This is a genomic window from Streptomyces sp. NPDC052042 (assembly GCF_044548345.1).
Lineage (GTDB): Bacteria > Actinomycetota > Actinomycetes > Streptomycetales > Streptomycetaceae > Streptomyces.
On sequence record NZ_JBIUBU010000019.1, the window covers coordinates 1 to 55,146 of the forward strand.

General features: G+C 70.5%; 53 protein-coding genes. 18 read left to right on the forward strand and 35 right to left on the reverse strand.

Going from position 1 to position 55,146, the window contains the following annotated elements; all coding sequences use genetic code 11:
* The first annotated feature begins 305 nt into the window (after positions 1 to 305).
* Positions 306 to 887 carry a GNAT family N-acetyltransferase gene (locus tag ACIHCL_RS26340; protein WP_399865457.1) on the forward strand — a complete coding sequence of 194 codons (582 nt, stop codon included), beginning with the start codon at positions 306 to 308 and terminating at the stop codon, positions 885 to 887.
* A 94-nt stretch (positions 888 to 981) separates the two neighbouring features.
* On the opposite strand, the gene ACIHCL_RS26345 is transcribed toward ACIHCL_RS26340, so the two are convergent.
* The 9 genes from ACIHCL_RS26345 to ACIHCL_RS26385 all read right to left on the reverse strand — a co-directional run bounded on the left by ACIHCL_RS26345 (position 982) and on the right by ACIHCL_RS26385 (position 10,947).
* Complete coding sequence (locus tag ACIHCL_RS26345; RefSeq protein WP_399865460.1) at positions 982 to 2,700, reverse strand: type VI secretion protein; 1,719 nt, start codon at positions 2,698 to 2,700, stop codon at positions 982 to 984.
* 1 nt (position 2,701) lies between these two features.
* Positions 2,702 to 4,123, reverse strand: a complete 1,422-nt coding sequence (locus tag ACIHCL_RS26350) for an ATP-binding protein (RefSeq protein ID WP_399865462.1) — start codon at positions 4,121 to 4,123, stop codon at positions 2,702 to 2,704.
* Between the two features lie 51 nt (positions 4,124 to 4,174).
* A complete protein-coding gene (locus ACIHCL_RS26355; RefSeq protein ID WP_399865464.1) occupies positions 4,175 to 5,725 on the reverse strand; it encodes an SCO6880 family protein in 1,551 nt (516 codons plus the stop codon).
* Positions 5,722 to 7,134, reverse strand: a complete 1,413-nt coding sequence (locus ACIHCL_RS26360) for a hypothetical protein (protein ID WP_399865467.1) — start codon at positions 7,132 to 7,134, stop codon at positions 5,722 to 5,724. The genes ACIHCL_RS26355 and ACIHCL_RS26360 overlap by 4 nt, the downstream gene beginning before the upstream one ends.
* Positions 7,124 to 7,990 carry a hypothetical protein gene (locus tag ACIHCL_RS26365; protein ID WP_399865468.1) on the reverse strand — a complete coding sequence of 289 codons (867 nt, stop codon included), beginning with the start codon at positions 7,988 to 7,990 and terminating at the stop codon, positions 7,124 to 7,126. Before ACIHCL_RS26365 ends, ACIHCL_RS26360 begins: the two co-directional genes overlap by 11 nt.
* A 205-nt stretch (positions 7,991 to 8,195) precedes the next feature.
* Positions 8,196 to 8,504, reverse strand: a complete 309-nt coding sequence (locus ACIHCL_RS26370; protein ID WP_024493027.1) for a hypothetical protein — start codon at positions 8,502 to 8,504, stop codon at positions 8,196 to 8,198.
* Positions 8,505 to 8,820: 316 nt separating this feature from the next.
* Complete coding sequence (locus ACIHCL_RS26375) at positions 8,821 to 9,447, reverse strand: DUF402 domain-containing protein (protein ID WP_399865469.1); 627 nt, start codon at positions 9,445 to 9,447, stop codon at positions 8,821 to 8,823.
* A gap of 129 nt (positions 9,448 to 9,576) precedes the next feature.
* Positions 9,577 to 9,825, reverse strand: coding sequence for a DUF397 domain-containing protein (locus ACIHCL_RS26380; RefSeq protein ID WP_399865472.1), 249 nt, complete (start codon positions 9,823 to 9,825; stop codon positions 9,577 to 9,579).
* A gap of 270 nt (positions 9,826 to 10,095) precedes the next feature.
* Positions 10,096 to 10,947 carry a helix-turn-helix domain-containing protein gene (locus tag ACIHCL_RS26385; protein ID WP_399865473.1) on the reverse strand — a complete coding sequence of 284 codons (852 nt, stop codon included), beginning with the start codon at positions 10,945 to 10,947 and terminating at the stop codon, positions 10,096 to 10,098.
* 196 nt (positions 10,948 to 11,143) lie between these two features.
* On the opposite strand from ACIHCL_RS26385, the gene ACIHCL_RS26390 reads away from it, so the two are divergent.
* From ACIHCL_RS26390 to ACIHCL_RS26410, 5 genes are all read left to right on the forward strand, one after another.
* Positions 11,144 to 11,722 (forward strand): ATP-binding protein, encoded by a 579-nt coding sequence (locus tag ACIHCL_RS26390; RefSeq protein ID WP_399865475.1) that lies wholly within the window; start codon positions 11,144 to 11,146, stop codon positions 11,720 to 11,722.
* A 296-nt stretch (positions 11,723 to 12,018) separates the two neighbouring features.
* Positions 12,019 to 14,367: an alpha/beta hydrolase gene (locus ACIHCL_RS26395; RefSeq protein ID WP_399865476.1), complete on the forward strand. Its 2,349-nt coding sequence runs from the start codon at positions 12,019 to 12,021 to the stop codon at positions 14,365 to 14,367.
* Positions 14,364 to 15,026: a hypothetical protein gene (locus ACIHCL_RS26400; RefSeq protein WP_399865478.1), complete on the forward strand. Its 663-nt coding sequence runs from the start codon at positions 14,364 to 14,366 to the stop codon at positions 15,024 to 15,026. Before ACIHCL_RS26395 ends, ACIHCL_RS26400 begins: the two co-directional genes overlap by 4 nt.
* Positions 15,027 to 15,243: 217 nt before the next feature.
* Positions 15,244 to 16,251, forward strand: coding sequence for an NlpC/P60 family protein (locus tag ACIHCL_RS26405; protein WP_399865709.1), 1,008 nt, complete (start codon positions 15,244 to 15,246; stop codon positions 16,249 to 16,251).
* Positions 16,252 to 16,597: 346 nt separating this feature from the next.
* A complete protein-coding gene (locus tag ACIHCL_RS26410; RefSeq protein WP_399865479.1) occupies positions 16,598 to 17,329 on the forward strand; it encodes a phosphatase PAP2 family protein in 732 nt (243 codons plus the stop codon).
* Positions 17,330 to 17,625: 296 nt separating this feature from the next.
* Here ACIHCL_RS26410 and ACIHCL_RS26415 read toward each other — a convergent pair whose 3' ends face one another.
* Both ACIHCL_RS26415 and ACIHCL_RS26420 read right to left on the reverse strand, forming a co-directional pair.
* Positions 17,626 to 19,287 (reverse strand): FAD-binding oxidoreductase, encoded by a 1,662-nt coding sequence (locus tag ACIHCL_RS26415; protein WP_399865481.1) that lies wholly within the window; start codon positions 19,285 to 19,287, stop codon positions 17,626 to 17,628.
* Positions 19,288 to 19,356: 69 nt separating this feature from the next.
* Complete coding sequence (locus tag ACIHCL_RS26420) at positions 19,357 to 19,545, reverse strand: hypothetical protein (RefSeq protein ID WP_399865482.1); 189 nt, start codon at positions 19,543 to 19,545, stop codon at positions 19,357 to 19,359.
* Positions 19,546 to 19,678: 133 nt separating this feature from the next.
* Here ACIHCL_RS26420 and ACIHCL_RS26425 point away from each other — a divergent pair, with 133 nt between their 5' ends.
* Together ACIHCL_RS26425 and ACIHCL_RS26430 are read left to right on the forward strand one after the other, a co-directional pair.
* Positions 19,679 to 20,587 (forward strand): hypothetical protein, encoded by a 909-nt coding sequence (locus ACIHCL_RS26425; RefSeq protein ID WP_399865483.1) that lies wholly within the window; start codon positions 19,679 to 19,681, stop codon positions 20,585 to 20,587.
* A gap of 200 nt (positions 20,588 to 20,787) precedes the next feature.
* The gene (locus tag ACIHCL_RS26430) at positions 20,788 to 20,982 is read left to right on the forward strand and encodes a hypothetical protein (RefSeq protein ID WP_399865711.1); all 195 of its coding nucleotides are present in this window, start codon (positions 20,788 to 20,790) and stop codon (positions 20,980 to 20,982) included.
* A gap of 107 nt (positions 20,983 to 21,089) precedes the next feature.
* Here the strand turns inward: ACIHCL_RS26430 and ACIHCL_RS26435 are convergent, their stop codons facing one another.
* Positions 21,090 to 21,515 (reverse strand): metal-sensitive transcriptional regulator, encoded by a 426-nt coding sequence (locus tag ACIHCL_RS26435; protein ID WP_399865485.1) that lies wholly within the window; start codon positions 21,513 to 21,515, stop codon positions 21,090 to 21,092.
* Between the two features lie 201 nt (positions 21,516 to 21,716).
* On the opposite strand from ACIHCL_RS26435, the gene ACIHCL_RS26440 reads away from it, so the two are divergent.
* Positions 21,717 to 22,337 carry a DUF47 domain-containing protein gene (locus ACIHCL_RS26440; protein ID WP_399865487.1) on the forward strand — a complete coding sequence of 207 codons (621 nt, stop codon included), beginning with the start codon at positions 21,717 to 21,719 and terminating at the stop codon, positions 22,335 to 22,337.
* Between the two features lie 5 nt (positions 22,338 to 22,342).
* Positions 22,343 to 23,341: an anion permease gene (locus ACIHCL_RS26445; protein ID WP_399865488.1), complete on the forward strand. Its 999-nt coding sequence runs from the start codon at positions 22,343 to 22,345 to the stop codon at positions 23,339 to 23,341.
* Positions 23,342 to 23,516: 175 nt separating this feature from the next.
* Here ACIHCL_RS26445 and pstB read toward each other — a convergent pair whose 3' ends face one another.
* The 6 genes from pstB to ACIHCL_RS26475 all read right to left on the reverse strand — a co-directional run bounded on the left by pstB (position 23,517) and on the right by ACIHCL_RS26475 (position 30,462).
* Positions 23,517 to 24,293, reverse strand: a complete 777-nt coding sequence (gene pstB / locus ACIHCL_RS26450; protein WP_399865490.1) for a phosphate ABC transporter ATP-binding protein PstB — start codon at positions 24,291 to 24,293, stop codon at positions 23,517 to 23,519.
* A 62-nt stretch (positions 24,294 to 24,355) separates the two neighbouring features.
* Entirely contained in the window at positions 24,356 to 25,438 is a 1,083-nt protein-coding gene (pstA, locus tag ACIHCL_RS26455; protein ID WP_399865491.1) for a phosphate ABC transporter permease PstA, read from the reverse strand.
* On the reverse strand, positions 25,435 to 26,427 hold the full coding sequence (gene pstC, locus ACIHCL_RS26460; protein ID WP_399865493.1) for a phosphate ABC transporter permease subunit PstC: 993 nt from the start codon (positions 26,425 to 26,427) through the stop codon (positions 25,435 to 25,437). The genes pstA and pstC overlap by 4 nt, the downstream gene beginning before the upstream one ends.
* A 228-nt stretch (positions 26,428 to 26,655) precedes the next feature.
* Positions 26,656 to 27,795: a phosphate ABC transporter substrate-binding protein PstS gene (gene pstS / locus ACIHCL_RS26465; protein ID WP_399865494.1), complete on the reverse strand. Its 1,140-nt coding sequence runs from the start codon at positions 27,793 to 27,795 to the stop codon at positions 26,656 to 26,658.
* A 385-nt stretch (positions 27,796 to 28,180) separates the two neighbouring features.
* On the reverse strand, positions 28,181 to 29,065 hold the full coding sequence (locus tag ACIHCL_RS26470; protein ID WP_399865497.1) for a phosphotransferase: 885 nt from the start codon (positions 29,063 to 29,065) through the stop codon (positions 28,181 to 28,183).
* A complete protein-coding gene (locus ACIHCL_RS26475; protein ID WP_399865498.1) occupies positions 29,062 to 30,462 on the reverse strand; it encodes a helix-turn-helix domain-containing protein in 1,401 nt (466 codons plus the stop codon). The genes ACIHCL_RS26470 and ACIHCL_RS26475 overlap by 4 nt, the downstream gene beginning before the upstream one ends.
* A 458-nt stretch (positions 30,463 to 30,920) precedes the next feature.
* On the opposite strand from ACIHCL_RS26475, the gene ACIHCL_RS26480 reads away from it, so the two are divergent.
* The 4 genes from ACIHCL_RS26480 (at position 30,921) to ACIHCL_RS26495 (ending at position 34,030) form a co-directional block, all read left to right on the forward strand.
* Positions 30,921 to 31,085: a hypothetical protein gene (locus ACIHCL_RS26480; protein ID WP_158716942.1), complete on the forward strand. Its 165-nt coding sequence runs from the start codon at positions 30,921 to 30,923 to the stop codon at positions 31,083 to 31,085.
* A 100-nt stretch (positions 31,086 to 31,185) separates the two neighbouring features.
* Positions 31,186 to 32,397, forward strand: a complete 1,212-nt coding sequence (locus ACIHCL_RS26485; RefSeq protein ID WP_399865499.1) for a JmjC domain-containing protein — start codon at positions 31,186 to 31,188, stop codon at positions 32,395 to 32,397.
* Positions 32,331 to 33,182 carry an aldo/keto reductase gene (locus ACIHCL_RS26490; protein WP_399865500.1) on the forward strand — a complete coding sequence of 284 codons (852 nt, stop codon included), beginning with the start codon at positions 32,331 to 32,333 and terminating at the stop codon, positions 33,180 to 33,182. The genes ACIHCL_RS26485 and ACIHCL_RS26490 overlap by 67 nt, the downstream gene beginning before the upstream one ends.
* Entirely contained in the window at positions 33,182 to 34,030 is an 849-nt protein-coding gene (locus tag ACIHCL_RS26495) for a hypothetical protein (RefSeq protein ID WP_399865502.1), read from the forward strand. Before ACIHCL_RS26490 ends, ACIHCL_RS26495 begins: the two co-directional genes overlap by 1 nt.
* 185 nt (positions 34,031 to 34,215) lie before the next feature.
* Here the strand turns inward: ACIHCL_RS26495 and ACIHCL_RS26500 are convergent, their stop codons facing one another.
* The 8 genes from ACIHCL_RS26500 to mshD all read right to left on the reverse strand — a co-directional run bounded on the left by ACIHCL_RS26500 (position 34,216) and on the right by mshD (position 41,927).
* Entirely contained in the window at positions 34,216 to 34,644 is a 429-nt protein-coding gene (locus ACIHCL_RS26500) for an NUDIX hydrolase (protein WP_399865503.1), read from the reverse strand.
* On the reverse strand, positions 34,634 to 34,909 hold the full coding sequence (locus tag ACIHCL_RS26505; RefSeq protein ID WP_399865505.1) for a hypothetical protein: 276 nt from the start codon (positions 34,907 to 34,909) through the stop codon (positions 34,634 to 34,636). Before ACIHCL_RS26505 ends, ACIHCL_RS26500 begins: the two co-directional genes overlap by 11 nt.
* On the reverse strand, positions 34,906 to 35,910 hold the full coding sequence (locus tag ACIHCL_RS26510; protein WP_399865506.1) for a CHAD domain-containing protein: 1,005 nt from the start codon (positions 35,908 to 35,910) through the stop codon (positions 34,906 to 34,908). The genes ACIHCL_RS26505 and ACIHCL_RS26510 overlap by 4 nt, the downstream gene beginning before the upstream one ends.
* On the reverse strand, positions 35,897 to 38,149 hold the full coding sequence (locus ACIHCL_RS26515) for an RNA degradosome polyphosphate kinase (RefSeq protein ID WP_399865508.1): 2,253 nt from the start codon (positions 38,147 to 38,149) through the stop codon (positions 35,897 to 35,899). Before ACIHCL_RS26515 ends, ACIHCL_RS26510 begins: the two co-directional genes overlap by 14 nt.
* A gap of 382 nt (positions 38,150 to 38,531) precedes the next feature.
* Positions 38,532 to 39,506 (reverse strand): hypothetical protein, encoded by a 975-nt coding sequence (locus tag ACIHCL_RS26520; protein ID WP_399865510.1) that lies wholly within the window; start codon positions 39,504 to 39,506, stop codon positions 38,532 to 38,534.
* Positions 39,503 to 40,369, reverse strand: coding sequence for an ABC transporter ATP-binding protein (locus ACIHCL_RS26525; RefSeq protein WP_399865713.1), 867 nt, complete (start codon positions 40,367 to 40,369; stop codon positions 39,503 to 39,505). The genes ACIHCL_RS26520 and ACIHCL_RS26525 overlap by 4 nt, the downstream gene beginning before the upstream one ends.
* A 104-nt stretch (positions 40,370 to 40,473) precedes the next feature.
* Positions 40,474 to 40,884 (reverse strand): GntR family transcriptional regulator, encoded by a 411-nt coding sequence (locus tag ACIHCL_RS26530; RefSeq protein WP_399865511.1) that lies wholly within the window; start codon positions 40,882 to 40,884, stop codon positions 40,474 to 40,476.
* Between the two features lie 119 nt (positions 40,885 to 41,003).
* Positions 41,004 to 41,927 carry a mycothiol synthase gene (gene mshD / locus ACIHCL_RS26535; RefSeq protein ID WP_399865513.1) on the reverse strand — a complete coding sequence of 308 codons (924 nt, stop codon included), beginning with the start codon at positions 41,925 to 41,927 and terminating at the stop codon, positions 41,004 to 41,006.
* Positions 41,928 to 42,263: 336 nt separating this feature from the next.
* On the opposite strand from mshD, the gene ACIHCL_RS26540 reads away from it, so the two are divergent.
* On the forward strand, positions 42,264 to 44,123 hold the full coding sequence (locus ACIHCL_RS26540) for a bifunctional metallophosphatase/5'-nucleotidase (protein WP_399865516.1): 1,860 nt from the start codon (positions 42,264 to 42,266) through the stop codon (positions 44,121 to 44,123).
* A 351-nt stretch (positions 44,124 to 44,474) separates the two neighbouring features.
* On the opposite strand, the gene ACIHCL_RS26545 is transcribed toward ACIHCL_RS26540, so the two are convergent.
* Positions 44,475 to 45,053: an HAAS signaling domain-containing protein gene (locus ACIHCL_RS26545; RefSeq protein WP_399865517.1), complete on the reverse strand. Its 579-nt coding sequence runs from the start codon at positions 45,051 to 45,053 to the stop codon at positions 44,475 to 44,477.
* A gap of 53 nt (positions 45,054 to 45,106) precedes the next feature.
* Positions 45,107 to 45,460, reverse strand: coding sequence for a PadR family transcriptional regulator (locus ACIHCL_RS26550; protein ID WP_399865518.1), 354 nt, complete (start codon positions 45,458 to 45,460; stop codon positions 45,107 to 45,109).
* Positions 45,461 to 45,704: 244 nt separating this feature from the next.
* On the opposite strand from ACIHCL_RS26550, the gene ACIHCL_RS26555 reads away from it, so the two are divergent.
* Positions 45,705 to 45,854 carry a hypothetical protein gene (locus tag ACIHCL_RS26555; protein ID WP_399865520.1) on the forward strand — a complete coding sequence of 50 codons (150 nt, stop codon included), beginning with the start codon at positions 45,705 to 45,707 and terminating at the stop codon, positions 45,852 to 45,854.
* Positions 45,855 to 45,969: 115 nt separating this feature from the next.
* Positions 45,970 to 46,323, forward strand: a complete 354-nt coding sequence (locus ACIHCL_RS26560) for a DUF1330 domain-containing protein (protein WP_399865523.1) — start codon at positions 45,970 to 45,972, stop codon at positions 46,321 to 46,323.
* 109 nt (positions 46,324 to 46,432) lie between these two features.
* Here ACIHCL_RS26560 and ACIHCL_RS26565 read toward each other — a convergent pair whose 3' ends face one another.
* The 7 genes from ACIHCL_RS26565 to ACIHCL_RS26595 form a co-directional block, all read right to left on the reverse strand.
* A complete protein-coding gene (locus ACIHCL_RS26565; protein ID WP_399865525.1) occupies positions 46,433 to 46,645 on the reverse strand; it encodes a hypothetical protein in 213 nt (70 codons plus the stop codon).
* A 98-nt stretch (positions 46,646 to 46,743) separates the two neighbouring features.
* Entirely contained in the window at positions 46,744 to 47,199 is a 456-nt protein-coding gene (locus ACIHCL_RS26570) for a hypothetical protein (protein WP_399865526.1), read from the reverse strand.
* A 522-nt stretch (positions 47,200 to 47,721) separates the two neighbouring features.
* Entirely contained in the window at positions 47,722 to 49,152 is a 1,431-nt protein-coding gene (locus ACIHCL_RS26575; protein WP_399865528.1) for an ATP-binding protein, read from the reverse strand.
* The gene (locus ACIHCL_RS26580; RefSeq protein WP_399865529.1) at positions 49,149 to 49,880 is read right to left on the reverse strand and encodes a response regulator transcription factor; all 732 of its coding nucleotides are present in this window, start codon (positions 49,878 to 49,880) and stop codon (positions 49,149 to 49,151) included. The genes ACIHCL_RS26575 and ACIHCL_RS26580 overlap by 4 nt, the downstream gene beginning before the upstream one ends.
* Positions 49,881 to 50,224: 344 nt before the next feature.
* Positions 50,225 to 51,271 (reverse strand): S1C family serine protease, encoded by a 1,047-nt coding sequence (locus tag ACIHCL_RS26585; protein WP_399865531.1) that lies wholly within the window; start codon positions 51,269 to 51,271, stop codon positions 50,225 to 50,227.
* Positions 51,272 to 51,597: 326 nt separating this feature from the next.
* The gene (locus ACIHCL_RS26590; RefSeq protein WP_399865533.1) at positions 51,598 to 52,638 is read right to left on the reverse strand and encodes a LacI family DNA-binding transcriptional regulator; all 1,041 of its coding nucleotides are present in this window, start codon (positions 52,636 to 52,638) and stop codon (positions 51,598 to 51,600) included.
* Between the two features lie 282 nt (positions 52,639 to 52,920).
* On the reverse strand, positions 52,921 to 53,667 hold the full coding sequence (locus tag ACIHCL_RS26595; protein WP_399865535.1) for a winged-helix domain-containing protein: 747 nt from the start codon (positions 53,665 to 53,667) through the stop codon (positions 52,921 to 52,923).
* Between the two features lie 648 nt (positions 53,668 to 54,315).
* On the opposite strand from ACIHCL_RS26595, the gene ACIHCL_RS26600 reads away from it, so the two are divergent.
* Positions 54,316 to 55,128, forward strand: a complete 813-nt coding sequence (locus tag ACIHCL_RS26600; RefSeq protein WP_399865715.1) for an alpha/beta hydrolase family protein — start codon at positions 54,316 to 54,318, stop codon at positions 55,126 to 55,128.
* Positions 55,129 to 55,146: the final 18 nt, after the last annotated feature.

Consider the following 55,146-nt stretch of genomic DNA (forward strand, 5'->3'; position numbering starts at 1 on the left):
GGAAGCTAAGCCTTTCAGCGCCGATGGTACTGCAGGGGGGACCCTGTGGGAGAGTAGGTCGCCGCCGAACAGTTTTTGTGGGAGGGCCCCGCACCACCAAAGGTGCGGGGCCCTTCTGCGTTTACGGCCAATTCAGGCCCCCTTTCTCGCTTGTCGGGACTGGTTGATCACCGCTTGGCCGCGATCACGGGAGCCCGCCTTGGCAACGCCGGCCGAGGACAGCGGCACGACAGGCGACACGACACGAGCGCAGCGGCCGGAAATGTTGTTTGTGCGGGCCCGGCGTGCGGCGGCAGTATCGGTGGATGCACCATGTGATTCGAGTCGTACGGGCCGATGAGTGGCCATTGGTCAAGGAACTGCGGCTGGCCGCCCTGCGCGACCCGGCGGCGCCGGTCGCGTTTCTGGAGACGTACGAGCAGGGCATCACCCGTTCCGATGCCTTCTGGCAGGACCGGGCGCTCGGTGGGTCCGAGGACGGGGACGGGGAAGTGCGGCAGTTCGTCGCCGTGGCGCCGGGCGGACGGTGGGACGGCAGCGTAACGGTGCTGATCGAACGGCCGGACGCGGAGGTCGGGTTCGGCGAGACGGCAGAGGTCCACCAGGCGCATGTGGTCGGTGTGTTCGTACGGCCCGAGGCGCGGGGCCGAGGGCTGGCCGAGGAACTGTTCCGAGCCGCGACGGATTGGGCCTGGTCGCTGGACGAGCCGAGGATCGAGCGGGTGCGGCTGTATGTGCACGAGGGCAACGCGCGGGCCGCGGCGTTCTACCGGCGGATCGGGTTCGCGCCTACGGGCAGGACGGCACCTGTGCCCGGGGACCCCTCCGCCCGGGAGATCGAGTGCGAGATCGGGCGTCCGGAGCGGCACCAGGAAGTCATGCGGTGACGGCCCGGCGTTCGATGGGTCGCCAGAAGCCGCGTCCGGACCATCCCGCCTGCCGCTGGGGCCCGTCCCGCCCCGCCGCCCGCGGCCGGGACGGTCAGTGAGAAGCTGCGAGTCCCTGGGGCCAGCGGGCACGGGCCTGTTCCCGGGAACGCAGCAGCGCCAGGATCGGCAGCCCCGCGGCCTCGCCGGTCCGCAGCAGTTCCGGAAGCCGAGGGAGGGGCGCCACCGCGGCGACGTCGTCGAGCACGAGGGTCATTGGTGGGTCGAGCCGACCGTCGGCTGACCGTGCGGCCAGGCGGCGGCCGTGCTCGACCACGTCTGAGGCGAGCGCCGTGAGCAGGGGCATCGCTCCGGGGCCCGAACGGGGATCCTCGATCGGCTCACCCACCACATAGAGTGTGCCCCCTTCGTCCACGAAAGATGCCAGCGCGAGCGAATCGGCCCGATTGGGTGTGCAGGCGTCGCGGATGTGGATCGCGGAGAGCGCGCCGAAGGCCCGTACGGTCAGCTCCTGTGCCATCTCGCGGCGTTCGGGGTGGGCCGTGAGGGCGGACTCCAGCAATCCGGCCAGCCCGGAAGTCGCCCGGGGATGGGTGCGCAGCAGCCGCACCGCTTCGTGGGCGCCGCCGCCCAGGGCCCAGCGGTGGACCTGGCGGAAGGGGCGGCCGTCGACGGCCGCGGCGTGCAGCCAGCACTTCAGGAGCGTCTCCGCGGTGTCGGCCGTGGTCGCGTCCATACGGGCCTGCGGCCGGACCGGGGCGAGCAGCGCGGCCGAGCGGGCCGTCGCCGTGTCGGGGTCCTCGCAGCCGGCCGTGGGTGACCAGTGCAGACGGGCCGGGGTGTCGCAGAGGTGGCCGGGGTCGTAGACGAGGACCGGGCCGAGCTTCGCCCGGGCGTCCTTCGTCTCGGCCCAGACCGTGGGGTCCGAGGTGAGCACGAGCGCGGGCCCGCCGGCCTCCTGGACCGCCCGGACGACGGTGGGGCGGCGGGTGGCGGGGGGCCCGTAGACGACGAGCGGGGCACCGGGCGCGGCGTCCGTGTGGGTCATGGGGGTGCGGGCGGGCTCGGGCACCGGGTGCCTGACGGCCGTGAGGGCCGGCTCGGGCGCCGTGCGGTCCATGGGGGCGCGGGTGGCCTCGGAATCCGTGTGCTCCACGGCGACGCGGGCGGCTTCCGGCGCGGGACCGGGCGTTTTTGGTACGGAAGCCGCCGTCGGGCCGGAGCCGGGCAGGGGATGTCCGGGCACCGGATGCGTGAGCGCCGGGCGCGGGGATGTCGACGGGGCCTGCTCGGCCGCTGCGATGGCGTCCGGGGCCTCGGCCGGGTTCTCGTCCGCCTTCTCCTGTCCGTGCCGTGCTGTCTTCTCGCTCCCGTGCCCCGCAGCCTTTCCGCGCCCATGCCGTTCGGCACGCCGCTGTGCCCGTACCACGCGCCAGCGGGCCAGTACTCCCAGCACGAACACCGTGAGCACCACCAGCACCATCAGTTCGCCTATGAACAGCCCCCAGAACAGCCCGTACCCGGAGAGGGAGTCCGCCGGGGTTCCGGGCCAGGCGGCCGGAAGGTCGTGCGGCGCGGTGACGAGCCGGCGCATCGCCAGCGGGGTCTCGGCGAGGGTGACCCCTTCCGGCCAGGCGCCGTGCGCGAACAGGCCGGCCAGGCCGGTGGCCGTCCACGCCAGGAGTGCCAGCCCGAGCAGGAACCCCATCAGGCCGACCAGCAGTCCGTCGGGGATGCCTCCGCCTCCGCCGCCGTTTCCGTGGCCGCTTCGGCTCCCGTCTCCCGGCCCGCGTACTGTGTCGTGCCCCGCCATGTCAGGCCACCGTTGACTCGGACGACTCGTTCAGCCGCCGCTGCTGGCGTTCGATCCGTGCCGCGCGCTCCTCCGCCTCCAGGTCGGCGGCGCGCACATCGTCCGGGATGCTCTCGGCGGAGGCGGATTCGGTCATCGCGCGGTCGGTGAAGACCAGCGGCCGTTCCGCCTCGGTGATCAGGTGCTTGACGACCTGGACATTGCCGTTGACGTCCCAGACCGCGATGCCGGGCGTGAGCGTCGGGATGATCTCGACGGCCCAGCGCGGCAGGCCGAGGACCCGCCCCGTGGCCCTGGCCTCGTCGGCCTTCTGGGCGTAGATGGTGCGGGTCGAGGCCATTTTGAGGATCGCCGCCGCCTCGCGGGCCGCCGCCCCGTCGACGACGTCGCTGAGATGGTGGACGACCGCCACGAACGACAGACCCAGCCGTCGTCCGAACTTCAGCAGGCGCTGAAAGAGCTGTGCCACGAACGGCGAGTTGATGATGTGCCAGGCCTCCTCGACCAGGAAGATGCGTTTCTTCCGGTCGGGCCTGATCCAGGTGTGCTCCAGCCAGACGCCGACGATCGCCATCAGGATCGGCATCGCGATCGAGTTCCGGTCGATGTGCGAGAGGTCGAAGACGATCAATGGGGCGTCGAGGTCGATGCCGGCGCTGGTCGGCCCGTCGAACATGCCGCGCAGGTCGCCGTCGACCAGCCGGTCCAGGACGAGCGCGACGTCCAGGCCCCAGGCCCGTACGTCGTCTATGTCGACGTTCATCGCCTCGGCGGACTCGGGTTCCGGGTGTCGGAGCTGCTCGACGATGTCGGTCAGGACGGGCTGCCGGTCGGTGATCGTCTCGTTGACGTAGGCGTGCGCGACCTTCAGCGCGAAACCGGACCGCTCGTCCAGGCCGTTCCCCGTTGCCACCTCGATGATGGTGCGGAGCAGGGCGAGCTGACCGGTCGTGGTGATCGAGGGGTCGAGCGGGTTGAGCCGGATTCCGCCGTTGAGCGCGGCGGCCGGGTCGAGGCGGATCGGGGTGAGGCCGAGCTGCTGAGCGATGAGGTTCCACTCGCCGACGCCGTCCTCGCCCTGCGCGTCCAGGACGACGACCTGGCGGTCGCGGAAGCGGAGCTGGCGGAGCACATACGTCTTCTCCAGCGCGGACTTGCCGTTCCCGGATTCTCCGAGCACCAGCCAGTGCGGGGCGGGCAGCTGCTGCCCGTAGAGCTGGAACGGGTCGTAGATGTATCCCTTGCCGGAGTACACCTCACGGCCGATGATCACGCCGGAGTCGCCGAGGCCGGGGGCAGCGGTGGGCAGGTAGACGGCCTGGGCCTGTCCCGTCGACGTACGGACGGGCAGCCTCGTCGTCTCCACCTTCCCGAAGAGGAAGGCAGTGAAGGCGTCCGACAGCGCGGACAGAGGATCTCGCATGGCGGGACCGGCCTCCCTCTCGTTTCTCTCGTCTGTTGGGGCTTCGCCCGGTCAGCGGCGGATGCCGGTGGCGAACGGCAGGGTGTTCACGAAGGCGCGGTGGTGCTCGCGGTCGCACCACTCCAGCTTGAGGTACGACTTGCCGGCGGAGGCGCGGATCGTCCGCTTGTCGCGGGCGAGGGCCTCGGGGGAGCGGGAGGACACGGTGATGTACCCGACGAGGTTCACCCCGGCCGCGCCGCTCGCGAGGTCCTCGCCCCGCTGATCGAGGCGGCCGTGCGCGGCGATGTCGCGCGGGTCGACGGTGCGGTTCATCTTGGCCTGACGGCTGGCCTCCGCCTCGTCGTTGGTCTTCTCGGTGAGCATCCGCTCGATGGCGACCTCGGTGGGTTCGAGGTCCATGCAGACCGCGACCGTACGGATCACGTCGGGCGTGTGGACGAGGAGCGGGGCGAGGAAGTTGACCCCGACGGGGGTCATCGGCCATTCCTTCACCCAGGCCGTGGCGTGGCACCAGGGGGCACGGGTCGCCGACTCGCGGGTCTTGGCCTGGAGGAACGTCGGCTCGACCGCGTCCAGTTCGGCCGGCCAGGCGTTGCGCTTGGTCATCGCCTGGATGTGGTCGATGGGGTGGTCGGGGTCGTACATGGAGTGCACGAGGGAGGCGAGCCGGCTCTGGCCGAGCGGCTGGCGCACCCGGATGTCGGCCTCGGTGAGGCGGGCGCAGATGTCCGTGAGCTCGCGCGCCATGACGACCGCGAGACCGGCGTCCCGGTCCAGTCCGCGACCGCCCGCGGTGCGCGCGGCACGGGCCATGGCGGTGGCCTCGGCGGCCAGCTCGCGGGTGTAGTGCATGCAGGCCACGAGGTAGGCGCGGTGCTGCTCGCTGGAGGTGGAGACCATGGACTGGAGCTGGTCGTAGGAGTCCCGCAGCCAGGACGGGGACTTCTCGTCGCCGCGCTGGGCGACGTCCTTGGCGTGGGCGTCGGGGTCGGCGGGCAGGGTGCGGGCCAGCATCTGGATGCGGGTCACGAAGCCGTCCCCGTTGGCGACGTGCTTCAGCAGCGTGCCGAACCGGTCGACGAGCGCCTCCTGGTCCTCGCTGTCGCGCAGGCCGACGCCGGGGCCCTCGATCTCGATCGCGGCAGTGACGGTGCGGCGGTCGGCGTGCAGCAGCACAGCGATCTCGTCCGGTCCGAAAGGGGCGGAGAGCCAGTTGATCCGGCCGATGCCGGGGGGCGGGCCGATCTCGACCTCCCGGCCGTCTGCGCGCACCCCGGCCTCCATGGCGCCGGAGCGGTAGGCCGCGCCGCGGCGCTGGAGGCGCTTGTAACTGCGCCTGATCTCGTACCACTTGTAGAACGTGCGGTTCCGGTACGGGACGTACACGAGGGCGAGGGCGAGCAGCGGGAAGCCGGCCAGCAGCGCGATCCGCAGGGCCAGGTAGGGGATCGCCAGACCGCTCACCATGCCGAGGAACGCGCCGACGATGATCAGCGCGATCTCCCCGGTCTCTCGGTTCTTGCCGATGATCGCGTTCGGCCGGGCCCGGCCGATGAGATACGTCCGGCGGGGCGCGATCGTGTGGGCCGGAGTCGTCAACGTCCTCCACCTCCCGTGCTGTTGTTACCTGTGCTGCCCGATCCGCCGCGCGGGGTGCGGCTGCTGTGCGGGGTTCCGGAGGCCGGACCCGAGCCGCTGCGGGGCGGGGGAGCGGTGGGGGAACCGGTGCCGCGGGAGCTGTGCGCGGCGACGCCTCCGCTGACCGGGTTGGCGGGGCGGGGCGTGCCGCCGTCGCCGCCGTTCTGGCCGCCGCGGCCGCTGTGGGTCTTGATGCCCTGGGAGACGAGGGCGGCGGGGGAGCTGATCAGCGCGGCGGCCTGGGAGCCGTCGGTGGCCTGCTTGCGGTTGGTGCGCGCGCCCTGGATCTCGTCGCCGAAGCCCGGCACGAAACGGTAGATCATCGCGGAGGCGAAGATCGCGAGCAGGATGATGGCGAGTCCGGACACCACGGAGGAGAACGCGTTCGGTCCGTCGTCGCCGGAGAGGGCGCCGGCCAGGCCGAGGACGATCACGATGACGGGTTTCACCATGATCACCGCGATCATGATGCCCGCCCAGCGGCGTACGTGGCCCCACATGTTCTTGTCGACGAGCCCCGCGTAGACGACGGTGCCGAGGAGGGCGCCCACGTACAGCAGGGCGGCGCGGATGATGAGTTCCAGGTAGAGGACGCCCGCGGCGAGGATCGAGACGAGCGAGACGACGATCAGCATGATCGGTCCGCCGCCGATGTCGGAGCCCTTCTTGAGGGCTTCCGAGAACGACCCGAAGAAGACGTCGGCCTTGTTTCCGGTGGCCGAGGCGATCACGTCGCTGACTCCGTCGGTGGCGGACACGACCACGTACAGGAGGAGCGGGGTGAAGGCCGACGCGATGACGGTCAGCCAGAGGAAGCCCACGGCTTCGGAGATCGCGGTGGTGAGCGGGACGCCGCGAATGGCGCGCTTGGCGACGGCGAACAGCCACAGGACGAGGGTGAGGACGGCGGAGGCGGCGAAGACGATCGCGTACTGGTTGCGGAAGGTCTCGTTGGTGAAGTCGACGTTCGCGGTCTGCTTCACGGCCTCGCTGAGCTTGTCGATGATCCACGAGGCGGCGTCGGCGCAGCCGCGGGCGAGGGAGGAGAGGGGGTCGAGGGAGTCGCCGGCGGCCGGGGTGTTGTTCGACCCGCGGGTGGCCGCCTCGCCCTTCTCGCAGTAGTCCTTGGCGAGCCCGACGATGAGGTCGCACGTGCCGTCGCTCGCGCTGGGCGAGGGCGACGCCTCCGGGGTGGATGACGGCAGGGGGGTGGACGAGGGGGTGGGTTCGTCGGCGGCGGCCGGGGAGGCCGACAACAGGATCAGTGTCGCCGGCAGTCCGCCGAGGACCGTCAGGAGGGAGCGCGCGCGTGGACGTCGGCCGAGGAGCGTCGAGGCGAGGGAGCGCGCGCGTGGGCGGCTAGCGGGCATAGGTGAAGCCTCCGTATCCCTGAACGGCGCCGGCGATCTCGTCCGCGGTCGAGGCCCGGTTGTCGCCGTTGACGGGCGTGGGGCCTTCCGTCTGGCTCGACGACTCGATCTTCCAGTCACCGCCGACCCACTTGAGCTTCTGCGTGAGGGTGAACCACCGTGAGGTGACGGGCTTGGTGGACTCCTGTCCGGCCAGGCCCACGAGGCCCGTGCACCAGACCTCGACGGTGGCGGTGTCGCCGCCGCGCTCGACCACCTTCGTGCCCACGGGCACGGTCCGGGAGACGAAGGTCAGGCCGGAGGGGGTGGTGCCGTCCGCGTTGAGGCCGACGTTCTCCAGCAGTCCGGGCGAGTACGCCTTCGCCAGGTCGGCCAGGAGGCCCTCCACGAGGGCGGGGTCGTGGGTGGCCTCGACGATGGACCGGCGGGTGTCGGGGCTGAACATGCCGGCCGATCCCAGCGCCACCGCGAAGTTGGACGCCGCGCTCTGCGCCCCCTGCTCGTCGTGGGCGAATCCGGAGGGGATCGAACCGTTCTTCCCCGTCACCGGTCTGGTCCCGGTGGCCGCGGTGGACGACGAGTCGGGCTTGCCGCCCGCGCGGCCCTGGCCGCCGTTCCCGTCGTCCTTGGCGCTTGTGCCCAGGTTCGCGAACGCGATGGCGGCGATCAGGAGGACGACCACGCCGACGACCATGACGAGGGAGCGGGAGGCGCGGGCAGGGCGACGGCCGCCGCCGTAGCCGTCGCCCTCGCCGTCCGGGAGGCGTGTACGGGTCTGGCGCGTACCGCCGATGGTGCTGTACGGGTCGGCGGAGCGTCCCTGGCCGCCGTAGCCCCGCTCGTCGCCGCTGCTCATGTCTCGTACGCCCTCTCAACCGTTTGTTCGGCCGCTTCCTGAACCGGGTGATACGACGGTAGCCGCGCGGCTCCCCGCGCGGGCGCGGTGTGGTGACTCGACATCAGGGGGACGCAACCTCTGCCGGTGGGCACGACGGGCGGGTGGTGGGGGGACGGGATGGTGGGGGCTGGACGCGGAAGGCCGTCGGCGGGGTGACGCCCGGTCAGACGGCCATCCCGTAGACGATGGTGAACAAGGTCCCCAGCGATCCGATGATGAACACACCGGTGAGACCCGCGACGATCAGCCCCTTGCCCTGCTCCGCGCTGAAGGTGTCGCGCAGTGCGGTGGCGCCGATGCGCTGCTTGGCCGCACCCCAGATCGCAATGCCGAGGCAGAGCAGGATGGCGATGGCCATCACCACTTCGATCATCACCCGGGCTTCGTTGCCCAGGGTTCCGAACGGTCCCCAATTTGGGGCGATTCCGCCGATGATGGTGGTGATGTCGCCTTTTTCAGCTGCCAGGATCATGTAAGTCACCGCCCCTGTCGGGTAGTTCGATGCCCCTGCCGTACGGCACGGGTCGCTCTCTATCTTCGCTGATGAAACTGCTTTCGTACGACGGCTTGACGGCTCTCTTTACCTGGATCTCGCACGTGTGACCGGTTCGAGCATCTGACCGGCGGGTCGAATCGGTGTATGAGTGAACACGGATGGTCACTCTGTGTATCACGGAGGGTGACGCCGGGCAATGATCGTCATCGCGCCATCCTGGCCCGGTTTCGGCGTGGACCAGGGCGTTCCGGGCGCGAAGCCGGGCCGTCCCTGGTTGGGAGGGGGGATCCGGTCAGAGCAGAGGGTGACGGGGGGTGGAGGGTCGTGGAGGCGTTGTCCAGGTCGGCGGTGGCCGGAAATCACGCCAGCTGCCGTCGAAGGGAAACGTTCCGGCCTCGGCGAGTCGGGCGACCGCGCGGCCCTCGTCCCGGATGGCCGACGCCTCGTCCGGGGTCCAGTAGGCGGGGTGCCCGGTCTTCTCGGCGAAGGACCGTTCGTCCTTCCACCGCCAGCTCCGGTCCGGCGCCACCGCGATGTCGAGCTCGTGGTCGATGACGTCGATGTCGTCCCCGCGGTGGATCCGGTGCTCCAGGTTCACGTACCAGCCGCGGAAGCCGCCTCGCCGGTCGAAGAGCCAGAGCACCGAGTGCGCGGCGCCGGCCGGCTGGTGGAAGAGCCCACTGCCCATCGGCCATCGGTCGGCGACCAACGGGTACCCCTCGGCCGGGCGTTCGTGCGGCGCGATGTCCCGCAGATGCCTCCGGCGCGGAAGGCGGGTGCGCCACATCGGCGTGCCGGTCTCCAGCCACACCAGTTGACCGGCCTCGGTGCGCTCGACGAGACGTACGGGCACCGAAGTGCTCAGGTGGCCGCCGATGAAGAAGTTCCAGCGGAGTATCCGGCCCGGGGCGTCGTCCATGCAGTTGATCGTGCCCACGCGCCGGCGGGCGGACACGCGTCGCGGCCGGGCGGCGCGGCCGGGCGGCGCGGCCGGGCGGCGCGGCCGGGCGGCGCGGTCGGCTCATCAGCGCGGGTCGCCGGGGCGTCCTCAGGGCCGGCCGGACGGGCCTTCCTCGTCGACGCCCTTGACGAAGTGGTCGAACTCACCCGCCTGGACGCCCTTGGTGAAGGCGTCCCATTTGGCGCGGGTGGTGGTGACGACGTTGGTGGGGTCGCCGGTCTGGCGCAGGTGGACGAGGCCGTCCGGGCCGAAGGCGACCTCGATCCAGGGACCGGCGCCCTCGTCGCCCTCGGGCGCGGCGCGGATCCAGGTCGGGTCGGCGGGGATGTCGGTCATGGGTGCGATTCTCCTTGACGGCGCGCACGAGGGGCGCCCGGGCGCCGGGGGCGTGCGCGGTCCCCGCTCCGGACGGGGCGCCGGCCTCCGCCCGCCGGGCCGTGTCGGTGGCGGGAGCGGCCACTTGGGCGGTGCCGTGCGTGCGGGGCTCGCCCCGCCGCGGTGCGAGGTCTTCCGCCACGGGCGGTCCGGCCGGTGGGCGCGGCTGGTCCGGTGACGGTCGCGGGAGGTCGGGCGATCACCGCGGGCGGGGCGGCCGCCCGGATCACTTCAGAGGCTCCGGGCGACGGCGTTCATCAGGTCGCGCGACGCGGCGGTGTCCAGCGCGAGGGACTCCATGCGGTCCAGGATCTGCCGGTACCGGTGCAGGTGGACCTCCGCGTCCAGGAGTGCCATGCCGTGCGCCTGGTCGAGCTGCACGGTGTCCAGTTGGGGTACGGAGCCGTGGAGGTAGCAGACCGGCTGACCGGTCCCCGGATACCCGCCGGCCCGGAACGGGACCACGCGGAGCGTGAGGTGCTCGCGTTCGCTCATGGCCAGCAGGTGCGTCAACTGCTGCCGGGCCACGGCCGGCCCGCCGAACCGCATGTGCAGGGCGGCCTCGTGGACGACCGCCCGGTAGGGCGCCGGATCCTCGCGGAAGACGACGCCCTGACGCTTGATCCGGAACGACAGGCGGTGCTCGATCTCCGGGGGCGTGAGCGCGGGGACGACCTGGCGGAAGACCTCGCGGGCGTGGTCCGTGGTCTGGAGCAGGCCGGGCAGGCCGGAGACGTGCGCGGTGCGCAGCGCGGTTCCGTGGTGTTCGAGCTCCGCCAGATCCAGCAGTTCCGCGGGGAGTGTGCCCCGGTACTCCTCCCACCAGCCCCGCTTCCGGTCGCCCGTCATGGCGGCCAGGGCGTTGACCAGCGCGTCGTCCGGGCAGGCGTAGTGGCAGGACAGCGTGCGCACCCGCTCGGCGCTCACGCCGTAGCGGCCGGCCTCGATGTTGCTGATGCGGGCCTGGTTGCCGCCGAGCAGCTTCGCGGCCTCCGTCGCGGTGATCCCGGCGCGTTCACGCAGCTTGCGGAGTTCGGCGCCCAGGCGTCTGCGGCGGGCCGACGGTGTGGTGCTGGGTGGCATCACTCGCTCCCCGACTCGGTCACCCACACGAGGGTATCTGTTACGGATTCCATGGATTTCGTGGAATGCATTCCATATCTGCCTCTAGTGTGTGACGCAGGCCACCGGTCCGGAAGTACCCCGCTCGACGGAGCGGCCTCGTCACCGGACAACCCGCAGCGCATCTTCCGACTTCCCTCCGTGAACGGAGACTTCCATGGCCACTGCCACGGTATCCCCGCCCTGGGCGTACACCCTTCAACTCCCGCGAGATCCCCGCGCTCCTGGTGTGGCTCGCGCGACGCTCCGCACCGCATTGCGCGTGCACGGTATGCCCGAACTTGTCGAGAACGTCGAACTGCTGGCGAGTGAGCTGGTCACGAACGCGTATCTGCATTCGGAGGGCCCGTACTCGCTGCGCCTGCGCGAGGCCGGGCGCGGCCGGGTCCGGCTGGGTGTCCGGGACACCAGTCCGCACATCCCCGCACCGTTCCGGCGGGGCGTCACACCGCCGGCGGAGTCGGCCGGGCGGGGGCGCGGGCTGTATCTGGTGACGCTCTACGCGGAGAGCTGGGGTGCGGTTCCCCTGTGTGCCGGTGTCGGGCGGCCCGAACGATCCCTGCCGGACGGGGAGTCGTCGCCGGATCGGAGGCGGTCGCGACAGGAGGAGCAGGGGAGCGGGCTGCTGGAACGCGGCCTGTCGGGGCAGGGCGGAAAGCTGCTCTGGGTGGAGTGTGCGGCCAAGGAGGAGGGCGCGGAAGACGCGTATGAGTCGGCGTCAGGGCCGGGGTGGTGAGTTCTCGGCGGCGCGTGGCATGGGGCCGTCTGGTGGCGGCACGTCCTCAATAGCCCATATATGGGCGGTCGGTGATGGCGCGACGGGCACGTGTCACCTGGGTCTTTGAGCCTGGCATTGGGCCCTGGGGCCCATGCGTGCCCTGTAGCCGTGTGGTCGCATAACGGTACCGGGGGGAACTGTCGCTGCGCCCACTCACAAAGCTGGGGAGACTCGCCGTGTCTGGCATACGAGAATTAGCGGTACCGGGTGGCGCCGGCATCGGTGCCGCCGAAGTTCCTCCGGGTAGACAGCCGTTGTCGCGCCCCTTGCAGGCGGTGCTGGTTCTCGTACGGCTTCTCTTCGCGGTCACCGTCATCGGTGTGATCGACACGCTCGTCGCGGCGTCGTCCGTCGATGCGGTGAACGCCCGGCTGTTGGGCATGCTCGTGTACGCGGCCCTGCCCGGCGTGGTCGGGTTCGTGCTGTCGCTGTACGTGCGTACCGGCGGCGTCTGGATCCGGCGCGGGCTCCTCGCCGTACACATCTGGCTCGCCCTGGGTGCGCTCGCCACTCTGAAGGACGGCACCGCCGGGCAGGGCCTGGCGCAGCTCGTGGTGCCGATCGTGGTGGTCGTACTGCTCTGCCGAGCCGGCTCGCGCGAGTGGTTCCGGCTGCCGTCCGAACAGCGCGTCCAGTACCCGTCGTTCAGCATCGCGCGGATGCTCCGGTGGCGTCGTGAGGACGTCGGCCAGACCGCCATGGAGTACCTGGGCATGATCCTCGTGGTCGTGGCCCTCATCGGTGCGATCGTGGCCACGGGTATCGGCGCGCAGCTGACCGGGCAGATCCAGAACGCCATCTGCCAGTTGACCGGGAGCGCCTGCGCGCCGCCGAACAGCAACGTGGAGGCCGGCAAGGGCTCCGGTACGACCGGCGGTGGCGGGTCCGACTCGGGTGGTTCGGGCTCCGAGGGCGCGACCGTGACGGGTGGTACCGGCAGCGGTGGGTCGGGCGGCTCCGGCGGCTCGGACTCGGGTGGTTCGGCCGGGTCCGGCGGATCCGGTGGGTCCGGAGGTTCCGGTGGGTCCGGAGGTTCCGGGGGCACGGGCTCCTCGGGCGGTTCCGGCGGCGCGGGCTCGTCCGCGGGCGGGGCCGAGGGTTCGGGCGGCTCCGGTGGCTCCGGTGAATCGGCAGGCGGCGATTCTTCTTCGCCGGTCGACGCGGGTAGACCGGACGGGACGCCGGGCTCCTCCGGCCCCTCCGAGGGCGGCTTCCTCGACGGTGTCGTCGGCGACGGCGGCCTGTGGGGCGACGTCACCGGCGTCGTCGACGCGGTCTTCCGCCCCGGCGAGACGGTCAAGGGCATCGCCGACCAGTACGGTCAGGCGGCACGCGGCGCGGGCGACAAGTGGGACAAGGGCCAGTTCATCGCCGCAGCCTGGGACATGACCAAGGGTTCGGGCGCGGTCGCCGGTCTGCCCGGCTCCGGTTCCCGGGTCGACGAGGCGGTGCAGGGCGCGACGCGCGACTACCTCGACGCCCAGATCCCGAGCAACGCCTCCGCGGCCGACCGCAAGGCGTGGTGGGACGGACTGACGCAGCAGCAGCGCGACCAGTACCTCGACCTCTCCTCGGAGAAGATCGGCTATCTGGACGGCATTCCGGCGGCGGACCGAGACAAGGCCAACCGCAAGAACCTCCCCGAGCTGATCGAGAAACTGGAGGGGAAGACCGACTCCAAGTCGAAGAAGCAGCTGGCCGGCCTGCGGGAGATCGAGCGTCAGCTGAACGAGGGCAGCCAGCCCCCGATGTACCTGCTCGGCATCAGTGACGAGGGCAACGGGAGGGCCATCGTCTCGTACGGGAACCCCGACACGTCCCAGCACGTGTCGGCCTATGTGCCGGGCCTGAACACCTCGCTGGACGAGGACTTCGCCAAGTCGGGCCTCAAGCGCGCCCGCGACACGGCGATCGGCGCCCAGGGCTACGACCAGTCCAGCGCGGCGATCGTCTGGCTCGGCTACGACGCCCCGCAGTCGCCGGACGGGCTGCACAGCCTGGCCGTCGCGAGCACCAGCCGGGCGGAGAAGGGCGGAGTCGCGTACAACGACTTCATGGCGGGCATCTCGGCCACCAACCAGCAAGCGGATCCGCACATCACCGCGATCGGTCACTCCTACGGCTCGCGCACCGTGGGTGCCGCGACACAGCACCCGGGCGGCATCCCCGGGGTCGACGACATCATCCTCGTCGGCAGCCCCGGGGTCGGCGTGGACCGCGCCGTGGACCTCGGCGTCGGCGCCGGGCATGTCTTCGTCGGTGCCGCCGAGAACGATCCGGTCACCCATCTCCCGTCCAAGAAACAGGTGGCCGCGGGTACCGTGGGGATGATCCTGGGAGGCCCGGTCGGCGCGTACATCGCGGGCGACCTGGCCGACAAGGGCAACGACGACCTCTGGTTCGGCAAGGACCCGGCGAGCAAGGCGTTCGGGGCCAAGCGGTTCCCGGTGGCTCCGGGGACGCCGTTCATCAGTACCGGCGGGGTGAGCTTCGACGCGCACTCCAACTACTTCGACCCGGTACGGGACGCCATGTCGGCGGACGCCATCGCCCTGATCGTGTCGGGCAACTCCGACAGGCTCAAGATGGAGGAACAGCGATGAAGCGAAGGTTCCGGTTCGTCGCGGTGGCGTTGGCCGTCGGCTTCGCGCTGACGGGCTGCGGCAATGAGCACACGCGATCGGGCGGCGGCGAGAGCCGGCCCGCTTCCACCGGGAATGACATGAGTACCAATGACGCCGGGGACACCGGGGGCCCCTCGAACACCCAGGAGGTCGACGGTGTCCGGCGCGCCAAGAGGAACGACATGAACATGCAGGAGGCCGCCGAGCGGTCGGACGGAATGCTCGACGCCGTACTCAAGGCGATCGACCCCGAGGTGCAGTGGGCGCACGGCCCGACGACCACCGGAAGTTGCGAGGTGACCCGCAGGCGCACCGTGATGACCATCGTGTCGGCGGAGCGTCGGCAGAGCTTCCTGGCCCAGGTGGAGAACTTCTGGCGCGAGAACGGCTACCGCATCAAGGGCAGGAACGACGACGAGGTGTTCCCGGCGCTCTACGCGCAGACGAAGGACGGCTTCGGGATCAGCGTGAGCGTCCGCGGCAAGGGGCAGGTGTTCTTCGAGGCGGACAGCCCCTGCGTGAAGGAGTCGAAGGTCGCCGACTCCACGTCGAAGCCGAACGGACCGGAGTACAAGGGCGTCTATCCGCTTCCGCGCCCCAACGTCCGCTCCGGTCACTGGTCCGCCGACGCCTCCTGACACCGGATCAGCGCATGCCGATCCCGGATCGGCATGCCGTGCGCCCCGTCGGCCGGTCAGTGCGCCCCACTGGCCGGCCGGTGCGCCCCCTTCGTCACCCGGTGTGGGGGAACGGCTCGTGAACGACCCCGGTGATCCGGTTGATTCGTACACACCCGCGAAACCGGCCATGAAAACCGCCCCGATGGGGGATGGTTGAAGGGTGCGAAAATACTGGGTGATCGGTGGCGTCGGCGTCGGCATGGCCATGTGCTTTGTGGCGCTGCTCGTCGTCGGCACATATTCCGCCGCGGCCGGGCTCGCGAGTTCGGGCAGGAGCGGGGCGGTCGGGCTGGCGAAGGGCGCGGTGCCCGCGAAGTACCAGGCTCTGGTGCAGAAGTGGGGCAACCTCTGCCCCGCCATCAACCCGGCGCTCCTGGCCGCCCAGCTCTACCAGGAGAGCGGATGGAACCCCCGGGCCCAGAGCCCCGCCGCCGCCCAGGGGATCGCGCAGTTCATCCCGGGCACCTGGGCCGCGCACGGGATCGATGGCAATGGCGACGGCAAACGCGACGTATGGAATCCGGAGGACGCGATTCCGTCCGCTGCCTCGTACGACTGCGAACTGGCCGGGTATGTGAAGAAGGTGCCGGGCGACCAGACGGACAACATGCTCGCCGCGTACAACGCCGGCGCATACCGGGTGATCCGCTCCGGTGGGGTCCCGAACATCGCGGAGACGAAGAACTACGTCACCATCATCCGGTCGCTGGAGAAGAGCTTCGCCCGGCCGGTGGGTCGGGTGCGGCCCTCGGAACAGGCGGCCGGCGCGATCCACTTCGCCCAGAACAAGCTCGGCACGCCCTATCTGTGGGGCGGGAACGGTACGCCGGAGCAGGGCGGACGGTTCGACTGCTCGGGGCTGACCCAGGCCGCGTACCGCACGGCGGGGATCGAGCTGCCCCGGGTGGCGAACGACCAGTACAACGCCGGACCGCACCCCTCGCGCGACGAACTGCTCCCCGGTGACCTGGTGTTCTTCTCGGACGACCTGACCAACTCGCGGGCCATCCGGCACGTGGGGCTGTACGTGGGAGGGGGGTACATGATCAACGCGCCGTACACCGGGGCGGTGATCCGGTTCGACAAGATCGACACCCCCGATTACTTCGGCGCGACCCGCGTGACGAAGGACGGGGCGGCGGCCCTCCCGACCGACCTTCCGGGCGACCGACCGGAGGTCTGACGCGGCACACGGCGGTGGCCGGAACTCTCTGTAAGGCCTAGGCCCTGAGCTGCGACGATGAGTCACTCTTCGATAACGTCATAGTGATCATTCGGTGGAGACCGGAACGCGCGCGCGGGCCGCGCCGTTCCCCGGGTGGACTGGACGGCCCGGGTGGACCGGGCGGGTCGCGGTCGATGACGCGCCGACCGCGCGAAACCGACCGGACAGGTCCTCACGACCGGGTCCGCGCGGACGCGGCCTCACAGGCCGGCACAGCCACGCGGTGATCGAACCGACACGGGGGTTCGCCAGAGCGGTGCACGGGTGTGCCCGCGCCAGCTGAGAAGACAAGGGGCCGCGGCAGATGGCTGGACTCGCACTGGATGGGTCGAACCCCGACGTCCGCCTGCTCTACGAGATCAACGGGCTGGCGAAGGCCGCCCCTGCCTGGTTCGACCGGATCATGGAGTTCGTGGGTGAGTACGGGATCATGCTCGGCATGGTCCTGGTGGTCCTGTGGTGCTGGTGGAGCGTGCGCCGGCGCGGCACGGCCGAGGACGCGGTGTCGGCGGTCGCCGGGATCGTCTGGGCGCCGCTCGCCGCCGGGATCGCCCTGCTCGTCAACATCCCGATCCGGGGATTCGTGGAACGGCAGCGTCCGTTCCGGGAGCACACGGGACTGGAGGTGCTCGTGGAGGGGAAGAACGACTTCTCCTTCGTGAGCGATCACGCCACGATGGCGATGGCCCTGGCGGTCGGACTCTTCGTGGTCAACCGGAAGTTCGGTGTCGCCGCGATCGCCCTGGCCCTGCTGGAGGGCTTCTGCCGTGTCTACATGGGGGTCCACTACCCGACCGACGTCATCGGCGGACTGGCGCTGGGCACCGCGGTCGCCCTGCTGCTCTCTCCGCTCGCGATGATGCTGCTGACCCCGTTGGCGGGGGCGGTCTCCCGCTCGGACCGCCTCGGCGGCCTCGTACGGTCGCGCCGGGTACCGACAGGTGCGGGGAGCACCGGCCGACCGGGGACGATCGGGATTCCCGAGCCGTGCCCGGGGGCGGTCTGCGGAGACGGCGAGAAGGGCCTGGCCGCATAGGGAGACCGCGGGCGGGGACCGCGCCGGGGAAGACCGCCGCACGGCGGTGCCCCGGCGTGCGGAGAAGCCGGCCGCGGAGAAACCGGCGTGCGGGAGAGAGCGGCGTGCGGGAGAGGGCCGGGAAACGGCCCGCCGGCCGCTCGCCGAAGGCGAGGTGGCGGGCCGTCGGGCCGCTCGTGGGCCGTGGACGGGCCTGCCCGGACCGGAGGCGGGGGAGCAGCGGAGCGCAGGGGGAGCCCGAGGGGTCAACGGGCCCGCAGCGGCCCGACGTTCCGCCGGTCCGGAGTTCCGCCCGGTCAGAGCGCCTGCGGGTAGGTGAACAGGCGCTCCGGGTCGTACCGCCGCTTCAGGTCCGCCAACCGGTCGGCGGCCGTGCCGTAGTAGGCCCGGCGCCAGTCGCTCAGCGACGGGTCCGAGTAGTTCTGGTAGGCCGCCCCGGACGCGTACCGGCGCATCGCCGCGTGGGTGTTTTTCAGCCAGTCCTGCTGTGTACTGCCCGCCGTCCCCGGGGTCCAGGCGGCGATGTACTGGGCGAGTACGCGTGAACGCCGGTGGACGAACGCCGTCGCTTCCGGGGCGACCCGGTTGATCGCGCCGCCGAGCGCGGTCAGCGTGATCGTGCCGGAAACCCCGCTCCCCGTCACCGGGATCCGGGTGAACGCCTCGGCCCGGTCGGCCAGGGCGCCGATGCCCGCGGGGGACAGCGGACGGTCGTAGAAGTCGGACGCGGCGGCGTACGTCTCCCGCCGGAGCGCGCCCTGTTCGGTGCGGCCGGGCGTGGTACCCGGCAGATGGCACTGGGCGTCGCTGAGGCCCGCGCAGCCCGCGTACCCGAGCATCGCGTCCTGGTAGCTGCGGCGGCGCAGCGACACGGAGGACGCCGGGGCGCCGATCCGGCCGGCGAGGCGGTCGACGGCGTTCTGCAGCTCGTCGTACGTGCCGAGGCTGAACGCGGCCACCGTGACGGTGGGGGGCACACCGCCCGGACCGGCGGCGAGGTGCAGCGAGGACCAGATCTCGTCCGGCTGCGAAGGCCCCCACTCCTGCCACGCCGTGACGGCGGCACGGGCCCGGGACCAGGGCCAGGAGAGATAGGCGGTGACGGTTCGCGGGGTCGGACGGGTGCGGAACGTCAGCTCGGTGACCACGCCGAAATTGCCGTTGCCCGCGCCGCGCAGCGCCCAGAACAGGTCCGGGTGGTGGCGGTCGTCCGCGGTGATGGTCCTGCCGTCGGCCGTGACGAGGGTGACCGAGGTGAGGCTGTCGCAGGTCAGGCCGTACGCGCGGGAGACGACGCCATGGCCGCCGCCGAGGGCGAGGCCGCCGATGCCGACCGTGGGGCAGGAGCCGCCGGGGATCGTCAGGCCGTGGCGGGCGAGCCCCTGGTAGACCTCGACGAGTCTGGCACCCGCGCCGATCGTGCCGCCGCTGTCGACGCGCGAGAGCGACGAGACGTCGATGACGAGGCGTCCGTCGCCGCTGGACCAGCCGGCGTAGGAGTGGCCGCCGCCGCGGATGGCGACGGGGGTGCCGGTGCGACGGGCGAAGCCCAGGCATGCGCGGACGTCGGCCTCGTGCCCCACGTAGGCGACGGCGGCGGGTTTCAGGCCGTCGAACCGGGTGTTGTAGAGCTGACGGGCGGTCGGATAGTCCCCGTCCCGGGGGCGTACGAGCCTGCCGTCGAGGCTCTTCGCGAGGGCGGACCAGTCGGCCGGACCCGTGGCGGAGGACTTCGACGGGGTGGGGGAGGGCCCGCCCGGGGTGCCCGACGTGGCCGACGCGCCGCCGGACCCGGCCGGGTCGTCGCCGATGCCGGAAGGGGCGTCACACGCGGTCGCGGTGGCGGCCGTGAACGCCGCGACGGCGCCAGCGGCGAGCACCGTGCGCCGGTCGGGCGCGGCCCGTCGGCCGGGCTCGATGCGCGGGTGGAGTACGGGTGGCTGGTGGGGCGGGTTCATCGGACCTCCGGGACATGGCGCGCACGGGCCGGTCGGTGGGGGGAGAGGCCGGGATGTGGGGCGTGGGGTCTAGGGAGACGCGCGGTGTCCCGCGGCGTCGCTCCGGGCCCGGTCGCGGGAGCGCCGGGCCGGGCCCGACCAGCCGCAGGCGCAGCGGGCGAGGCAGAACGAGCCGCGTTCCACGGTCGTGGGTTCGTGTCCGGAGGACGCGGAGGTGGGGGTGGCCGGAAGGATCTCGGCGGTGTGTTGGGCGTACACCCGTCCACGGTACTGGGCACCGCCACTCGGCGGTGCGGCGTTCGGGGACGGCGTGACGGGGGACACGGGCTGTCGTTATCCGGAACGGATGGGGGGCTCCGGCAAGCGGTAAGTCGTTGGGGGTTGGCAGGCGATGGTGGTGCAGCGGCACAGATCCGGACGCGGGGCGCGCGCTGTCTGCGCCCTCGCCGCGGTGGGCGTGATGGCGGCGACCGCCGGATGCGGGGGCGGCCGGGGCGGCGACAGCGCCGTGGCCGAGGAACGGGGCGGGGCCGACTCGCTCGACATGGTCCGCCGCGCGGCCGAGGCGCTCGACGGGACCGTGTCCGGCACGGGAACGGGGACGCTGGCCGGGGCGGCGTCCCGTACGGGGGCCGAGGCCGGCAGCGCCCGGGTGCGTACGGCGATGGAGACCGCGGCGGGCGGGACGCGGGTGACGATCAGGGGCGACGGGACGTACGACTTCCACCGTCGCACCGGCAGGCTCAGGGTCGTGCTGCCCGAGGACGCCGCGGGTGCGGACGAGCACCGCCCCATCACCGAACTGCTCGTGCCGGGCGCGCTCTACATGATGAACCGAGGCGCCGGGGTGCCCGCCGACAAGTGGGTCAGGATCGACACGACGACGCTGGCGGACGGGAATCTGGTCACCGGTGGGGCGACCGACCCGATGGTCGCGGTGGAACTGCTGCGCGGGGCGCGGCAGGTGACGTACGTGGAGAGGACCGTGCTCGGCGGGGTGAGGGTGCGCCACTACCGAGGGGTCTCGGACATCGGACGGGCGGCCCGTGAGGCGTCGCCGGGATCGCGGGGGGCGCTGGCCGCGGCGGCGAAAGGATTTCGCACCCGCGCGGTGCCGTTCGACGTGTATCTGGACGAGCAGGGGCGGCTGCGCGAGGTGCGCCACCGGTTCAGCTTCGCCGGCGAGGGGCCGGCGGTGGAGGTGACGTCGACGACGTCGCTGTCCGAATTCGGGGTGCCCGTCTCCGTGCGGCTGCCGGACGACCGCGACATCTACACCGGGAAGATCGAGCAGCGGTAGACGGCGGCGGACGGGTCCGGCAGGCCGCAGGGGTCCGTGAGGGGGACGGACGGGGCAGTGGGAATGCGGAAACGGGCGGGGCGGGACAGGGCCGGACATAGGCAGTCCGGCGGGGCGGAAATGGTCCGTCCGTGCCATGCGCGGCGCGTGCCCTCCTGCCTACGCTGGGAAGCCGGCGACGGCAATGAGAGGTGAGTGACGTGGTGACGCTCGGCACACGGACCGAATCCGACCATGTGGCTCTCGCCGAGATCGAGCTCTGCGGCGAGTTGATGATCGCGGCGTCGGCCGCGATCGGGGAACGGCTCAGCCCCGCCCGGATCGACGAGGTGCTGAACGTGGGGGTGGTCGCCGAGCGGGCCGCCGCCCCCCGGTGCGGTGACCGCTCTGCGTGAACCATGGTCACGGCGTGTGTCCGGCCCCTGGGGGCGGTCGGCGACCGCCCGGCCGGGTGTGAACGGCGGCCACCCGGCGGGACCGGTGCCCGGCCGGGCACCGCGCGTCAGGTGCGCAGCAGCCGGGCGATGGCCTTCGTGGCCTCCTCGACCTTGGCGTCCACCTCGTCGCCGCCCTTGAGCGCGGCGTCGGCCACGCAGTGCCGCAGGTGCTCCTCCAGCAGCTGGAGCGCAAAGGACTGGAGCGCCTTCGTGGACGCCGAGACCTGGGTGAGTATGTCGATGCAGTAGACGTCCTCGTCGACCATGCGCTGCAGGCCGCGGATCTGGCCCTCGATCCGGCGCAGCCGCTTGAGGTGCTCGGCCTTCTGGTGGTGGTAGCCGTGTATGCCCCGGTCGTGGTCGGTGACGACCGGTTCCGCCGTCCCGGCGGTGCCGGGACCGGGGGCGGGGGCGGTCGTCGTACCCGCGGTGGTGTCGGTGCCCGCGGCACCGGCTTCCGTGGTGGTCGCGGTGGTCCCGGTTGTGGTCATGGCTGCCTCCCGTTTTCCCTTCACTACTGCCGTCCATATACCCCTGGTGGGTATATCCTAACGAATTCTTCCGAAACGTGACCGGGGGCCCGTGCCGATCTGCACGGCCCATGGGCGACACTGAAGAACGCCGGTTAGCCGTGGCCGGATGATGCGCCTAGCATCAGCCTGACCGAATCCAAAGCACCCCGAGGACCCCACGTGCGTTTTCGTCTGACCCCCAGGGAGACGAGCTTCTACGACATGTTCTCCGCTTCCGCGGACAACATCGTCACGGGCTCGAAACTCCTGATGGAACTGCTCGGGGCGGATTCCGCGTCCCGAGGCGAGATCGCTGAGCGCATGCGGGCGGCGGAGCACGCGGGAGATGACGCCACGCATGCGATCTTCCATCAGCTGAACTCCTCTTTCATCACGCCGTTCGACCGTGAGGACATTTACAACCTCGCTTCGTCGCTCGACGACATCATGGACTTCATGGAGGAGGCCGTCGACCTGGTCGTGCTGTACCAGATCGAGGAACTCCCCAAGGGTGTCGCGCAGCAGATCGAGGTGCTGGCCCGGGCGGCCGAGCTGACCGCCGAGGCGATGCCCGGACTGCGGACCATGGACAACCTCACCGAGTACTGGATCGAGGTCAACCGCCTGGAGAACCAGGCCGACCAGATCCACCGCAAACTGCTCGCCCACCTCTTCAACGGCAAGTACGACGCCATCGAGGTGCTGAAGCTCAAGCAGATCGTGGACGTGCTGGAGGAGGCGGCCGACGCTTTCGAGCACGTCGCCAATACGGTGGAGACCATCGCGGTCAAGGAGTCCTGAATCACGTGGACACCTTTGCGTTGGTCGTGACCATCGGGGTCGCGCTCGGCTTTACGTATACGAACGGCTTCCACGACTCGGCGAACGCCATCGCCACCTCCGTCTCCACCCGGGCGCTCACTCCGCGTGCCGCGCTGGCGATGGCCGCGGTGATGAATCTCGCGGGCGCATTCCTCGGCAGCGGTGTCGCCAAGACGGTCAGCGAAGGCCTGATCGCGACGCCCCAGGGGGACAAGGGGATGGGAATCCTCTTCGCCGCCCTCGTCGGTGCCGTCATATGGAACCTTGTCACCTGGTATTTCGGGCTGCCGTCCTCGTCCTCGCACGCGCTGTTCGGCGGCATGGTCGGCGCGGCGATCGCCGGCGGGACGATGGTGCACTGGGACGGGGTGCTCGACAAGATCGTCATCCCGATGTTCCTCTCACCGGTCATCGGCCTGGTCGTCGGCTACCTGGTGATGGTCGTGATCATGTGGATCTTCCGGAAGACCAATCCGCACCGGGCCAAGCGCGGCTTCCGGATAGCCCAGACGGTCTCGGCGGCGGGCATGGCGCTCGGCCACGGTCTCCAGGACGCGCAGAAGACCATGGGCGTCGTGGTGATGGCCCTGGTCATCGCGGACATCGAGAGACCGGAGGACCCGATCCCGGTCTGGGTGAAGGTGGTCTGCGCGCTGATGCTGTCCCTGGGCACGTACGCGGGCGGCTGGCGCATCATGCGCACCCTCGGCCGCAAGATCATCGAGCTGGACCCGCCGCAGGGGTTCGCGGCGGAGACGACCGGCGCGTCGATCATGTTCGGTTCGGCGTTCCTGTTCCACGCGCCGATCTCCACCACGCACGTGATCACCTCCGCGATCATGGGCGTGGGGGCGACGAAGCGGGTGAACGCGGTGCGCTGGGGGGTGGCCAAGAACATCATCCTCGGCTGGTTCATCACCATGCCCGCCGCGGCGCTGGTCGCCGCGGCCAGTTACGGCGTCGTCCTGCTGCTCTTCGGCTGATGGGCCGCCACTCCTCGGTAGGTGCGCGGCCGTGGAAGCCGCCGACGGGGACGGTACGAAGTCGGGTCCGCCCCGCTTCCCGCGAGGGGAGCGGGGCGGACCCTTTTGCCTTACGGGTGGCACCGCCATGCAGCACCCAAAGGCCATCCCTGGGGGCCGGGGGAACCGGCCCTGCTCATCCGAACCGGCCCGAGATGTAGTCCTCGGTGGCCTGGACGGACGGGTTGGAGAAGATGCGCTCCGTGTCGTCGATCTCGATCAGCTTGCCGGGCTTGCCGACCGCCGCGAGGTTGAAGAAGGCCGTGCGGTCCGAGACACGGGCCGCCTGCTGCATGTTGTGCGTCACGATGACGATCGTGAAGCGTTCCTTCAGCTCGCCGATCAGGTCCTCGACGGCGAGGGTGGAGATCGGGTCGAGGGCGGAGCACGGCTCGTCCATCAGCAGCACCGCCGGCTCGACCGCGATCGCGCGGGCGATGCACAGGCGCTGCTGCTGACCGCCGGAGAGGCCGGAGCCGGGCTTGTTCAGCCGGTCCTTGACCTCGTTCCAGAGGTTGGCGCCGCGAAGCGACTTCTCGACGACGTCGGGAAGCTCGCTCTTCTTGTAGGAGCCGTTCAGCTTGAGGCCCGCAGCGACGTTGTCGAAGATCGACATGGTCGGGAACGGGTTGGGGCGCTGGAAGACCATGCCGACCGTGCGGCGCACGGTCACCGGGTCGACGTTCGGCTCGTACAGGTTCTCGTCGTCCAGGAGCACCTTGCCCTCGACACGGCCGCCGGGGGTGACCTCGTGCATGCGGTTGAGGGTGCGCAGGAAGGTGGACTTCCCGCAGCCGGACGGGCCGATGAAGGCGGTCACGGAGCGGGGCTCCACGGTCATCGAGATGTCCTCGATGGCGAGGTGGGAGCCGTAGTAGGCGGACAGGCCGCTGACGTCGATGCGCTTGGCCATCTGAATCACTGCTTCTTTCTGTCGGCCGCGGCGGCGGCCGGTCACGTGGCGGGGCCGCACGTTCAGTGCTTCGGGGCCTTCCAGCGGGCGATGCCGCGGGCCACGAGGTTGAGGATCATGACGAAGGCGATCAGCACGAGGGCCGCGGCCCAGGCACGGTCGTACGACTGCTCGGTGCCGACCTTGTACTGCTCCCAGATGTAGAAGGGGAGCGAGGACTGGGCGCCCGAGAAGGGGTTCGTGTTGATCAGCTGGCTGCCGAAGACCAGCAGCATGATCGGTGCGGTCTCGCCGGCGATGCGGGCGATCGCCAGCATCACACCGGTGGTGATGCCGCCGAGCGCGGTCGGGAGGACCACCTTCAGGATGGTGCGCCACTTCGGGACGCCGAGGGCGAGCGACGCCTCGCGCAGCTCGTTCGGGACGAGCTTGAGCATCTCCTCGGTGGAGCGGACCACGACCGGGATCATCAGGATCGTGAGCGCAAGCGCGCCCATCAGACCGGACGGGTCGGTCTTCGTCATCAGCATGATCGAGAGGATGAAGAGACCGGCCACGATGGACGGGATGCCCGTCATGACGTCGACGAAGAAGGTGACGGCCCGGGCCGGCACGCCCTTGCCGTACTCGACCAGGTAGACGGCGGTCAGCATGCCGATGGGGGCGGCGATGAGGGTGGCGAGTCCGACCTGCTCCAGCGTGCCGATCAGTGCGTGGTAGACGCCGCCGGTCGCCTCGGAGCCGAGCACTCCGGCCATCGAGTGGGTCAGGAAGTACCCGTCGAGGCGTTCGGCGCCCCGGCTGACCGTCGTCCACAGCAAGGAGGCCAGCGGTACGACGGCCAGCAGGAAGCACACCCACACGACACCGGTGGCGAGCTGGTCCTTGGCCTGGCGCTGGTTCTCCACGATCGAGGTCGTGACGTACGAGACGACGACGAAGAGGAGGGCGGAGAACAGCCCCCACTGGATGCGACTCTCCCAGCCCGCGGCGATGCCGGTGCCGACGCCCAGCACGAGCGCCACGGCCGCGAAGCCGAAGGGCGCCCAGCGGGGCAGGGAGCGTGTGCCGAGGCCGGTCCGGGGAGCGGTGGCCGCTGTCCGGGCGGGGATCTCGTGGATGCCGGTGTTGGCTGCCTGGCTCATGCGTTGGCCCCCGAGTACTCCTTGCGGCGGGCGATGATGAGCCGGGCCGCGCCGTTGACCAGCAGGGTGAGGATGAAGAGGACGAGGCCGGAGGCGATCAGGGCGTCCCGTCCGAACTGGTCGGCCTCGTCGAACTTCGCGGCGATGTTCTGGGCGAACGTTCCGCCGCCCGGATTGAGCAGATGTCCGGAGATGATGAAGCTCGGCGACAGGACCGTGGCGACGGCCATCGTCTCGCCGAGCGCTCGGCCCAGGCCCAGCATCGACGCGGAGATCACGCCGGAGCGGCCGAAGGGGAGCACCGAGAGGCGGACGACCTCCCAGCGGGTGGCGCCGAGGGCGAGGGCGGCCTCTTCGTTCATCCTCGGGACCTGGAGGAAGACTTCGCGGCTGACGCTGGTCACGATCGGCAGGATCATGATCGCGAGCAGGATGCCGACGGTGAAGAGCGAGCGGGCGACGCCGACCTCGGTCTTGTCGAAGACGTACGTCCAGCCGAAGAACTCGTCGAGCCAGAGGTTGAGGCCCTCCAGGTACGGGACGAGGGTGAGGGCGCCCCAGATGCCGTACACGATGCTCGGCACGGCGGCGAGCAGGTCGATGACGTAGGCGAGGGGTGCGGCCAGCTTGCGCGGCGCGTAGTGCGAGATGAACAGGGCGATGCCGACGGCGACCGGGACGGCGATGGCCATCGCGATGACCGAGCTGACGATCGTGCCGAAGAGGAGGACCGCGATGCCGAAGACCGGCGGGTCACCGGCCGGGTTCCAGTCGAAGGCGGTGAAGAAGTTGCCCTCGTTCTTGGAGATGGCCAGCGTGGCGCGGTAGGTGAGGAACACGGCGATCGACGCCATGATCACGAGCAGCAGGATGCCCGAGCCCCGGGAGAGCCCCAGGAAGATCTTGTCGCCCGCGCGCCCGGTGCTGGGGGCGCGGCCGGTTGCCGCCGGTGGTGCCGGCGGCGTGTCTATCGGTGTGGTGGAAGCCATGGTCTTTCCGGTCTGTGTGGGGGAGCGGTGTGGCTCCCCTGGCGGCGGTGCACCGGATGGTCGGTGGCGGGCCGGTCCGGAGGGGTGCACCGGACCGGCCCGCCGGGTGTAGCTGGTGTTGCTTCTTTTGTTTTTGGTGTGGTCCGCGGTGCTCACGGGCCCCGGCGGTGTGCCCCGGGCCCTGCGAGCACCGCGGTGGCGGGCCGTGGTGTCCGGCCCGCGCCCCGGTTACGAGAGGGAGGCGATGGTCTCGCGGACCTTGGCGTTGATCTCGGCCGGGATCGGCGCGTAGCCGGCGTCGGAGAGGAGCTTCTGGCCCTCGTCACCGGCGGTGTAGTTCAGGAAGGACTTGACCGTCGGCAGGGTCTCGGACTTGTTGCCCGTGTCGCAGACGACCTCGTAGGTGACCAGGACGATCGGGTAGGCGCCGTCGGCCTTGGTCGCGTAGTCGAGGTCGAGCGCCAGGTCCTTGCCGGTGCCCTTGATCTTGGCGGCGGCGATGGCCTTGGAGGCGTTCTCCGAGGTGGCCTTGACCGGGGCGGAGGCGCCGGTGGCGATGTCCACGGTGGGGATCGACTGCGCGGTGGCGTAGCTGAGCTCGAAGTAGCCGATCGAGCCGTCGACGGCCTTCACCTGGGAGGCGACACCGGAGGAGCCGGAGGCGGCCTGGCCACCGGGGGCCGGCCACTTCTTCTCGGCCTCGTACTTCCAGTCGCTCGGCGCGGCGGCGCCCAGGTACTTGCCGAGGTTCTGCGTGGTGCCGGAGTCCTCGGAGCGGTGGAAGGGCTGGATCGCCTTGTCCGGGAGGTCGACGCCGCTGTTGAGCTTGGCGATCGCCGGGTCGTTCCACTTCTTGATCTTCGTGTCGAAGATCTTGGCGAGGGTGGGGGCGTCCAGCGTCAGGCTGTCGACGCCCTCCAGGTGGAAGCCGATGGCGACCGGGCCGCCGACCATGGGCAGGTTGATGCCCTGGCCGCCCTTGCAGATCTTCTTCGACTCGGCGACCTCTTCGGGCTTCAGCGCCGAGTCGGAGCCGGCGAAGCCGACCGTCCCCTGGTTGAAGGCGATGATGCCTTCGCCGGAGGAGGACGACTTGTAGTTGATCTCGACGCCCGAGCAGCCGGCCATGTAGTTCTTGGCCCACAGGTCCATGGCGTTCTTCTGCGCGCTGGAGCCGGAGGCGAGCAGCTGGCCCTTGGCGTCGTCGCACTTGATGTCCGACGCGGCGCTCGTCTTGCCGCCGCCGTTGCCACTGGTGGCGCCGTCGCTGTTGTCGTCCGAACCGCACGCCGTGAGGACCAGGGCGCCGGAGACGGCGAGGGCACCGAGCGCGGCGGCACGAAGCCGGTTCTTGCGCTGAAGCTTCACTTTTCGGGTGTTCCTTCCAGGAGCCGCCGATGCCTTTTTGTTCTACGACGGCGCGCGATGTGGTGGGTGTCGCGGCTTTTCGCCGCGCACCGTGCACCGTCGAAGTTAGGCAGGACAGGTGAAGCGGTCCATGGGGGCGAGTGAACGGAAGGTGAACCGTGTCGAACAGTGCGGTTTTGGCCACCGGCTGTGCACGAGCAGGCATACGGCGGCCCTCGGATGGCCGAAGAGGGCGGTCGCCCGCCATGCGGAGGGCCGGGTGTTCCGTGGCGCCGCTCCCGCGTGGTGGTGGAGGCCGGATCTGCTGCTCGAAGCTGTCAGGTGAACGATGCTGTCAGGTGAACGACGAAGGCAGCCGAGATCCCGGGCCGGGCTTGGTCAGACATCAGAGAATCCCCATCCACTTCCAAGGGCGTGGTCCATTACGGCCTCTGAGGCAGTCGACCCGGTGCTGTGCTTGTGGCTGCCACTCAGGCCGGGTGGCCGCGTGCTGGGCCGCGTACGTAGTCATCCGCAGTTCGCGAGTGGCCCGCAGCGTCTCGTAACCGGCCCACTCGGTGACGTCCGCGCCATAGGCATCGCAGAACTCCGCGTACTCCTCCCGAGAGACAGCGCCAGTGGTGGTCATCTTGACTGCCGTAGAGACGAGGTCCCATTCAGGTGGTCCTACCGCGAAGCGTTCGAGGTCGAGAAAGACGGGTCCTCCGGCGGTCTTCGCAACGTTACCGACCCATGCATCTCCGTGGATCACGCACTCAGCGAGTCCTGGTGGTAGGTGCTTCCACCGCTGCTCGAGGTCGTTCGTGAGGTCGCGCAGCCAATGACGATCGTCCTTCGACAGTGACGTCGCCGCATCGATGCGTTCGCGGACTCTGACGAAGGGCTGGAGCCTACCGAGGAGGAAGTCCGGCATCAGGGTGCTGTGCAGCTGGAGCAGTAGCTGCACGAGGTCCATAAGAGTTCCGTGCTCGTGTGCCGGCAGCTCCTCCCAGTAACTCACAGGGCGGTCGTGTGCCAATACCGGCTGGTCGGTCTCCAAGAGACGCACTGCCGGAACCCCATGCTGAGTGAGCCAGCGGGCAATCCGAACTTCACGCACCGTGGCTTCCCATTGGCCGGCCCTCGCGATACGAGCGACCGCTCCACCAGGGAGACGCCATATCTCGTTCTCCGCCAGGCGGATTGCGACTGCGTCCTCGGCGGTCAAGCCGAGCGCAGCGCAAGCGGCGGACAGCGCTGGACTCGCCGCGGTGGCAGCAGGGGTCGTCATGCCTGCACCGTAGCGGCGATCCGTTCGCGGAGATCGGCTACGTCTCCAATCCTGGAGTGCTCAGCGGCCGCCGCGCCCAGTTCCCGGAGATCATCGGCCGCCCGCCGAGAGCGGAGCCTTCCGACTTCGTCGAGTGCGTCATGCCCGATGACGACGGCCTGTCGCGGGTCTCCCCTCGCCATCAACAGTGACGCGAGCTTCGTACGAGACATGGCCCGGGACCGCACATAGGCATCGGTGTGTTCCTGCACCGCGGTGAGGAACCTGTCACTTGCGCGAGCAGGATCATGTCCCGCGAGAGCAAGGTCGTACAGAGCGTGGCCCGTGTCTCCATTGTGCTGCGCAACGTCGTAGTAGCGCATCCAGGACGGATCTTCAGAAGGATTGGACTTCGCAAAGGCGTCATCTGCGGCGCTGACCGCCGAGAGCGTCTGTTGCACCTGGCCGAGCTTCGCGAAGGCACGAGCTCTGGCCGTCTGGAGCATGGCCTGCTCTGTTGCCGTCAGCCGATCGGAGCGAGCGAGTCCGAGCTCCGCATATGTCAGCCCCTCGTCCGGATTGCCGAGCCAGATCTGTTGGCGGGCCAGGAGCGAGTAGGTCTTGGCCCGGAGGTGCCACTCCTTGGCCTCCTCCGCGCAGCGGGCTGCGAAGACGAACGCCGCTTGGGCGTCGTCATGGTGGCAGGAATCAAAGTCACTCGCTCCGACGACAAGCCCGAGCCGGGAGACGGCGGCGAACAGCTCTGATCGGAGTGGCTCGTTGGTGCCGTTGAGGTGAAGTAGCCCTGCGACCCAGCGGAGTTGTGCGGTGGCAGCCTCTCGTACCATCCCGCCGCCGCCGTAGGAGTTGTCCCAGCCCGAGATCACGGTCGCGGCCTCCCAGATCTGCTCAATGTCGCGAGGCTTGACCCTGGTTGGTAGCGGTGTGGCTTCTGTGAGAGTCAGGCTCGGGATTCCGGGCAGGAAGGCGGTGGCGACACTGGCGGCGGCTAGGAAGTTGCGACGGTGCACGGACTCGGCGCTCCCTGCTGGTGCGGAGGTTGAAGCATGCAGATCCAGCATGCGACTCCGACCGGGGGAAACACCGCCGTCAGGTGAACGCTTCGGATGTTTGTCGGCATCACGCCGCTTATTGTCGGCATCACCGAAGACCTCTGGCCACCAATGCTCGAAGACCCCGTCAGTACCGAGGGCTTCATCCAGCTTCGGGGCCAGCTTCTCGGGGCACTTGCGGATGCCGACTTCGATGGATCGGATCGTGTCGTCGCTGACGTGCACCAGCTTGCCCAGCTCGGCGCAAGACAGGTTGTTGACTTCCTTCCGCCAATGACGCAGCACCGCACCGAACTTCCACTTCGGCGAGGCAGTTGGATCGAGCTTCTTCGGTCTCTGCGGCATCCGTCTCCCCGGCCGCTGATGCCGACAACTGGGCCCCGACAGCGAGTGTCGGCATCAGCCTCTGCACGTTCTCGTCCCCGTGGGTGCAAATGGTCTGTGTGCTCGTCGTACCCAGTACACACCCCAGAGCGAACCCCTGGCGCGGGTTCGGACGGAAACGGATCTTTGACGGCCGAGACTCTCGTCCCAGGCGCCACCGGCACGGAGGCCGTCTCGCGTGCTTCGGCCCGCAGGATGCGTGTGCATTTCGAGACGCGCCTGGACGGGCTGAGGGCCGGCAGATCACCGCTCCACCCATTGAACCCCGCCCCGTGACGAGGTTCTCCACGGCCACGGGGCGGTCTCCGGAATCACGCCGGAAGGCATACCGCACGACAGCTGCACGTCGTGACGCGGCTGAGCAAGACCAACTCGACGGCCTCCCAAACAAGGAGGCCCCGAAGAGGAAGGAGCACATCGTGCCCGAGAACGCGCCGCCCCCGACTGAGGGCGGTCTCCTGATGGCCGTGGAAGTGCTGGCCAGTGTCCACGATCGGCACGACGCCAACGCCTCCGACCCAGGCCAGGGCTCGTCGGGCGACGGCCCCTGGCCTGGGGGCGACGGCCTGAACCACCCCGCATGACAGTCAGCCAATCCTGACTGGGCGGAGGGACCGCAGTACATCGGCTCACGCGGTCCCTCCGCTGGGTACGGCGCATCCGAATCGAAGGAGGGAACAGCTCATGGAGCACCGTCTCGTTCAAGCTGTGGAGGAAGCCCTGGGGTGGGACGGCCCTGGCCCCCTCGGCGCGCAGTTCGCCCGGGGCAGCATCGGCGACACCGAACTGCTTGGGCGCCTACTGACTCCACCCCGACTGCTGGACATGGTCATGCGCCGAAGCCTGGCCAATCCCCAGTTCCGCTGCTTCCGAGGCGGGGAGGAGCTGCACCCGAACGCTTACCTCAATCCACAGGTGACGCTCCGGGGCCAGACCATCCCCATGGCAGACATGCGGCGACTGCGGAGCCTCCTGCAAGACGGCGTGACGATGATCCTGGACCAGGCGAACGTGTTCGACCCCACCATGGAAGTCGCCTGCCGGGCGATGCAATGGTGGTCGCGAGAACACGTACAGGTGAACGTCTACCTGACCACTAACGACGCCGCTGGATTCGATCTCCACTGGGACGACCACGACGTGCTGATCGTCCAACTGGACGGCGAGAAGCAATGGGAGGTACGCGGCACTTCACGCCCCGTGCCGATGTTCCGCGACGCCGAACGGAACAACACTCCCAGCGAGGAAATCGTTTGGGCCGGCACGATGAGGGCCGGCGACGTGATGCACATCCCGCGTGGCTACTGGCACAAGGCGACGCGTGTCGGCCGAGGAGACGGACAGAGCATGCACATGACGCTTGGATTCGCCAAGCGCACCGCAGTGAGCTGGCTGTCCTGGATGGCCGACTGGTCCCGCGAGACTGAACTCTTCCGCCGTGATCTCGACCGATGGGGCAGCCCGGAGTCGCAGGAGGCACAGGAGAAGGGGCTGGTCGAAGCCGTCAGCCGTCTCATCGCGTCGCGCAGCCCGGCCGAGTTCCTCGCCCGCCGTGAGCAGGAGACCGTCGCACCGCGGCATGTGCCTCACCTGGACATCTTCGGCCCCTTGGAGGCCGTGGCTTGCATAGCCGAGTTCCCCCCTCGCATCGAGGAGAGCGGGGAAACCGTCACCGTGCAGGCCACTGGAAAGAAGCTCATCTTCGCCAGCAAGGCTCTGCCCGCCCTGCGGCTGCTCCTGAGCGGTCGCCCGGTACACCTGGCCGAGGCGGTTCAGGCCGTCGGCGCCGAGGCCGAGCAGGTTGCGAAGATTCTGACGGAGGAAGAACTGTGCGCGAGCCTCACGCCGGAATTGTACTCGGGCTACACCGGTCTCGTTACGAGCGCGACACCCTGACGGGCGCACTCGATCTCGGGATTCGGGCGATCGATACGAGCTTCAACTACCTGGGATTTCGTGCGCACGAGGCCTTGGCGAAGGTGGCCGGTGACGTACTGCCGAAGTTTCATGTCTCCACCAAGGTCGGCTATTTCCCCTCGGCCGGTGGGACGGAGCACTCCCTTGAACCCGGACGATTGCGGAGCGCCGTCGAGCAGACGAATCGCGACCTTGGTCATGTGCCCGATCTCGTATTCCTGCACAACCCTGAGCACTCGCTCCGAGGCAATCCGAGACGTGCTGGACAGATTTTGACCGAGGCTTGTGCCGCTCTGGAAGCGGCGACGAAGGACGGCCTGTGCGGGTCTTGGGGTGTCGCGTCCTGGGATCCTCGCCCCCTACTGAACCTCGTTCGAAGAACGACACCAACGCCCGCTGTCCTCATGGTCCGCGCCGGGCTGCTGGTCACGATCGGCGTCTTGGATGCCGGCGAAGAGCTTGCCGCCCGGTGGGGCCTGAGCTCCCAGGGCGTATGGGGGATGAGCCCCTTCTGCGGAGACGCCGCGGACGAGGTCTGGAGCCGGTTCGATCCTCGGCTCTTCCTCAAGGACCCGCCCGGTGGCCTTTCGCGGGTTCAGGCGGCGTTCCGAGCCGCCTACCAACTGCCGCAGGTCAGCTTGGTAGCTGTAGGTTCGGACAATCCAGCCCATCTGCACGAACTGATACAAGCTCTACGCTACGAGGTCGATACCGAGACGATCCTTAGCTATCGCGGGCTCCTCCGCGCCCAAGGAGTGACCTGATGACCTCCACCACCCCGGCAGTCGATCTACGGGTGCAGCCCGTCGACGACATTCTCGACCGAGTCGCACGCTCCTTGCAGACCCGTTTCGACAGCGGCAGCGTGGTCCGCAAACGTCGCTCAGTCGGAGCGAAGACAGATCGCAATACGTGGGTGCGGATCGAACGACGCGGCGTGGACAGAGTCAGTGAACAAGGGTGGAACGGCACCGAGTGCGCCGCGCTGCTGACCGGAGTCGAGCGACCTACTTGGCGGACAAGCGTGGCCTGGAGGGAACGGGACGCCGAGGTGATGTGGAGGGCCGACGAGACTGATCTCCTACTGGGAGATCCGATCGGCACCAGTGTGCTGGCTGAGGATCCCCAGCTCCCGGATGCGTGGTGGACCGCTCTGAACAGCTCGCTCGACGCGCTGGCCGCTCAGCACACCCGGAGAATCGCGACCCCGGACACCGAGACCTTTTCTCAGGGCCTGGTCACCGAGAAGATCCGTAGAGCGTTCCCTGACGTGGCCGACACCGCCATTGAGCACTGGCAGCCGGCCCACGCGGATCTGAACTGGGCCAACATGACCAAGCCCGAGTTCTCCTTGTTCGATTGGGAGGACTGGGGCATGGCCGCGAGGGGGTTGGATGCGGCGTCGTTGTGGGGGAACTCTCTTGCTGTCCCGGCCTTGGCAGAACGGGTTCTTCACGAGCGGAGCAGCGATTTCGCCAGCCGAGACGGCAAGCTGATGACCCTCTTCGTCTGCGCGAAGATCCTCAGCCCTGACGCGAACCCCGAAGACCCGAGGCTCGTTCCCGCCCTTGCCATGGCGAAGCAGGTGGTCGGCGATCTCCAGATCGTCTGAATGCTTGCCCGCGTAGACCGCTCTGCCCGCCTGCGCCCCCCGTCGTGGGCGGGCAGAGCTTCATGCGCGAGTGATTCCATGCTGCGCCGGACTTGGCTCCGGCGTGTTCTTCAGCCCGGTGGCGATCCAGTCATCCAGGCTGACCTTGGTGGGTCCATCCCGGCGGCGCTGTGCCTGCACTGTCATCACGGCACCTCCCCGGCCGCGTGAAGGGTGCTGAGGAGCACGTCGACCAGAGCCTTGTCCCTGTCCTGGGTGAGCCGGTCGCGCGCGGCGGCGGGGGAGAGCCACAGCAGGCGGCTCACCTCCCGGTTCGGGGTGAAGGCGCCGTGAGTGGCTTCCGCCGCCCAGTAGCGGACCTCCTTGGGGCGTCCCTCCACCTGATACCGGACGGTGGGCAGCTCGGGGCCCGGCTCGCATGTCATGCCGGTCTCTTCCAGGACTTCGCGAACTGCTCCGTCCTGGGCAGCTTCGCGGCGCTTGAGCTTGCCTTTCGGGTGGGACCAGTCTGCCCACTTCGGCCGATAGACAAGGGCAAGCTCGATGCCGTCGTCGGAGGGCGAGCGTCGCCACAGCAGGCAGCCCGCCGCACGGATCACTGAGTCATCCCGCATCAGGACTCTCCGAGCTGGAACCGCCTCTGACCTGCGATTTCCTTGACTGTTTTTTATGATCGTACGGATCGTCGCAGCGGGGCCGGTGCACCAGGCAGACCTCCAGCTCGCCGATGCGCTCCGATCGCCGCCACAGCACACATCCGGCCGCCAGCACCGGGCCGTTCGCGGAGCGCTTGCCCGCGGGCTGTCCGGTGCGGGCTGCGTCGGTCTTTCCGGTGTCGCCGGGCTGTCCGGTGCGGCCGGGTGCGGGCAGTCGGCTCATGGCGTGCCCACCGCCGCCGCGTACGGCCAGCCCGCCCGGAACAGCCCGCGCGCCGCCCCCGCCTCGTGCCGCTGGTCCGCGTGCAGCACCCCCAGGGCGTACGCGGTCGCGGGCGCGATCCGGGGCGTGCGGGCGGCCGACGCCGCCGCGGCGGCCGCCTCCACCGCGTCCCGGTGCAGATCGAGCGCACGCCCCGCCGTGGCCAGGACCGGGTCCGGGGCGCCCCGGACCACCTCGTGGGCGTACCGGTGCAGCCGCAGCAGCAGCCGGGCCCGGTGCCAGGGCGCGTCCTGCGCCTCGTTGTACGGCCCCGCCGCCCCGTCGGGCGGCAGCGCGGCCACCGCGCCCAGCAACTGCTGCTCGGCCCGTTCGGCGGGGACGTGCAGCATCTCGCGGGCCGGGGCGGTGGCCGACGCGGCGAGCGGGACCTCGGAGGCGAGCAACGCCACGGCGTCGGCCACCGCGTGGAAGCGGGAGGAGCCGAGCGCCTGGAGCGCGGCGGAGTGGGCGCGGGTCCGGGCGAGGGTGAGCTGCCGCTCCAGCAGGGCCCCGGCGCGGGCCGCGCCCACACCGAGGGCGGCACGCTCCTTGTCGTCCGGGCCGCTCCCCGCTGCCTTGCGGGCGGAGGGCAGCGCACCGCCGGACAGGTTGTGCAGCGCTTCGAGGAGCCGGTTCAGCCGGGTCGCGTAGGCGTGCTCGCGGGCCAGGGTGCCCGACAGCCAGGCCAGTTCGGCACGGAGGTGTTCGGCCCAGGCCGGGTCCAGCACCGCCCGGAAGGTGTGCAGGGTGCCGCCGATCCGGCGCGACGAGCGGCGCAGCGCGTCCGCGGCCTCCTCGGCGGTACGGGTTCCGGCATCCGCGGAGGCCGCCGACGTGCCGTGCTCGCGGTGCAGGCGCAGGCTGCGGAGGAATGCGGCGGCCTGCTCCTGAAGGTAGGGCGCGAGGACCGCGCCCGCCGTAAGGTCCGCCTGCGTCGTCGTCTGGTGGTCATGGCGTCGCACGCCGGCGCCTCCGGGCGTCAATGAGCATTTCCTGTACGTGCCGCAGCGGTTGGCCGTCCGCGTCCATGGAGTGGCGGGTCCAGTTCCCGTCGGGACCGAGGTGCCAGGAGGAGGTGGTGTCGGCCATGCCGGTCTCCAGGAGCCGGTTGAGTGCGGCACGGTGGGCGGGGTCGGCGACCCGGACCAGTGCTTCGATCCGGCGGTCGAGGTTGCGGTGCATCATGTCGGCGCTGCCGAACCACACTTCGGGCTCGCCCCCGTTGCCGAACGCGAAGATGCGGGAGTGTTCCAGGAAGCGGCCCAGGATCGAGCGGACCCGGATGTTCTCGGAGAGGCCGGGGACCCCGGGGCGCAGCGCGCAGATGCCGCGTACCCAGATGTCCACCGGGACCCCCGCCATCGCCGCCCGGTAGCAGGCGTCGATGACCGCCTCGTCGACCATGGAGTTGACCTTGATGCGGACGTAGGCGGACCGTCCGGCCCGCTGGTGCGTGATCTCCTTGTCGATCCGGGCGATCAGCCCGTCGCGCAGCGAGCGCGGGGCGACCAGGAGGCGGCGGTAGGTCTCGCGGCGGGAGTAGCCGGAGAGCCGGTTGAACAGGTCGGAGAGGTCCGCGCCGACCTGCGGGTCGGCGGTCAGCAGCCCGATGTCCTCGTAGAGCCGGGCCGTCTTGGGGTGGTAGTTGCCCGTGCCGACGTGCGCGTAGCGGCGCAGCGTGTCGCCCTCCTGGCGGACGACGAGCGAGAGCTTGCAGTGGGTCTTGAGGCCGACGAGACCGTAGACGACGTGGCAGCCGGCCTCCTCCAGTTTGCGTGCCCAGGTGATGTTGGCCTGCTCGTCGAAGCGGGCCTTGATCTCGACGAGGACGAGGACCTGCTTGCCGGACTCGGCGGCGTCGATCAGCGCGTCCACTATGGGTGAGTCGCCGGAGGTCCGGTACAGGGTCTGCTTGATGGCGAGGACGTCGGGGTCGGCCGCGGCCTGCTCCAGGAACGCCTGTACGGAGGTGGAGAACGAGTCGTACGGGTGGTGCAGCAGCACGTCGCGTTCGCGCAGCGCCGCGAAGATGTCGGGCGCGGAGGCGGACTCGACCTCGGCGAGGTCGCGGTGGGTGCCCGCGATGAACTTGGGGTACTTCAGCTCGGGCCGGTCCAGGGACGCGATGCCGAAGAGACCGGTCAGGTCGAGCGGCCCGGGCAGCGGGTAGACCTCGGAGTCGGACACTTTCAGCTCGCGGACCAGCAGGTCCAGCACGTAGGGGTCGATGGACTCCTCGACCTCCAGGCGGACCGGCGGGCCGAAGCGGCGCCGCATGAGTTCCTTCTCCAGGGCCTTGAGGAGGTTCTCGGCGTCGTCCTCCTCGACCTCCAGGTCCTCGTTCCTGGTGACCCGGAACATGTGGTGGGCGAGGACCTCCATGCCCGGGAAGAGCTCTTCGAGGTGGGCGGCGATGATGTCCTCTATGGGCACGTACCGCTGCGGCGACGCCTCCAGGAAGCGGGTCAGCAGCGGCGGCACCTTGACCCGGGCGAAGTGGCGGTGGCCGCTGACCGGGTTGCGCACGACGACGGCCAGGTTGAGCGAGAGCCCGGAGATGTACGGGAAGGGGTGCGCCGGGTCGACGGCCAGCGGCGTCAGCACCGGGAAGACGCGCTGCCGGAAGAAGGTGAACAGGCGGGCCTGCTCCTTCTCGGTCAGCTCCGGCCAGCGGATCAGCTGGATGCCCTCGTCGGACAGGGCGGGGGCCACGTCCTGCTGGTAGCAGGCGGCGTGCCGGGCCATGAGCTCGCGCGAGCGGGTCCAGATCAGGTCGAGGACCTCGCGGGGCTGGAGCCCGGAGGCGGAACGGGTGGCGACGCCGGTGGCGATGCGGCGCTTCAGGCCGGCCACCCGGACCATGAAGAACTCGTCCAGGTTCGAGGCGAAGATGGCGAGGAAGTTGGCTCGTTCGAGGAGCGGGGTCGCCGGATCCTCGGCCAGTTCGAGCACCCGCTCGTTGAACGCGAGCCAGCTGCGCTCCCGGTCCAGGAACCGGTCGTGCGGCAGCTCGTCGTCGGCGAGGTCGGGCTCGTAGGCGTCGACGTCGCCGTCGATGTCGGGATCGAGGTCGGCGGCGGTCGACAGGGCCGCGCTGTTGCGCGGGGCGGCGACGGCGTGCGGCCGGTGGGCGGCGAGCGAGCCGACCGACGGCTGCGCGGCGGGCCGGAGCGGGACCTCGGAGCTGGGCTGCTGGCTCATGAACCCATTCTTCCGCGCCCGGGGCTCGGAGGGCGCGCCGGAGGGCGCGGGTACCGTGGGAAACGCGCGGTTCGCGCGGTCCGTACCGGCCGTACCACGGGGGCGTCCGTCGCCGTTCGCGAGCTCGGCGCGGGCTTCGGGGGCCGTGCGGTTTCCGTGGCTCGTGAGGCTCGTGAGGTTGGTGCGGTTCGCGTGGTCTCCGCCGGGATTTCTCCCGTCGTGAGGGGTCGGCACAGCTGACTGCATTCCGTGAGGGTGGCAAGCCCTTCTGAATGGCCGGTAACGGCGACATGACGCGCAGGAAGCGGTGTGCCGTGCGGGGACCGTACGACCCGGCTCCCCGGGACGGGGGCACGGGTCGTACGGGCCGTTCGTCCGTGCTTCAGCCGTGCAGGCGGCGCAGCGCCCGGAACGCGAGGACGACGGCGAGCGCGGCCAGGGCGAGCAGTATGCCGGTCTCGACGAGCTGGAGCGGCCAGAAGTGCGAGGCGGGGTGGTACTCGGCGTAGCTCCCGGTGATGTGCCGCTCGGCCAGGCACTGCTTGAAGTCGGCACCCCAGCTCAGACACGTGTCCTCGGGCAGCCGTCCGCCGTCGGCGGTCAGCCAGCCCCATGCGACGGGGACGGCCCCGTCGGGGAGCATGTCCGTGTGCCCCAGGCGGAACGTGTGGGTCAGTGTGGGCCAGAGGTCGTTGCGCACCGCGTTCAGGGCCGCCACCAGCACGCCGTAACCGATCACGGTCGTGACCATCGCGGCCACGGTGCGCCGGAGCACCAGCCCGGCCAGCGCGCCCAGGGCCAGCATGCACAGGGCGTAGCCGACGGGGACCGTGCCCATCGAACCGTACGCCGCGCGGCCGTACCAGTCGATCGGGTAGTAGGTCCGGTCGGTCCGCGACCAGGCCCAGGCGCAGACCGCCGACAGCACACCGACCCCGGCCAGGGTCAGCACGGCGGGCACCGCGAGCTTGGCGGCGAGCCAGCGGGCCGGCGGGACCGACTGGGTCCACGCCAGTCGGTATGTGCCGCTCTCCAGCTCACGGCCGATCATCGGACCGGCGACGAACAGTCCGAGGATCGCGGGCAGGACCATCATCACCGCGTTCGCGTAGCCGACGGCCCGACTGATCCGGAGCTCGGAGTCGAGGAAGCCGCGGACGACGTCACCGCACCCCCGGACCGTGTTCTCGATCGAGCAGCCGGAGTCCGCGAACGTTTCGGCGGCCGGGTCCGGCCACAGGAGGAAACCGACCAGGGCGGCGATTCCGCCGAGCGCGAGGGCGCCGGCGCCCCACAGGGTCCTTTGGTGCTGGCGCGTCACGACCCGGACCGGGCCGCGCAGGACGAACGCGCTCATGCTGCCACCTCCTCGTCGAGCCCGGCCTCGGCGCTCGGCGTCAGCAGGGCGGGGGCCTCCGGCGACCGGAGGTGGGCCAGCAGCAGTTCTTCCAGGGTGGGCTCCGTCGCCTCCCAGACGGCCGTGTCGACAGGGCCCTGTCTGCGGACCAGCGCGGTCCGTGCCCGCCCGGTCGTAGAGGACTCGACGACGGTGTGCGGCGCGGTGTCGCGCACCGGACCGGTGAGCAGGGCGTGCGCGGCGAGGAGGTCGTCCGTCTCGCCGCCGAGCCGGACCCGGCCGCCGTCGACCAGCAGCAGGTAGTCGCAGGCGCCCTCCAGTTCGCCCAGGATGTGCGAGGACATCACGATGGTGGTGGCGTGCTCGGCGGCCTCCGCCATCAGCGCGCCCATGAGCTGATGCCGGGCGAGCGGGTCGAGGTCGGCCATCGGCTCGTCCAGCAGGAGCAGCTCGGGCCGCTTGCCGAGGGCGAGGGCCAGGGCCAGCCGGGTGCGCTGGCCGCCGGAGAGGGCACGGACCGAGGTGCCGCGCGGGAGGTCCGCGGCGATGCGTTCGGCGGTGTCCTGGTCCCAGGTGTCCGGGTTCAGCTCGGCGCCCGCCCAGAGCGTCCCGGCGACCGTCAGCTGCGGGTACAGCGGCTTGTCCTGGGCCACGAACGCCACCCGCGCCCGCGCCCGGCCGGGCGCCGCGCCCAGCACCCGGACCGCCCCCTCGCTCGGCCGCAGGAAGCCCGCGGCCAGCGCGAGCAGCGTGGACTTGCCCGCGCCATTGGGGCCGACGAGGGCGCACACGCGACCGGCGGGCAGCCGGAACGAGCAGTCGCGCAGCGCCCAGCGCCCGCCCCTGCCGTTCCGGTACTTCATGCCGAGGCCGACGGCCTCGATCGCGGTGCCTCCCCCGGCAGTGGTGCCTGCCGTGGCCGCGACGCCTGCCGTCGTCGCAGCGCCTGTTGAGCTCGCAGCGCCTGTCATCCGGGCTGATCCCCCTCGAAAGTCCTGTCCAGTACGGCGGTGAAGAGCGCGCTCACGTCGTCCTTCTCCAGGCCGGCCGCGCGGGCCCGCCGGGTCCAGTCGGCGAGTTCGGCGCGCAGCGGGCCGTCGTCGGCGGCCGCCGCGCCGCCGAGCGTCCGCGTGACGAAGGTGCCGAGACCGCGCCGGCCCTCGACCAGGCCCTCCCGCTCCAGCTCCCGGTACGCCTTGAGCACGGTGTTCGGGTTGATGGCGGTGGCCTCCACGACCTCCCGCGCGGCGGGCAGCCGGTCACCGGGCTCCAGGAGGCCGAGCCGGAGGGCCTGTTTGGTCTGCTGGACGATCTGGAGGTATGTGGCGACACCGCTGCGCCGGTCGATGCGGTACGCGATCGCGGCGGGCACTGCCATGCTTTCCCCCTTTCACTAAGTAAGTAGTGAAAGCATCTGCTGAATGAGGGGCGGTGTCAAGCGGACGTGCGATGCCCGTTCGACCCCGCCCCTCGGCGCGCTGAGCGGCCCGGACCCGGTCAGGTCTCCGTGCGGTACATCAGGTCCACCTCGTGCGTCGCGAAGCCCATGCGCTCGTAGACGGTCAGGGCGGCCTTGTTGTCCGCGTCGACGTAGAGCATCGCGGTCGGCAGCCCCTGGGCGGCCAGGTGACGCAGCCCGATCGCGGTGAGCGCCTTGCCGAGTCCGCCGCCCTGCGCGTCCGGCCGGATGCCGAGGACGTACACCTCGCCGAGCTGCTCCTCGGCGTGCACCTTCGTCCAGTGGAAGCCGATCAGTCCGCCGTCGCGTTCGGCCAGGAAGAAGCCCTTCGGGTCGAACCAGGGCTGCGCCTTGCGGTCGTCCAGGTCGCGCTGGGTCAGCGCGCCCTGTTCCGGGTGGTGGGCGAAGGCGGCGCGGTTCACCGCGAGCCAGGCGTCGTCGTCCTCGCCGGGGACGAAGGCGCGGACGGTGACACCGGGCGGGAGGACCGGCTCCGGGATGTCCGGCGGGAGCAACGGGCGGCGGAGCTGGCGCAGTTCGCGGAAGAGGGAGAGACCGAGGACCTGGGCCAGATGCCGGGCGGCGGACTTCCCGCCGTGCGCCCACACGCGCAGCCGCTTGCCCGTCACCGCGAGGAGCGCCGCCCCGAGCGCCCGCCCGTGCCCCTGTCCGCGGTACGCGGGGTGCACGACCAGCTCGGCGGCCGGTGCCTCGACGGGGTCGGTGTCCTCCAGCTGTGCGTACCCCACCAGGGTTCCTCCGCTGCTGAGCAGCAGATGCCGCACCCCCTCGCGCCGCCCGCCCCGAAGCTGGAGGCGCCCCTGCTCGGACACGGCCTGCCTGCCGTCGGAACGGGCTGCCTCGTCGAGCAGATCGGACACCGCCTGGGCCTGTTCGGGGGAGAGCGCGTCGAGCGTCTGGATCTCCCGCCCGGGGGCGGGGAGCGGTACGTCAGTCGTCATGTGTACGAGCGTACGGGGGTGAGGCGGCGGTTGGCGGGTGTCACGGGGCCGGGGTGGTCACGGTGGTGCGCGGCCGGCCACATCCCGGATTCCTTCTCCGTGCCGACGGGTCTTTGGAGCTCATGCGCGCTGTAACGCTTCTGCGCGCTGTAACGCTTCTGCCCGCGTATATGAGCGATACGGATGGTATCGGGGCTTCGGTCACGATTCCGACCGCATGGCAATCAGTTCGTAACCATGCACATCTGTCGCGCTACGCGCGTTGACCCTAGGCTGCGCACGAAGTCTCCAGACTCGTCACCACCTTTGACCCTCGCTGAACTCACAAGGGGACCGATGTCAGCGCAACCGCAGAAGAACCGCGCGTCCCGGCGGGTGCTCGCCGCCGCGGCCGGGCTCGCCACCATCGGCGCGCTCATGGCCGCGATGCCGGCCGCCGCCCAGGGCCAGGGCAACAGCAACAGCCAGGGCAACGAAGACGGGCAGGGGCACCACAAGCCGGCCCGTACCGTCGACGTGCAGCTGCTGTCCTTCAACGACCTGCACGGGAACCTGGAGCCGCCGGCCGGTTCGGCGGGCACGGTCAACGAGACGCGGCCCGACGGCACGACGGAGGCCGTTCCGGCCGGTGGCGTCGAGTACCTCGCGTCCTCGCTGCGCACGGCGCGCAAGGGCCACCCGTACTCGATCACCGCAGCCGGTGGCGACCTGGTCGGGGCGAGCCCGCTGTTGTCCGGCCTCTTCCACGACGAGCCGACCATCGAGGCGCTCAACAAGCTGGACCTGGACGTCACGAGCGTCGGCAACCACGAGTTCGACGAGGGTGCCACGGAGCTGGCCCGCCTTCAGAACGGCGGCTGCCACCCGGTCGAGGGCTGCTACGAGAAGGGCAAGAAGTTCAAGGGTGCCGACTTCCCGTACCTCGCCGCCAATGTGACGAACGAGAAGACCGGCAAGCCGATCCTCAAGCCGTACACGGTGTGGAAGAAGAACGGCGTCAAGATCGGTTTCATCGGTGTGACCCTGGAGGGCACGCCGGACATCGTCACGGCCAACGGCGTCAAGGGCCTGAAGTTCCACAACGAGGTCGAGACGATCAACAAGTACGCCAAGGAGCTGGACCGCAAGGGCGTCAAGTCCATCGTTGCCCTGATCCACGAGGGCGGGATGCCCGCGTCCGGTGCGTACGACTACGACTGCGACAGCTCCGGCCCCGGCGCGGGCATCTCCGGTCCGATCGTCGACATCGCCAAGGGCATCACGCCCAAGGTCGACGCGCTGGTCACGGGCCACACCCACCAGGCGTACGTGTGCACGATTCCGGACCCGGCGGGCAACCCGCGCATGGTCACCTCGGCCTCGTCGTTCGGCAAGCTGTACACGGACACGACCCTCACCTACGACCTCCGCACCAAGGACATCGTCCGTACGTCGGTGAAGTCGGCCGGTGCGCAGAACCCGCGGTCGGCGAACCACATCGTCACCCGGGAGCAGCCCAGGGCCAGCGACATGACGGCCCTGATCGAGCGCTGGAACGCCCTCGCGGCCCCCATCGCGAATCGTCCGCAGGGCTACATCAGCGCCGACATCGACGGCCGCGGCTCCACGGCGCTCGAGAAGCCGCTCGGTGACCTGATCGCGGACGCCCAGCTGGAGGGCCTGGCCCCGGCTGACAAGGGCGGCGCGGTCCTGGCCCTGATGAACCCGGGCGGTATCCGCGCGGACCTGGTGTACAAGGCGTCCGGCGACGAGGGCGACGGTGTGGTGACGTACGGCGAGGCGTTCACCGTGCAGCCCTTCACCAACATGATGAACGTCCTCGACCTGACCGGCGCCCAGCTGATCACCGCGCTCCAGCAGCAGGTCAGCGGCCCCAACGAGGCCAGTCCGAAGATCCTTCAGGTGTCCGAGGGCCTGACGTACACCCTGGACATGACGAAGTCCGGCGCCGCCCGTGTGGTCACCGACACCATCAAGCTGAACGGTGAGGCGATCGACCCGGCGAAGACGTACCGCGTCGCGATGAACGAGTTCCTGGCAGGCGGCGGCGACGGCTTCGCGGCTCTCGGCCAGGGCACGAACAAGCTGGTCGGCCCCTCCGACCTGGATGTGTTCAACGCCTACCTGGCGGCCCACTCCTCGGCCGCCGCGCCGCTGGACCCGCCGGCGGCGGACCGGATCACGGTCATCCAGTAACACCCGCACGCGGGGACTTCGGGGCGGCGGGCCGGACGGGCCCGCCGCCCCTCGTCGTTTCCGGCGCCGGGTGGCCACGGGCCGGGGTCAGATGCCGTGGGCGGTGCCCGGTCGGCTGCGGGGAGTGTCTCGCCGGCCTCGCGGGCCTCGCGTTCGCCGAGACAGCCCGGTTCCGCCCTCCGCCGAGTGTTTGGGCGGGCCCGGGAGGTTGGTGTCGCCGGTGTGCCGACGAACCGGCGTGCCGGGTGACGCTCCGACAGTCCTTCGGCGCGGACCGGCGCGACTCCGCCACGAACTGCATCGGTTGAGCGGGTCCGCGAGCGGAGCCCCTTGCCCGCGCTCGCCGCGGCGTCAGGCGGAGAGCTGTTCGGCACGGACCAGATGCACGCAGGCCGCCGCAGTGATGACCAGGGGCGAGGCGATCGCCACGAGCATCATCCACTCACCCCCCACGAGGCCGCCGGTACCGATTCCCATACCGAGCAGGAGGCCGAGCAGCGGGAGCATGACCGATACCAGCAGGGTGGCAGCCGTGCCGATCACCTTGTCGCGGTTCTGCCACTGCGGGGTCGCCCACACGGCCACGACGGTCACGATCGCCAGGACGACACCCGCCGCGGGTGCGGTGACCGCGGCCAGCCCTGTGAGCGCCAGCAGAACCAGGGGCACGACGGCGCGCCGACGGTGGACGGGTGCTGCGGCAGGGCTCTCTCCCAGCGCGCTGGCCGCCATCGAGCGGGGGTCGCCGAGGCGTGCGAGCACGGTGTGGATCGTCCGGTCATCGGGGTCGGCCTCCCTGGCCAGGGAGACGGCGATGTGTTCGTCCAGATCGGCGATCAGCTCGTTGCGGCGCTCCTCGTCGAGTTCGGCCGTCTCGCGTGCCACGGCGGCCAGGTAGTTCTTCACCAGCGGATGCTGTGCGGTCTTCATGGTGGCTTTCCCTCTCGGTCGGCGGATCAGCGGGCGGGGCGGCGACTCGGCCGTCAGGAGGCGATGAAGTGGTCGACGCCGTCGCGGAAGCGCGGCCACACGGTGGCGAATTCGGCGAGGGCGGCCTGCCCCGTAGGCGTCAACTCGTAGTAACGGCGCGGTGGTCCACTGGGGGACTCCTGCCAACGGGTGTCCACGAGACTTTCGCGGCGCAGCCGCGAAAGCAGCGGGTAGATGGTGCCCTGGCTGGTGGTCATCACATCCACCGCACCCAGCGCCTCCAGCAACTCCACTCCGTAGAGCGGGCCGTCCCGCAACAGTGCGAGCACGCAGTACTCGAGCACCCCCTTGCGTAGCTGGCTCTCCGCCTTGCCTCCAGCCGGCTTGGCTGTCAAATCAGGTACCATGCAACGCATAGTACCTGGCGTTGAAAGTGACTATCCGCTCCTCGCCGGTGAGTCACTCGCTGGGGATCGGTTGAGGTGGCTCGGGGCGCGCTGAGCTCGGGGCACTCGATGAGCCGACTGCGGTCACCGCGCGTGGGGCGGGTGATGACGGCGATCGGAGGGCCTGTTCGCGCTGTTCCAGCTGTGACGTGTGCCCGTCATAATCCGAGGGCCGTTCCCCCCACCGCAGACGGAGGCCCTCCGCATGAGCAGCCCGTACGCCGGTTCGCGTCGCACCTTCCTCGATGGCTCCGAGGCGGTCGGCTGGATCAGCCTCGGCATCGTCCCGCTGGACTTTTTTGCCACCCGGTCGGGCCTCGTGGAGTCACTGATCCGGCACAACCCGGGGCTCTGAGGGGTCCGGGCCGAGCGGATTACCTCCCGCGTCATCGCCGTACGCCGGCACTCCTGGCTACGTTCGGAGCCTCGTCCCGCACGGGGACGCCGACGAGCCGACGAAGGGATCCGACGTGTCCGCCTATGGCTTCGCGCATCTGCGCAACCGTCGTCATCACCCCGACATCCTGGAGTACTTGGAGCGTATTCAGGCCACGCTCGACCCCTTTCACGGCCGCTTCGTCATCCACGGCCCTCCGGCCGAAGTGGTGGAGGGCAGTTGGCCCGGCAGCATGGTGCTGATCGAGTTCCCCGACCTGGCGGAGGCCCGCGCCTGGTACGAGTCCTCCGCGTACCAGGAGATCCTGGGACTTCGGACCGACCACATCGAGGGAGACGTGGTGCTGGTCGAGGGCGTCGGCCCGGACTACGACCCGGGCGTGCGCGCGGCGAAGCTGCGGGCGGAGGCGGTGACTCGTCGGGACTGATCCATCGGGCCCTGCTTTGATCTCCCTCCGTCGTCTTCCTGTGCCCCACACGCGGTCACCATGACCGTCGCGGCCAGCAGTGCAACAGCCGGGAAGGCTCTCCGCAGGTTCACGGCTGACCCCTGGTGACGATCCTCGCCAGGCTGTTGAGGCGCTCGTTGTCCCAGTACAGGGAGTGCCCGGTGTACAAGGAGTGCGGGGGCATCGATTCGCCGCCCGAGCATGGGAACCTCCCGTCGGGGACGTCGAAGGCCCTGCCGCTGAAGTCGTCGGAAACCGGATCGGTTCCGTGGACGATCGAGTGGGTGTCGAAAAGCCTCATGTCAGCCTTTGAGTTGAGGGGAGCGCACGCAGCTTCGGGGCCCGTTTCGCGTCGGCGTCCGTGGCTTCCTCCGGCGCGTCGGTGACCCATGCCCGCCGTCACCGGCCCTGGTCCTGGCCGCCGACGGGGTCCGTGTCCGCGTACTTCAGCTTCAGCCGGTCGAGTTCGTCCTTGACCGCCTCGTCAGTCGTCGACTGGTCCTTGCCCGCCCGCTCCAGGAGTTCCTGGAGGGAGCCGCACCGCTCGCCGACACTTCTGACGTACTTCTTCCAGGAGTTGTACACGTCCTTCTGCGCCGCCGCGCCCAGGCAACCCGTCACCGCGCCGAGTCCGGCCTGACCGTTCTCCAGTTGGGTCAGTGCGGTGCTGATGCCCCCACGTAAGGAACCGACCCCTTCGCCGGCCGTGACCCACGCCTTCCTGCTGGACTTCAATGTGTCGGTCGCGGCCTCGGCCGAGGGGCCCGGCCCGGCCGGGGCCTGGTTCAGGCGCATCGCCACGGACTGCCGACCGGTCACGTCGGCTTTGATCTGTTCCCACTCGTCCCACGCCATGCGTAGCCGCCTCCCCGTTTGCTTCTGCGGATCCGGCTCGGCCGAGGACTCCGCCTTGCGTCGAGGGCGTGAACGGGGCGGAAGAGACCGGAACAGCCCCGGAGCAGGTCTCGAAAGTGCCAGAGATTTCTTCTGGTCCGGCGGACGAATGGCGGAACCGGCGTTGGATTGCGGCCACCGCCCGACTCCAGGAGCCCGATGAACTCCGCTGATCACGTGGTGGCCGTTCCCATTCTCAGCTGATCCACCGCGCGATTGCGAACGTGTCCGCCTGCTCCCACATGTTTTGAGCCAGGGTGGAGTAGGAGTCCGATGTGCTGCGACGTGCTGTGGGCGCTGCGGTCGGGTGGGCGACGCTCGTGGTCGGCTTCGCGGGTGTGGACCCGCGGGGAAGGGCGGCGCACCGTCACGACGCGAGGCTGTGGCCCCGCTGAACGTTCCCCCTTGCCCGATCAGCCTCCCGGCGGCCGGCCGAGGACGCCGACCACTACGCCGCCGCCGTCCCGGCCGCCCCGCTCCGGTTCACAGCCCCGGCGGTGGCTGCGGGGCGCCCGGGAGCCGGATCGAGGCCACCGTGCCGCCGTCCCCGTCCGACGCCGGGCGCAGGGCGACCGTGCCGCCCGCCTGCTGGATCGTGCGGGCGACGATGGACAGGCCGAGGCCCGAGCCGGGGAGCTGGCGGGCGGACGGGGAACGCCAGAAGCGCTCGAAGACGTGGGGCAGCTCCTCGCCGGGGATGCCGGGGCCGTGGTCCCGTACCGTCAGCTCGCCGTCGCGCAGGGCCACCTCGATCGTGCCGCGCGGCGGGCTGAACTTGACCGCGTTGTCCAACACGTTGACCACCGCCCGCTCCAGCGCGGCCGGTTCGGCCCGCACGTACCACGCGGTCAGGTCGGCCCGGATGGTCAGCTCGGGGCCGCGCAGCCGGGCGCGCTGCAGGGCCGTGTCCGCGATGTCGTGCAGGCCCACGACCTGGAGCCGGCCGGGGGCCGCCGCGTCGGGGCGGGCCAGTTCCTGGAGGTCTCCGATGAGCGAGGCCAGCTCCGTCATCTGTGCCTTCACCGACGCCATCAGCGCCTTGCGGTCGTCCGGCGGGATCGCCCGGCCGGTCTCGTCGCTACGGGCCAGTAGCTCGATGTTGGTACGCAGCGAGGTCAGCGGCGTCCGCAGCTCGTGTCCGGCGTCCGCGATCAACTGAGCCTGGCGGTCCCGGGAACTGGCCAGGGAAGCGGTCATGGAGTTGAACGAGCGGGACAGCCGGGCGATCTCGTCCTCGCCCTCGGCGGGGATGCGGACGGTGAGGTCCTCGGTGCGGGCGACGTGCTCGACCGCCTCGGTGAGTTCGTCGACGGGACGCAGCCCGGTGCGGGCGACCCAGAGACCGGCCGCGCCCGCACCGACGACACCGATGCCGGAGACGGCGAGCAGCACCCACGCCAGGGTGGACAGCGGGGCGTCGATCTCGCTCATCGGGCGGGCGATGGATACGGCGATCCGGCCCGTGGCCCCGCCGGGAATCTGGGTGATCTGCACCACCGGGTAGGTGTAGACCCGCATTCGGGTGCCGTTCGCGGCCGTGGCCGAGTGCAGGGCGTAGGGCTGGTCCTGGTCGACGACCGCCAGGTCCGCCGCGGTCACCGGGAGCGGGGACACGTCGGGGGCGATGCACACCGTGCCCCGGGAGTCGACGAGCTGGGCGGTGTACTTCCCGGTGAACGTCCGGGGCGGCAGCGGAGTCGTGCCCCGGCAGTAGGCGTACAGGTCCAACAGATAGTTCGTGTCGACCTTGAGGCTGCGCAGCGAGGAGTCCATCTGGTCCTTCAGCTGCGCCCGGGTCACGAACCAGCACGCCGCTGCCACCGCCGCCACCGCGAACGCGACCGCCGTCGCCACCAGCAGCGCGAGCCGGGTGCGCAGCGGCAGGGCGCGGAGCCGGCGCAGGACCCCGGTCATCCGTCACCGCCGCCGGTGCGGAGCGCGTAACCGACCCCCCGCACCGTGTGCACGAGCCGCGGTTCGCCGCCCGCCTCCGTCTTGCGGCGCAGGTACATCACGTACACGTCCAGGGAGTTGGAACTGGGTTCGAAGTCGAACCCCCACACCGCCTTGAGGATCTGCTCACGGGTCAGCACCTGGCGCGGGTGCGCCAGGAACATCTCCAGCAGGGTGAACTCGGTGCGGGTCAGCTCGACCCGGCGGGCACCCCGGCTGACCTCGCGGGTGGCGAGGTCCATCCGCAGGTCGGCGAAGGCCAGCACGTTCTCGTCGGTGCCGCCAACGGCCGCTGCGGCGGCGTACGAGCTGCGGCGCAGCAGGGCCCGGATGCGGGCGAGGAGTTCGTCCAGTTCGAAGGGCTTGACCAGGTAGTCGTCGGCGCCCGCGTCGAGGCCGGTGACCCGGTCGCCGACGGTGTCGCGGGCGGTGAGCATCAGGATGGGGGTCGTGGTCCCGGCGGAACGGAGCCTGCGGGCCGCCGTCAGGCCGTCCATCCGAGGCATCTGGATGTCGAGGACGATGAGGTCGGGAGCGTACGACTCGGCCCTGGCCAGGGCGTCGACGCCGTCGACGGCGACCTCGGTGCCGTACCCCTCGAACGCGAGGCTGCGTTGCAGCGCCTCGCGCACGGCGGGTTCGTCGTCGACGATCAGAATGCGCTGCGGATCGTCCTCGGCGGGGCTCATCGCTGCTCGTCCTCTTCTCGTTCCGTGCGTCTTCGGGCACGGGTTTCCGCGCGTCCCGGTCGCGGGGGCCGGGCGCCTCCGCTCGCGCGGATCCGTGTGGCTCCTATGTGGGGCCGTGCGGCTCGGGCCATGGAGGTCCGCGCGTCTCAGGTCGCGGGGCGGACCACGGCCGGCGCGGGCCGCCCGTGCTGCCTCCAGCGTCGCACGGCGGGGAAGCGCGGGCGGACGGTGGCGCGGGCGCGGGCGCGGGCGGACGGTGGTGCGGGTGCGGGTGCGGGTGCGGGGGGTGCGGTGCGGTGCGAGGTGCGGGGATGCCGGAGGCGCGCACGGGGGCGCGAGACGCGTCAGGCGTTGCCTCCGGCACCGGCCCGCAGGGTGCTGAGGTCGGCCTTGAGCGTGTTCACCGGGATGGCGAAGCCGAGGCCCACGCTGCCCGCGTCGGCGCTGCTCGATCCGCTGCCCGAACTCGCCGCGTACATGGCCGAGTTGATGCCGATGACCTCGCCGTTCATATTGATGAGCGCGCCACCGGAGTTGCCGGGGTTGAGAGAGGCGTCGGTCTGGATCGCCTTGTACGTGGTGGTGGAGTCGCCGGTGTCCCCGTTGAACTGCCGGCCGCCGAACTCGAACGGCCACTGTCCGCCGCCCGGCCCGCTCCACCTCCGGTCCTGACCACCGCCGTTGTCGTCCTTGGGGACCGTGACGTCGCGGTCGAGGGCGGAGACGATGCCGCTGGTGACGGTGCCGGTGAGCCCCTCCGGGGAGCCGATCGCGACGACCTGGTCGCCCACGGCGAGCGCCGAGGAGTCGCCCAGCGCGGCCGTCTTCAGACCGCTCGCGCCCTGGAGCCTGATGAGCGCGAGGTCCTTGGCGGCGTCGGTGCCGACGACCTTCGCGGAGTACGTGCGGCCGGTGCTGAGCGTCACCTTGATCGACGAGGCGCCGGAGATGACGTGGTTGTTGGTCACGACCTCGCCGTCGGAGGTGATGACCACCCCGGAGCCGGTGGATTCGCCCGCGTTCGAGGACGCGTTGATCTCGACGATCGTCGGTGAGACGGCCTTGGCGACCCCGGCGACGGTGCCCCTGCTGCTCTGCGAGACGGTGGTGCCCGCCACGACGCCTCCGCCCCCGGCGACCGTCGCGCCGTCGCGGGTCAGCTGGCCGATCACGGTGGCGGTGCCGCCGCCCACGACCGCCGCCGTGATCGCCACGGCCGCCAGGAGGGCCACCGGCCGCTTGGCCCGGCGCCCGGACGCGGCCGGTTCGGCGGCGAGGGAAGCGGCGGGCGGAGTCGGGAGGTGGGACGGCGGTGGCGGGTACGACGCGTCACCGTTGCCGTACGAGGGGTACGTCGGGTACTCGCCGCTCGGGCGCTGGCTCTTTGTCATGTCCCAAAGCGTCTGCGGCGAAGATGAGAGCAGCCTGAGCGCGTCCTGAGAAGCCGGGCAGAACCTCGTATGCCCGAAATAAGGAAGGCCGGACGAGAAGAGGACGGCCGCACGAGAGGGGCTGGGCGGGGGAGCCCGGTCGGGGAGAAGGGCTGGACGTGGAGGCCCGGTGCCCTGCGGGATGGGACAGAGAGCGATCACGGCGAGCGGGTCGCGTCGGGTGAGCGGGTCGAGTCGGACGGGCGGGCCGCGCCGGATGAGTGGGCTGAGTCGGACGGGCGGGCCGAGTAGACGGCGGACGGCGTTGCCTGTCGCCGCTCGGACCGTCATTCCCCGGCGCTGGGCTCCCCGCAGCCGCACGAACGCCGGATCACCAGCGCCGAGGGGAACTGCTTCAGCCGTTCCCGGCGCGACCCCGACACCCGCAACGAATCGTCGAGTACCAGGTCCACCGCGGCCTGCGCCATCGCCGGGCGGTCCGAGTGGACCGTCGTCAGCGGCGGGTCGGTCAGTCCGGCTTCCTTCACGTCGTCGAAGCCCGCCACCGCGAGCTCTCCGGGCACGTCGATCCGCAGCTCGCGTGCGGCCCGCAGCACACCGATGGCCTGGTCGTCCGTCGAGCAGAAGATCGCGGGCGGCCGGTCCGGTCCGGCGAGCAGCTTCAGCGCCACCTGATAGGCGTCGTAGCGGTTGTACGGGGCCTGGAAGAGCCGGCCCTCCGTCGAGCGCCCGGACTCCTGCATCGCGCGGCGCCAGCCCTCGATGTGGTCCGCGACCGGGTCGCCGACCACTGGGGTCGACTCCACGCCGCCGAAGCACGCCACGTACTCGTTGCCGTGCTCCAGCAGGTGCCGGGTGGCGAGCTGGGCACCCCCGATGTCGTCCGTGACGACCGCGACGTCCTCGATCGCCTCCGGGCGCTCGTGCAGCAGCACCACCCGCGCGTCCCAAGCCTCGATCTCGGCCGCCGCCCGCTCGCTGGGGCCCTGGCTGACCAGGATCAGGCCCGAGACCCGCATGCCGAGGAACGCCCGCAGATAATGGACCTCGCGTTCGTCGCGGTAATCGGAATTGCCGACGAGCACCATTTTCCCGCGCTCGGCGGCGGCCTGTTCGACCGCGTGCGCCATTTCCGCGAAGAACGGCTGCCGGGCGTCCGGCACGATCATTCCTATGAGATCGGTCCGCCGCGAGGCCATCGCCTGGGCAACCCGGTCGGGCCGGTAGCCCAGTTCCTTGATCGCGGCGAGCACTCGCTCGCGCGTGGCCGGGGCGACCGGCCTCGGTCCGTTATTGATGACATAGCTGACAACCGCGGTCGACGTACCCGCCAGTCTCGCCACATCGTCCCGAGTCACCTTGGCCACGCGCGGCAGTCTACGCGGATCGACCGTACGGCAGGCAGGCCGTACCACTGTTCATTCCGTAAATCCGGCCGCCGCGGGCTGCTCCGAGCGCCCGCCGCGCCCGGCCGCGGCACCTGCTGCGGCCCGCCCCGGCCCCCTCCGCGGCCTGCGTCCCGGCTTCCTCGGCGGCGCGGTCCGCCTTCTCACGACCCGTCCCGCCCGCAGTGGCCAGCTCCGCAGTGGCCAGCTCCGCAGTGGTCAGCTCCGCAGTGGTCAGCTTCGCAGTGGTCAGCTCCGCAGCGGTCAGCTCCGCAGCGGCCCTCCCCCAGTGGCCTTCCCCGCGGCGGCCTTCTCACGGTCCGCCTTCTCACGGTCCGCCTTCTCGGGAACGACGAAGCGGTAGCCGACGTTGCGGACGGTGCCGATCAGCGACTCGTGCTCGGGGCCCAGCTTGGCGCGCAGCCGCCGTACGTGGACGTCGACCGTGCGGGTGCCCCCGAAATAGTCGTAGCCCCAGACCTCCTGGAGGAGCTGGGCGCGGGTGAACACCCGGCCGGGGTGCTGGGCCAGGTATTTGAGCAGTTCGAATTCCTTGAAGGTCAGGTCGAGGACCCGGCCCTTCAGCTTCGCGCTGTATGTCGCCTCGTCGACGGACAGGTCGCCGTTGCGGATCTCCGTCGGGGAGTCGTCGGCGACCAGCTGCCTGCGGCCGGTGGCCAGCCGCAGCCGGGCCTCGACCTCGGCCGGTCCGGCCGTGTCCAGCAACACGTCGTCGATGCCCCAGTCGGCGGTGACGGCGGCGAGGCCGCCCTCCGTCACGACGAGGACCAGCGGACAGCCCGGCCCCGTGGACCGCAGCAACTGGCACAGCGACCGCACCTGCGGCAGCTCGCGCCGGCCGTCGACCAGGATGACGTCGGCACCGGGGGTGTCGACGAGCGCGGGCCCCTCGGCGGGCGCCACCCGCACGTTGTGCAACAGGAGACCGAGGGCGGGAAGCACCTCTGCCGATGGTTGGAGCGCGTTCGTCAGGAGCAGGAGTGAACTCATCGCCGTCCACCTGCCCGAGCCGTCGGTCGATGATGGTGCGCGGTTCGCTCGCCCATTACGTCGGTCCTCCTCGTTCCCTGCGAGAGGGGCACTCCCGGAACGGGCCCGGGGGAGTATGCGGCACTTCTTCGTTCGTCTTCGCACGGCCCTTTGCGCGGGTGCACGGTTACGTGGTGCGGCCCCGCGCTCCCGAGCCGCTGAGCTTCTGGAAACGTCGCCGTGACAACGCCTGGAAAGCGCAAAAGGACCCGGGGGCTTCTCTGCCCGGATCCTCTTCCCAGCAGAATAGCCCACATGAGTTCTGCGCCCGAGGGACGAATTCGGAGTTCCGCTGTTCCCTTGCTCACGTCCGGTGGTCCGTTCGGTGGTGCGGACGGTCGCTCGCACACCACGCCGCCGCTCTCTTCGAGGGCCTCTCTGCTGACCGATGACGGCGTCCGTATCGAGGCGCTGTACGAGCCGTGCGCGGCGGGGGGCGGGGCCGTCGCCGGATCGTCCTTCGACGGTACTGCGCCCGGCGGCGTCACGGGCGGTGACGTGTGCGCTGTCACGCTCGGCGGCGTCGGCACCGCCACGGACGGTCGCGCCACCATCGCGCACGGCGAGGTCAGGGACGGCGAGGCTCCGCATGGCGAGGCCGCGGCAGGAATCGTCACGGCCGGGGGCGCCGAGGGCGGCGGTACGGGTGGTGACGGTGTCACGCGTGGTGATGGTGTCGGGGACGGTACGGCGATCGTGATCGCCCACGGCTTCACCGGTGCGCTGGACCGGCCCGCGGTGCGGCGTGCCGCGCGGGTGCTGGGGCGGCGTGCCGCCGTGGTCACGTTCTCGTTCCGGGGACACGGCGGGTCCGGCGGCCGGTCCACGGTGGGGGACCGGGAGGTGCTGGACCTGGCGGCCGCGGTGCGGTGGGCCCGGGCGCTGGGGCACCGGCGGGTCGTGACCGTCGGGTTCTCGATGGGCGGGTCGGTGGTGCTGCGGCACGGGGCGCTGTACGCGGCCGGTGCGGCGGTTCCCTCGGACCCGTGGGCCCGAGCGGAGGTTCCGGCGGATCCGGCGGCCCGCGCGGACGCGGTGGTGGCGGTGAGCGCCCCCGCCCGCTGGCACTACCGGGGCACCGCCCCGATGCGCCGCCTGCACTGGCTGGTCACCCGGCCCACCGGCCGACTGGTCGGCCGCTACGGCTTCCGTACCCGCATCGGCCGGGACGACTGGGATCCGGTACCGCTCCCGCCGGTCGCCGCGGCTGCCATGATCGCCCCTGCCCCGCTCCTGATCGTGCACGGCGACCAGGACCCGTACTTTCCGCTGGACCACCCCCGGATGCTGGCCGAGGCGGCGGGGGACGGCACCGAGTTGTGGCTGGAGCCCGGTATGGGGCACGCGGAGAACGCCGCGGACGAGGGCCTGCTTACCCGGATAGGTGACTGGGCGGCGGCGTGCCCGATGATGGGCAGCTGACGCGATACGAGAGGAGCC

Excerpts from the sequence above, each read along its gene's own strand:
- pstC (WP_399865493.1), bottom strand. The coding sequence starts at position 26,427 with ATGGCTTCCACCACACCGATAGACACGCCGCCGGCACCACCGGCGGCA.
- ACIHCL_RS26385 (WP_399865473.1), bottom strand. The coding sequence starts at position 10,947 with ATGCCACCCAGCACCACACCGTCGGCCCGCCGCAGACGCCTGGGCGCC.
- ACIHCL_RS26485 (WP_399865499.1), top strand. The coding sequence starts at position 31,186 with ATGGAGCACCGTCTCGTTCAAGCTGTGGAGGAAGCCCTGGGGTGGGAC.
- ACIHCL_RS26585 (WP_399865531.1), bottom strand. The coding sequence starts at position 51,271 with ATGACAAAGAGCCAGCGCCCGAGCGGCGAGTACCCGACGTACCCCTCG.
- mshD (WP_399865513.1), bottom strand. The coding sequence starts at position 41,927 with ATGACGACTGACGTACCGCTCCCCGCCCCCGGGCGGGAGATCCAGACG.
- ACIHCL_RS26340 (WP_399865457.1), top strand. The coding sequence starts at position 306 with ATGCACCATGTGATTCGAGTCGTACGGGCCGATGAGTGGCCATTGGTC.
- ACIHCL_RS26575 (WP_399865528.1), bottom strand. The coding sequence starts at position 49,152 with ATGACCGGGGTCCTGCGCCGGCTCCGCGCCCTGCCGCTGCGCACCCGG.
- ACIHCL_RS26525 (WP_399865713.1), bottom strand. The coding sequence starts at position 40,369 with ATGAAGTACCGGAACGGCAGGGGCGGGCGCTGGGCGCTGCGCGACTGC.
- ACIHCL_RS26565 (WP_399865525.1), bottom strand. The coding sequence starts at position 46,645 with ATGAGGCTTTTCGACACCCACTCGATCGTCCACGGAACCGATCCGGTT.
- ACIHCL_RS26505 (WP_399865505.1), bottom strand. The coding sequence starts at position 34,909 with ATGAGCCGACTGCCCGCACCCGGCCGCACCGGACAGCCCGGCGACACC.
- ACIHCL_RS26435 (WP_399865485.1), bottom strand. The coding sequence starts at position 21,515 with ATGACCACAACCGGGACCACCGCGACCACCACGGAAGCCGGTGCCGCG.
- ACIHCL_RS26570 (WP_399865526.1), bottom strand. The coding sequence starts at position 47,199 with ATGGCGTGGGACGAGTGGGAACAGATCAAAGCCGACGTGACCGGTCGG.
- ACIHCL_RS26580 (WP_399865529.1), bottom strand. The coding sequence starts at position 49,880 with ATGAGCCCCGCCGAGGACGATCCGCAGCGCATTCTGATCGTCGACGAC.
- ACIHCL_RS26540 (WP_399865516.1), top strand. The coding sequence starts at position 42,264 with ATGTCAGCGCAACCGCAGAAGAACCGCGCGTCCCGGCGGGTGCTCGCC.
- ACIHCL_RS26545 (WP_399865517.1), bottom strand. The coding sequence starts at position 45,053 with ATGAAGACCGCACAGCATCCGCTGGTGAAGAACTACCTGGCCGCCGTG.
- ACIHCL_RS26350 (WP_399865462.1), bottom strand. The coding sequence starts at position 4,123 with ATGCGAGATCCTCTGTCCGCGCTGTCGGACGCCTTCACTGCCTTCCTC.
- ACIHCL_RS26415 (WP_399865481.1), bottom strand. The coding sequence starts at position 19,287 with ATGAACCCGCCCCACCAGCCACCCGTACTCCACCCGCGCATCGAGCCC.
- ACIHCL_RS26375 (WP_399865469.1), bottom strand. The coding sequence starts at position 9,447 with ATGGACGACGCCCCGGGCCGGATACTCCGCTGGAACTTCTTCATCGGC.
- ACIHCL_RS26390 (WP_399865475.1), top strand. The coding sequence starts at position 11,144 with ATGGCCACTGCCACGGTATCCCCGCCCTGGGCGTACACCCTTCAACTC.
- ACIHCL_RS26345 (WP_399865460.1), bottom strand. The coding sequence starts at position 2,700 with ATGGCGGGGCACGACACAGTACGCGGGCCGGGAGACGGGAGCCGAAGC.
- ACIHCL_RS26470 (WP_399865497.1), bottom strand. The coding sequence starts at position 29,065 with ATGACGACCCCTGCTGCCACCGCGGCGAGTCCAGCGCTGTCCGCCGCT.
- ACIHCL_RS26370 (WP_024493027.1), bottom strand. The coding sequence starts at position 8,504 with ATGATCCTGGCAGCTGAAAAAGGCGACATCACCACCATCATCGGCGGA.
- ACIHCL_RS26365 (WP_399865468.1), bottom strand. The coding sequence starts at position 7,990 with ATGAGCAGCGGCGACGAGCGGGGCTACGGCGGCCAGGGACGCTCCGCC.
- ACIHCL_RS26530 (WP_399865511.1), bottom strand. The coding sequence starts at position 40,884 with ATGGCAGTGCCCGCCGCGATCGCGTACCGCATCGACCGGCGCAGCGGT.
- ACIHCL_RS26500 (WP_399865503.1), bottom strand. The coding sequence starts at position 34,644 with ATGCGGGATGACTCAGTGATCCGTGCGGCGGGCTGCCTGCTGTGGCGA.
- ACIHCL_RS26425 (WP_399865483.1), top strand. The coding sequence starts at position 19,679 with ATGGTGGTGCAGCGGCACAGATCCGGACGCGGGGCGCGCGCTGTCTGC.
- ACIHCL_RS26360 (WP_399865467.1), bottom strand. The coding sequence starts at position 7,134 with ATGCCCGCTAGCCGCCCACGCGCGCGCTCCCTCGCCTCGACGCTCCTC.
- pstA (WP_399865491.1), bottom strand. The coding sequence starts at position 25,438 with ATGAGCCAGGCAGCCAACACCGGCATCCACGAGATCCCCGCCCGGACA.
- ACIHCL_RS26380 (WP_399865472.1), bottom strand. The coding sequence starts at position 9,825 with ATGACCGACATCCCCGCCGACCCGACCTGGATCCGCGCCGCGCCCGAG.
- ACIHCL_RS26515 (WP_399865508.1), bottom strand. The coding sequence starts at position 38,149 with ATGAGCCAGCAGCCCAGCTCCGAGGTCCCGCTCCGGCCCGCCGCGCAG.
- pstB (WP_399865490.1), bottom strand. The coding sequence starts at position 24,293 with ATGGCCAAGCGCATCGACGTCAGCGGCCTGTCCGCCTACTACGGCTCC.
- ACIHCL_RS26595 (WP_399865535.1), bottom strand. The coding sequence starts at position 53,667 with ATGAGTTCACTCCTGCTCCTGACGAACGCGCTCCAACCATCGGCAGAG.
- ACIHCL_RS26495 (WP_399865502.1), top strand. The coding sequence starts at position 33,182 with ATGACCTCCACCACCCCGGCAGTCGATCTACGGGTGCAGCCCGTCGAC.
- ACIHCL_RS26475 (WP_399865498.1), bottom strand. The coding sequence starts at position 30,462 with ATGCCGCAGAGACCGAAGAAGCTCGATCCAACTGCCTCGCCGAAGTGG.
- ACIHCL_RS26550 (WP_399865518.1), bottom strand. The coding sequence starts at position 45,460 with ATGGTACCTGATTTGACAGCCAAGCCGGCTGGAGGCAAGGCGGAGAGC.
- ACIHCL_RS26400 (WP_399865478.1), top strand. The coding sequence starts at position 14,364 with ATGAAGCGAAGGTTCCGGTTCGTCGCGGTGGCGTTGGCCGTCGGCTTC.
- ACIHCL_RS26555 (WP_399865520.1), top strand. The coding sequence starts at position 45,705 with ATGAGCAGCCCGTACGCCGGTTCGCGTCGCACCTTCCTCGATGGCTCC.
- ACIHCL_RS26520 (WP_399865510.1), bottom strand. The coding sequence starts at position 39,506 with ATGAGCGCGTTCGTCCTGCGCGGCCCGGTCCGGGTCGTGACGCGCCAG.
- ACIHCL_RS26410 (WP_399865479.1), top strand. The coding sequence starts at position 16,598 with ATGGCTGGACTCGCACTGGATGGGTCGAACCCCGACGTCCGCCTGCTC.